The organism is Luteolibacter sp., from assembly GCF_039920825.1.
Lineage (GTDB): Bacteria > Verrucomicrobiota > Verrucomicrobiia > Verrucomicrobiales > Akkermansiaceae > Luteolibacter.
Genome location: NZ_JBDSCX010000078.1, coordinates 115,344 through 173,014 on the forward strand (window position 1 = coordinate 115,344; position 57,671 = coordinate 173,014).

Annotated in this window: 42 protein-coding genes (1 of these 42 only partly in view); 29 read left to right on the top strand and 13 right to left on the bottom strand. The window is 59.0% G+C overall.

Annotation, left to right across the window (positions count from 1 at the left end; genetic code table 11):
* Window positions 1–219 precede the first annotated feature (219 nt).
* The 10 genes from ABIQ96_RS22625 (at window position 220) to ABIQ96_RS22670 (ending at window position 15,765) form a co-directional block, all read left to right on the top strand.
* Entirely contained in the window at window positions 220–1,218 is a 999-nt protein-coding gene (locus ABIQ96_RS22625; protein ID WP_348216922.1) for an ABC transporter substrate-binding protein, read from the top strand.
* A gap of 29 nt (window positions 1,219–1,247) precedes the next feature.
* Window positions 1,248–2,621, top strand: coding sequence for an ABC transporter permease (locus ABIQ96_RS22630; protein ID WP_348216923.1), 1,374 nt, complete (start codon window positions 1,248–1,250; stop codon window positions 2,619–2,621).
* Window positions 2,618–3,517, top strand: a complete 900-nt coding sequence (locus ABIQ96_RS22635; RefSeq protein WP_348216924.1) for an ABC transporter ATP-binding protein — start codon at window positions 2,618–2,620, stop codon at window positions 3,515–3,517. Before ABIQ96_RS22630 ends, ABIQ96_RS22635 begins: the two co-directional genes overlap by 4 nt.
* An 89-nt stretch (window positions 3,518–3,606) precedes the next feature.
* Window positions 3,607–4,083 (top strand): nickel-responsive transcriptional regulator NikR, encoded by a 477-nt coding sequence (gene nikR, locus ABIQ96_RS22640; protein WP_348216925.1) that lies wholly within the window; start codon window positions 3,607–3,609, stop codon window positions 4,081–4,083.
* 19 nt (window positions 4,084–4,102) lie between these two features.
* Window positions 4,103–4,819 (top strand): urea amidolyase associated protein UAAP1, encoded by a 717-nt coding sequence (locus ABIQ96_RS22645; protein ID WP_348216926.1) that lies wholly within the window; start codon window positions 4,103–4,105, stop codon window positions 4,817–4,819.
* Window positions 4,819–5,448 (top strand): urea amidolyase associated protein UAAP2, encoded by a 630-nt coding sequence (locus ABIQ96_RS22650; RefSeq protein WP_348216927.1) that lies wholly within the window; start codon window positions 4,819–4,821, stop codon window positions 5,446–5,448. Before ABIQ96_RS22645 ends, ABIQ96_RS22650 begins: the two co-directional genes overlap by 1 nt.
* Window positions 5,449–5,523: 75 nt before the next feature.
* Window positions 5,524–9,090, top strand: coding sequence for an urea carboxylase (uca, locus tag ABIQ96_RS22655; RefSeq protein ID WP_348216928.1), 3,567 nt, complete (start codon window positions 5,524–5,526; stop codon window positions 9,088–9,090).
* A 31-nt stretch (window positions 9,091–9,121) separates the two neighbouring features.
* Complete coding sequence (gene atzF / locus ABIQ96_RS22660; protein ID WP_348216929.1) at window positions 9,122–10,846, top strand: allophanate hydrolase; 1,725 nt, start codon at window positions 9,122–9,124, stop codon at window positions 10,844–10,846.
* A gap of 66 nt (window positions 10,847–10,912) precedes the next feature.
* The gene (locus ABIQ96_RS22665; RefSeq protein WP_348216930.1) at window positions 10,913–11,947 is read left to right on the top strand and encodes an L-threonylcarbamoyladenylate synthase; all 1,035 of its coding nucleotides are present in this window, start codon (window positions 10,913–10,915) and stop codon (window positions 11,945–11,947) included.
* A 5-nt stretch (window positions 11,948–11,952) separates the two neighbouring features.
* On the top strand, window positions 11,953–15,765 hold the full coding sequence (locus ABIQ96_RS22670) for a glycoside hydrolase family 2 TIM barrel-domain containing protein (RefSeq protein WP_348216931.1): 3,813 nt from the start codon (window positions 11,953–11,955) through the stop codon (window positions 15,763–15,765).
* Window positions 15,766–15,767: 2 nt separating this feature from the next.
* Here the strand turns inward: ABIQ96_RS22670 and ABIQ96_RS22675 are convergent, their stop codons facing one another.
* From ABIQ96_RS22675 to ABIQ96_RS22685, 3 genes are read right to left on the bottom strand one after another with little or no spacing between them, the layout of a single operon-like run.
* Window positions 15,768–16,631, bottom strand: a complete 864-nt coding sequence (locus ABIQ96_RS22675) for a S1C family serine protease (protein ID WP_348216932.1) — start codon at window positions 16,629–16,631, stop codon at window positions 15,768–15,770.
* A gap of 58 nt (window positions 16,632–16,689) precedes the next feature.
* On the bottom strand, window positions 16,690–17,085 hold the full coding sequence (locus tag ABIQ96_RS22680) for a hypothetical protein (RefSeq protein WP_348216933.1): 396 nt from the start codon (window positions 17,083–17,085) through the stop codon (window positions 16,690–16,692).
* 53 nt (window positions 17,086–17,138) lie between these two features.
* Window positions 17,139–17,768 carry a sigma-70 family RNA polymerase sigma factor gene (locus ABIQ96_RS22685; RefSeq protein ID WP_348216934.1) on the bottom strand — a complete coding sequence of 210 codons (630 nt, stop codon included), beginning with the start codon at window positions 17,766–17,768 and terminating at the stop codon, window positions 17,139–17,141.
* Window positions 17,769–17,930: 162 nt separating this feature from the next.
* On the opposite strand from ABIQ96_RS22685, the gene ABIQ96_RS22690 reads away from it, so the two are divergent.
* From ABIQ96_RS22690 to ABIQ96_RS22700, 3 genes are read left to right on the top strand one after another with little or no spacing between them, the layout of a single operon-like run.
* Window positions 17,931–18,821: a hypothetical protein gene (locus tag ABIQ96_RS22690; RefSeq protein WP_348216935.1), complete on the top strand. Its 891-nt coding sequence runs from the start codon at window positions 17,931–17,933 to the stop codon at window positions 18,819–18,821.
* Window positions 18,822–18,876: 55 nt separating this feature from the next.
* Window positions 18,877–19,446: an RNA polymerase sigma factor gene (locus tag ABIQ96_RS22695; protein ID WP_348216936.1), complete on the top strand. Its 570-nt coding sequence runs from the start codon at window positions 18,877–18,879 to the stop codon at window positions 19,444–19,446.
* The gene (locus ABIQ96_RS22700; protein WP_348216937.1) at window positions 19,443–19,835 is read left to right on the top strand and encodes a hypothetical protein; all 393 of its coding nucleotides are present in this window, start codon (window positions 19,443–19,445) and stop codon (window positions 19,833–19,835) included. The genes ABIQ96_RS22695 and ABIQ96_RS22700 overlap by 4 nt, the downstream gene beginning before the upstream one ends.
* A 4-nt stretch (window positions 19,836–19,839) precedes the next feature.
* On the opposite strand, the gene ABIQ96_RS22705 is transcribed toward ABIQ96_RS22700, so the two are convergent.
* Window positions 19,840–20,409: a hypothetical protein gene (locus ABIQ96_RS22705; protein ID WP_348216938.1), complete on the bottom strand. Its 570-nt coding sequence runs from the start codon at window positions 20,407–20,409 to the stop codon at window positions 19,840–19,842.
* Between the two features lie 205 nt (window positions 20,410–20,614).
* On the opposite strand from ABIQ96_RS22705, the gene ABIQ96_RS22710 reads away from it, so the two are divergent.
* Window positions 20,615–22,708, top strand: a complete 2,094-nt coding sequence (locus ABIQ96_RS22710; RefSeq protein WP_348216939.1) for a hypothetical protein — start codon at window positions 20,615–20,617, stop codon at window positions 22,706–22,708.
* Between the two features lie 12 nt (window positions 22,709–22,720).
* On the opposite strand, the gene ABIQ96_RS22715 is transcribed toward ABIQ96_RS22710, so the two are convergent.
* The 3 genes from ABIQ96_RS22715 to ABIQ96_RS22725 form a co-directional block, all read right to left on the bottom strand.
* Complete coding sequence (locus ABIQ96_RS22715) at window positions 22,721–24,058, bottom strand: ascorbate-dependent monooxygenase (protein ID WP_348216940.1); 1,338 nt, start codon at window positions 24,056–24,058, stop codon at window positions 22,721–22,723.
* On the bottom strand, window positions 24,055–24,642 hold the full coding sequence (locus ABIQ96_RS22720; RefSeq protein WP_348216941.1) for a redoxin family protein: 588 nt from the start codon (window positions 24,640–24,642) through the stop codon (window positions 24,055–24,057). The genes ABIQ96_RS22715 and ABIQ96_RS22720 overlap by 4 nt, the downstream gene beginning before the upstream one ends.
* Before the next feature lie 106 nt (window positions 24,643–24,748).
* Window positions 24,749–28,072, bottom strand: coding sequence for a hypothetical protein (locus ABIQ96_RS22725; protein WP_348216942.1), 3,324 nt, complete (start codon window positions 28,070–28,072; stop codon window positions 24,749–24,751).
* A gap of 196 nt (window positions 28,073–28,268) precedes the next feature.
* On the opposite strand from ABIQ96_RS22725, the gene ABIQ96_RS22730 reads away from it, so the two are divergent.
* The 9 genes from ABIQ96_RS22730 (at window position 28,269) to ABIQ96_RS22770 (ending at window position 43,724) form a co-directional block, all read left to right on the top strand.
* Window positions 28,269–30,281, top strand: a complete 2,013-nt coding sequence (locus ABIQ96_RS22730) for a histidine kinase (protein WP_348216943.1) — start codon at window positions 28,269–28,271, stop codon at window positions 30,279–30,281.
* Window positions 30,278–30,898 (top strand): response regulator transcription factor, encoded by a 621-nt coding sequence (locus tag ABIQ96_RS22735; RefSeq protein ID WP_348216944.1) that lies wholly within the window; start codon window positions 30,278–30,280, stop codon window positions 30,896–30,898. The genes ABIQ96_RS22730 and ABIQ96_RS22735 overlap by 4 nt, the downstream gene beginning before the upstream one ends.
* A 5-nt stretch (window positions 30,899–30,903) precedes the next feature.
* Entirely contained in the window at window positions 30,904–31,902 is a 999-nt protein-coding gene (locus ABIQ96_RS22740; protein WP_348216945.1) for a nucleoside hydrolase, read from the top strand.
* A gap of 85 nt (window positions 31,903–31,987) precedes the next feature.
* The gene (locus ABIQ96_RS22745) at window positions 31,988–32,995 is read left to right on the top strand and encodes a MoxR family ATPase (protein WP_348216946.1); all 1,008 of its coding nucleotides are present in this window, start codon (window positions 31,988–31,990) and stop codon (window positions 32,993–32,995) included.
* A gap of 154 nt (window positions 32,996–33,149) precedes the next feature.
* On the top strand, window positions 33,150–34,049 hold the full coding sequence (locus ABIQ96_RS22750) for a DUF58 domain-containing protein (RefSeq protein WP_348216947.1): 900 nt from the start codon (window positions 33,150–33,152) through the stop codon (window positions 34,047–34,049).
* Window positions 34,050–36,872, top strand: a complete 2,823-nt coding sequence (locus ABIQ96_RS22755; protein WP_348216948.1) for a PA14 domain-containing protein — start codon at window positions 34,050–34,052, stop codon at window positions 36,870–36,872.
* The gene (locus ABIQ96_RS22760; RefSeq protein WP_348216949.1) at window positions 36,869–39,280 is read left to right on the top strand and encodes a hypothetical protein; all 2,412 of its coding nucleotides are present in this window, start codon (window positions 36,869–36,871) and stop codon (window positions 39,278–39,280) included. Before ABIQ96_RS22755 ends, ABIQ96_RS22760 begins: the two co-directional genes overlap by 4 nt.
* Before the next feature lie 13 nt (window positions 39,281–39,293).
* On the top strand, window positions 39,294–42,653 hold the full coding sequence (locus ABIQ96_RS22765) for a DUF4175 family protein (protein ID WP_348216950.1): 3,360 nt from the start codon (window positions 39,294–39,296) through the stop codon (window positions 42,651–42,653).
* A gap of 9 nt (window positions 42,654–42,662) precedes the next feature.
* Entirely contained in the window at window positions 42,663–43,724 is a 1,062-nt protein-coding gene (locus ABIQ96_RS22770; protein WP_348216951.1) for a prenyltransferase/squalene oxidase repeat-containing protein, read from the top strand.
* Here the strand turns inward: ABIQ96_RS22770 and ABIQ96_RS22775 are convergent, their stop codons facing one another.
* A complete protein-coding gene (locus ABIQ96_RS22775) occupies window positions 43,725–44,186 on the bottom strand; it encodes a hypothetical protein (protein WP_348216952.1) in 462 nt (153 codons plus the stop codon).
* A gap of 391 nt (window positions 44,187–44,577) precedes the next feature.
* Here ABIQ96_RS22775 and ABIQ96_RS22780 point away from each other — a divergent pair, with 391 nt between their 5' ends.
* From ABIQ96_RS22780 to tsf, 5 genes are all read left to right on the top strand, one after another.
* Window positions 44,578–44,970: an SH3 domain-containing protein gene (locus ABIQ96_RS22780; protein ID WP_348216953.1), complete on the top strand. Its 393-nt coding sequence runs from the start codon at window positions 44,578–44,580 to the stop codon at window positions 44,968–44,970.
* 10 nt (window positions 44,971–44,980) lie between these two features.
* Window positions 44,981–47,056: a hypothetical protein gene (locus tag ABIQ96_RS22785; RefSeq protein ID WP_348216954.1), complete on the top strand. Its 2,076-nt coding sequence runs from the start codon at window positions 44,981–44,983 to the stop codon at window positions 47,054–47,056.
* A 51-nt stretch (window positions 47,057–47,107) separates the two neighbouring features.
* Window positions 47,108–49,174, top strand: a complete 2,067-nt coding sequence (locus ABIQ96_RS22790) for a hypothetical protein (RefSeq protein ID WP_348216955.1) — start codon at window positions 47,108–47,110, stop codon at window positions 49,172–49,174.
* A gap of 209 nt (window positions 49,175–49,383) precedes the next feature.
* The gene (gene rpsB, locus ABIQ96_RS22795; RefSeq protein ID WP_348216956.1) at window positions 49,384–50,067 is read left to right on the top strand and encodes a 30S ribosomal protein S2; all 684 of its coding nucleotides are present in this window, start codon (window positions 49,384–49,386) and stop codon (window positions 50,065–50,067) included.
* Between the two features lie 76 nt (window positions 50,068–50,143).
* Window positions 50,144–51,010, top strand: a complete 867-nt coding sequence (gene tsf, locus ABIQ96_RS22800; RefSeq protein ID WP_348216957.1) for a translation elongation factor Ts — start codon at window positions 50,144–50,146, stop codon at window positions 51,008–51,010.
* 384 nt (window positions 51,011–51,394) lie between these two features.
* Here tsf and ABIQ96_RS22805 read toward each other — a convergent pair whose 3' ends face one another.
* Window positions 51,395–52,696: an oligogalacturonate lyase family protein gene (locus ABIQ96_RS22805; RefSeq protein ID WP_348216958.1), complete on the bottom strand. Its 1,302-nt coding sequence runs from the start codon at window positions 52,694–52,696 to the stop codon at window positions 51,395–51,397.
* Between the two features lie 164 nt (window positions 52,697–52,860).
* On the opposite strand from ABIQ96_RS22805, the gene ABIQ96_RS22810 reads away from it, so the two are divergent.
* Window positions 52,861–53,337: a hypothetical protein gene (locus ABIQ96_RS22810; protein ID WP_348216959.1), complete on the top strand. Its 477-nt coding sequence runs from the start codon at window positions 52,861–52,863 to the stop codon at window positions 53,335–53,337.
* An 82-nt stretch (window positions 53,338–53,419) separates the two neighbouring features.
* On the opposite strand, the gene ABIQ96_RS22815 is transcribed toward ABIQ96_RS22810, so the two are convergent.
* From ABIQ96_RS22815 to ABIQ96_RS22830, 4 genes are all read right to left on the bottom strand, one after another.
* Complete coding sequence (locus tag ABIQ96_RS22815) at window positions 53,420–56,104, bottom strand: LamG-like jellyroll fold domain-containing protein (RefSeq protein WP_348216960.1); 2,685 nt, start codon at window positions 56,102–56,104, stop codon at window positions 53,420–53,422.
* Between the two features lie 383 nt (window positions 56,105–56,487).
* A complete protein-coding gene (locus ABIQ96_RS22820) occupies window positions 56,488–56,883 on the bottom strand; it encodes a hypothetical protein (protein ID WP_348216961.1) in 396 nt (131 codons plus the stop codon).
* A 23-nt stretch (window positions 56,884–56,906) separates the two neighbouring features.
* The gene (locus ABIQ96_RS22825; protein ID WP_348216962.1) at window positions 56,907–57,542 is read right to left on the bottom strand and encodes a response regulator transcription factor; all 636 of its coding nucleotides are present in this window, start codon (window positions 57,540–57,542) and stop codon (window positions 56,907–56,909) included.
* Window positions 57,543–57,671: the 3' end of a histidine kinase gene (locus ABIQ96_RS22830; RefSeq protein ID WP_348216963.1), read on the bottom strand. It continues 2,460 nt past the right edge of the window; 129 of the gene's 2,589 nt are visible here — the last part of the coding sequence; the start codon falls outside the window, past its right edge; it ends in the stop codon at window positions 57,543–57,545.

Sequence of the window (57,671 nt, forward strand, 5' to 3'; positions counted from 1 at the left end):
AGAAAATCACGGCGATCGATTTTCCGCGGGCTGCTGCACGACGTGACGTGATCCACGTCCACGAGTTGGCAGCCGAGCCTCTGGTGCATGACCGGAAAATCCGCGGCCTGGAGCCAAGCATATGACGCCTGCACCACAATCGTATGAGCGCCAGATAACTATGAAATCCATTGGCACGGCGAGTGCTCAATTTGCAAATCGGGGAACTGATTTCCCAAAATGGCCGCATCCACCGCTATGAAAAAACACACGTCCTTCCTGCTCGCTTCATTGATGGTCTTATCATCCCTCGTCTGCAAGGCGGCGGAACCGCTCAAAATCGGCTATTCCGACTGGCCCGGGTGGGTCGCGTGGGAGATCGGCATCAAAAAAGGTTGGTTCAAAGAAGCCGGCGTGGATGTGGAATTTGTCTGGATGGACTACGTGAAATCCATGGAAGCCTACGCTGCCGGCAAGCTCGACGCGGTGTGTGTGACCAACGGCGACGCACTCGTCACCGGAGCCACGGGGAAACCGTCCGTCTGCGTGCTTCTGAACGATTACTCGAATGGCAACGACATGATCGTCGCCAAGGGGGATTATAAAACGCTTAAAGACCTCAAGGGCAAGACAATCGCGCTGGAGGAAGGTTTCGTGGAGCATCTCCTGCTGTTGAAAGGCCTCGAACTCAACGGCATGGCCGAAAGCGACATCACCATCAAAAACACGCCGACTAACAGCACTCCGCAGGTTTTCTCGTCCGGTCAGGTGGACTCCATCGCCGCTTGGCAGCCGAATTCCGGCCAGGCACTCAAGCTGGTTCCCGGTTCGAAAACCGTCTTCTCGTCCAAAGATGCTCCCGGTCTCATTTACGACGGACTTTTCTGTGATCGCGACAGCGTGAAAGCCCACCGTGCGGAATGGCTCAAGGTCGTTAAAGTCTGGTTCCGCATTTCGGAATATTTGGCCAAGGAAGACAACATGGATGACGCCCTTGCCATCCTCGCCGAACGGGTTGGCGTGAAACCCGCGGAATACGAGCCGCTGTTCGCAGGCACCAAGATTCTCACTCCCGCCGAGACGCTCAAGGTTTGGGAAAAAGGCGACGGCCTCGGTTCGATCTATGGATCTTCCAAGATCGTCGATGACTTCAACGTGAAGTTCAAAGTTTACGAAAAGCCGGCGGACATCGGTTCCTACTTCGATCCCACGCTGACCAAGGAAGCTCTCGGCAAATAAGTTTCTGCTGATTCCAATTCCCTCCCGCCATGAAATCCCCAGCCGCTGGTCGATGGCTCATGGTGCGGAAGGAACTGGATCACTCGCGCGCTTCGCTGACGATGGCGCTTTCGTTTTTGCTTCCCCTGATCATCTGGTGCATCGCCTCCTACGGCCCGTGGTGGAAAGTGGCCCGGCAGATCACGCTCTCGGCGGAAAGCCCGCGCGTGCAGAGCGTTTATTCTGTCGGTGACCGTCTGACTCCATCCACATGGAAGGAGTTCACCACCGCCGTCGAACAGGATAACAAAGAAATCGGCACCGCGCGCGAAAGCGGCCAACCGGTCGCCGGTTCCGCCAGGCAGAACAAGAAAATCCTCCGCCAGATCCATCCCGCTGCGGTGGCCAACGGCTGGCTTACCCGCGCGCAGGAAATCGATGACGAGGCGATCCGCAAAACATGGATGCAACTCGCGTCCGGCGAGCTCAAAGCCAAATCCCAGCCGCTCTCAAAGGAAAACCTGACGATCATCCGCCAGAACGCCGAGATGCTGACCAAGGCGGGCTCCGACTACCCGAAGGAAGCGCTGCTCAAGTTGCTGCCCGAGTCCATCGAGGAGGTCGCCCGGCCCGTCTATCTGATTCCTCCGGATGTCGTCGCCATCTCGTTGTGGAAAGGCATTACCGCCGGCAAAGCCGACGACGGCGATGCGGGAGCGGAACGCAAAACCCTCCTCCAGCGCTACGGCGAATCCTGGCGCACGATCGTCCTTGGATTTCTGCTAGCCATCATCGTCGCGATCCCCATCGGCGTTCTCGCGGGCACTTTCGATCTGGTTTCGAAACTCGTCGAACCCTTCGTCAACTTTTTCAGCTACATGCCGGCTCCGGCGTTCGGCGTGGTCCTCATGGCGATTTTCGGTCTCGATCTGGGACCAAAGATCATGCTTGTTTTCCTCGGCACGCTGCCTTGCGCGGTCCTCACCATCGCCAAAACCACCCGCGGTCTCGACGGATCGCTGCTAGAAGCCGCGCAGACCCTCGGCGCGAACCAGAGACAGCTCATCACCTCCGTCGTCCTTCCCGGTATTTTGCCAAATCTCTACAAGGACCTCCGCCTGCTTTTCGGCACCGCCTGGACCTGGCTGGTCATCGCCGAACTCCTCGGTTTCAAAAGCGGCCTCGCCGAAATCATCGACACCCACGGCCGCCGCTTCCAGTTCGACATCGTCTATCCGGCCATTCTCCTCATCGGCCTGTCCGGATTTTTCATGGACCAGATCCTCGCCTACCTGGCCCGCTACTTCTTCCCGTGGGTTGACCAACCGAAGCAGGGGTTCCTCGGCCGGTTTTTCTCGGCCAGAAGCAGGATCCTCGGGCCTTCGAAACCACCCGCAGCCGCCTCCGCCCCCGCTTCTCCATGATTGCGAGCCTCTCTTACACAGACCAAGCGCCTGAGGTGAAGGCACGTTTCGACAAGCTCAAGGCACGCCCGAAACTGTTGGAAATTTCCGGTCTCTACAAACGCTTCCAATCAAAAGCGGGCGAGGTCGTCGCCCTACAGGACATCAACCTCACGGTTCACCGCCGCGAGTTCATGTGCGTGCTCGGCCAGTCCGGTTGTGGGAAATCCACCCTCATCCGGATCCTAGCAGGTCTGGAAACTCCCAGCGCCGGACAAGTCCTCGTCGATGGCAAGCCGGTCGTCGGTCCCGGACGCGACCGCGGCATGGTCTTCCAAAGCTACACCTTGTTCCCATGGCTCACGGTCAAACAAAACGTCATGTATGGTCCGCGAATGGCGGGTAAGGACGATTTCACCAACGAAGCCGAAGCCCGGCAGTGGCTAGCCCTCGTCGGCCTCGACAAATTCGAGGAGTCCTATCCCCATCAACTCAGCGGCGGCATGAAACAACGCGCGGCCATCGCCCGCGCCCTTGCCAACGAGCCGCGCATCCTGCTGATGGACGAACCCTTCGGCGCACTCGATCCACAGACGCGCCAGCAGATGCAGGCCTACCTGCTCCAGATTTGGAAAAACGTCGATATCACAATCTTCTTCATCACCCACGATCTCGATGAGGCGATTTTTCTATCAGACCGCATCCTCGTGCTCGATCCCCGGCCGGGCCGCATTCGCGAAATCGTCGAGGTGCCGGTTCCGCGCCCACGCGATCACGAGCAGCTCCGGTGTCCCGAATTTCTCACCACCAAGGCCCACCTCGAAACCATCATTCACCCCGAAGATTCGCACGCGAAACCGTCATTCGACAAACTGCCGATCGGCCGGATGACCGATGTGGACGACAGCGTGGAGTAGAATTTTGAGTATGACGATCATATCAATTTTATCATACGAATCCCGAGAAAAGCTTATACTTCCGGGCGTCCGACTGCTAAACCAAGTGCATGGAAGACGCCCGCACCAAGTCAGAACCCACCGCGCATCGGGTGACCATCTCGATCCCGGATGCCCTGCACCGCCAGTTCGAGGAACTGATGACCGAGCGCGGTTTCGTGAACCGCTCGCAAGCGATCGCCGAGGTGCTCACCCAGCACATCGCCGACTACTACAGCCTCAAGGGCAACACGCTCATGGCCGGCACCATCACTCTCTTTTACGATCACAAGAGGCCGGGCATCAAACAACAGATCTCTGACATCCAACACGAGCACATCCGCGAGGTGATCAGCTCGCTGCACGTTCTTTTGCAAAACACCTGCACCATGGAAGTCATCCTCGTCCAAGGTCCGTCCAAACGGCTCCGCCAGATCGCCAACCGCCTGTTAGCCGTCAAAGGCGTCATGGCCGGACGGCTCAATCTCACCCGCACGCTTCTCCCTCAGATTCAAACCGAAGCGGAGGATGAGAAAGCAGCTTCCTGAAATTGATCTTTAGCAAATCATGACTCCCCTTTTCTCCAGAACCCTCCACGGCGCCGGCATGTGGTCCGCCGTCATTTCACGCGGCAAACGCCTGCGCCTCACCGATGTCGATGGCGGCGCGAACGTCGGCATGATGCTCTACAACGCCCTCGAACGCACCGAGCGATACAACATGCCGGACACGTTGAAGGGCCAGCACATTTTCTACCTCCGTGCCCCCTACTGTCTGCACTCGGACATGGGCCGCCTGCTCGCATCCATCACCGCCGATTCCGTCGGCTGGCATGACACCGTCTGCGGCCACTCCGACGCCGCGCGCGTTCTCGCGAAATACGGCGAGAATAACTATCAGAAATCCCGCAACGACTGGAACCGCAACGGCCGCGACTGCTTCCTCATCGAACTCGCGAAATGGGGACTCGGGAAAAAGGACCTCATTCCCAACCTCAACTGGTTCAGCAAGGTCGTCTCCGATGACGACGGTCACCTTTCCTTCGTCCCTGGAAATTCCAAACCCGGCGATTCCATCGAACTGCGGTTCGAGATCGACACGCTCGTTGTGCTCAACACCTGCGAGCACCCGCTTGATCCGGAAACCACCTATCAGCATCGCCACGTGAAACTGGAAGTCTTCGCCGGAGATCCGCCGGCCAACGATGATCCCTCGCTCACCATCCGCCCGGAAAACCTCCGCGCGTGGGAGAACAACGAAAACTATCACACCCTCCGCTTCTGATGACTGAAAGCACACTCCAACCCGAGACCGCCGTGTTCCGAGAAGTCATTCCAGCCGGCGACTGGTGGGTCCATGAAATCAAGAAGGGCCAGACCCTGCGCATCCTCGACCTCGAGGGAAACCAGGCTGCCGACACCCTCTTCTTCAGCGCCGCCGATCCCACCGAACGCTACAGCGCGGACCGCACCATCCAGGAGCAAGCCGCGCTCTACCTGACTACAGGCACCAAGCTCATGAGCACGGAAGGCAACGCGCTGCTCACCATCACCGCCGACACCTGCGGTCGCCATGACACGCTCGGCGGTGCCTGTTCCCGCGAGTCGAACACCATGCGCTACGCCCACGACAAGGAGTGCATGCACGCCTGCCGCGACAGCTTCATCCGCGGTGCGCAGGAGTGGAACATCGAGCTAACCAAGCGCGACCTCGGGCCCAATATCAACTTCTTCATGAACGTCCCCGTCACTCCCGACGGACAGCTCAGCTTCGCCGACGGGATTTCGGCGCCGGGACGATACGTCGAAATGATCGCGGAAATGGACGTGGTTTGCCTCATTTCAAACTGCCCCCAACTCAACAATCCCTGCAACGGTTGGAATCCGACTCCGGTGGAGGTGCTGATTTTCTAACCGGAGCGCGGAATTTATTCCGCGCGAATTCATTCATCCCCTATCCGCGCGAAATAAATTTCGCGCTCCAATTCCATGAAAATCCTCATCGCCAACCGGGGCGAAATCGCCGCCCGCGCCATCCGCACTTTCAAGAAGCTCGGCTACGGCAGCATCGCCGTTTACTCGGATCCCGACTCCGGCGCGCCCCACGTCGATCTCGCTGACGAAGCCCATCGTCTCGGACCCGGCCCTGTTTCCGAAAGCTATCTTCTCAAGGACAAGCTGCTGGAAATCGCCAAAAGCTCGGGCGCGAACGCCGTCTTCTCCGGCTACGGACTGCTCAGCGAAAACACGGACTTCGCCCGCATGTGCGAGGACGCCGGAGTCAAATGGATGGGGCCAACCCCCGAGCAAATCATCGCCTTCGGCCTGAAACACGAAGCCCGCCGCCTCGCCGGAGAAGCGGGAGTGCCGCTGGTTCCCGGAACCGGTCTGTTGGAAAATGTCGATGCGGCGATCATCGCCGCGAAGGAAATCGGCTATCCGGTCATGTTGAAAAGCACCGCCGGTGGTGGCGGCATCGGGATGAAAGTCTGCCGCGATGAAGCGGAATTGCAGCGCGAATACGAAAGCGTCGTCCGCTTGAGCGAACGGAGCTTCGGATCGGGCAGCGTGTTCATCGAGCGCTTCATCCAGCGTGGCCGCCACGTCGAGGTGCAGATTTTCGGCGATGGCAAAGGAAAAGTGTTAGCCCTCGGCGAACGCGATTGCTCGGTGCAGCGCCGCAACCAGAAGGTCTTCGAGGAAACGCCCGCGCCCGGTCTATCCGATGAAACCCGCACCGCCCTGCACACCGCCGCGGTGAAACTGGGAGAAAGCGTGAACTACCGCTCCGCAGGAACCGTCGAGTTCATCTACGACGCCGACCGCGACGATTTCTTCTTCCTCGAAGTGAACACCCGCCTGCAAGTCGAGCACGGCATCACGGAAATGGTCACCGGCCTCGACATCGTCGAGTGGATGGTGCGCCTCGCCCTGGACAAAGATTGGGAAATGCCCGCCACCTCCCCAACGCCGCAAGGCTGCGCGATCCAGGCGCGGGTTTACGCTGAGGATCCGAACCACAATTTCCGCCCGAGCTGCGGACTGCTCACCGAAGCGAGTTTCCCGGAGTGGACGCGCTGCGACGGTTGGATCGAACCGGGCACCGAAGTCAGTCCGTTTTACGATCCACTGTTAGCCAAAGTGATGGTGCACGCGGAGAACCGCGAAGCCGCGGTCGCGAAAATTGAAAAAGCACTGGAGGAAACGAAAATCTCCGGCATCGAGACCAACCTCCGTTACCTGCGGGACATCACCCGCTGGGCACCTTACCTCAAAGGCGGGGTCGCCATGCGCGACATGGCGGAGTTCATCTACAAGCCTAACACCATCGACGTCGTCTCCGCCGGAACGATGACTACGGTGCAGGATTGGCCGGGCCGTGTCGGCTATTGGGAAGTCGGCGTACCACCGTGCGGCCCCTTCGATTCGTTGTCACTCCGTCTCGCGAACCGCCTCGTCGGAAATGCGGAAGGAACCGCCGGATTGGAAATCACGATGACCGGACCGACGCTTCGTTTCAACTCCGCGACGACCATCGCGGTGGCGGGAGCTTCCGCGTTGATGATGAAAAACGGCGAGCCGGTCGCCATGAATGAAGCGATCGCCATTCAAGCCGGTGACGTTTTGAAAATCGGCAGGTTCGAAGGTGCCGGAGCACGTGCTTATTTCGCTGTGGCGGGCGGGATCGATTCGCCGGAGTATCTCGGGAGTTGCTCGACGTTTACGTTAGGGAAATTCGGCGGACCGTTCGGAAGGGCGCTGCTGCCCGGGGATGTGCTAGGCATAAGGGGCGGGGACGTCTCGTCCCCGCAAAAAGGGACGAGACGTCCCTTCCCCCTATCCAACGAATGGAAAATCGCAGTCCTCTACGGCCCGCACGGTTCTCCCGATTTCTTCCTTGATGAAGACATTGACACCTTCTTCGCCACCCAATGGGAAGTCCACTACAACTCTGCTAGAACCGGCGTCCGGCTCATCGGTCCCAAACCGAAATGGGCGCGCACCGACGGTGGCGAGGCGGGGCTGCATCCATCCAACCTGCACGACAACGCCTACGCCATCGGCGCGGTGGATTTCACCGGCGACATGCCGGTCATCCTCGGCCCCGACGGCCCAAGCCTCGGCGGATTCGTCTGCCCGGTTGTCGTCGTGGACGCGGAGCTGTGGAAGCTCGGCCAACTTCGGCCCGGCGACCGCATCCAGTTCGTTCCCGTGGACGAGGCGTGGGCGCGCGATCGCCAGATCGAAGTCTCACAATTTCTAGCAGGAGAACTTCCGGCACTCTCCGATCCACAGGAAACCGGACGCGGCTCCTGCTTCATCGACTCGTTCGGCGAAGGCGACGGCTCGGTGGTGGTGAGACGCGCGGGTGATCGCTATTTCCTCATCGAGTTCGGACCTCACCATCTGGATTTGAAACTCCGGTTCAAGGTCCATGTCGTTCATGAGTGGCTCAAGGAACAAGGCATCGCGGGCATCATCGACCTGACACCCGGCATCCGCTCGCTACAGGTCCACTTCGATCCGAGCGTGATCGGGCGCTGCGATCTGTGGGAAAAAATCAAGGAAGGCATCACCACCTTGCCGCCGCTGGAGCAAATCGAAGTTCCCACGCGGATCGTCCACCTGCCGCTAAGTTGGGAAGACCCGAGCACGCTCGAAGCCATCCGCCGCTACATGCAAAGCGTGCGGCCCGACGCGCCGTGGTGCCCGAGCAATTTGGAATTCATCCGCCGCATCAACGGCCTCTCATCCATCGACGAAGTCTATCAGATTTTCTTTAGCGCGTCCTATCTCGTCATGGGCCTCGGCGATGTCTATCTCGGCGCGCCCGTGGCGACGCCGCTCGATCCGCGTCACCGGATGGTCACGACGAAATACAACCCGGCTCGGACCTGGACGCCGGAGAACGCCGTCGGCATCGGCGGCGCGTATCTCTGCATTTATGGAATGGAAGGCCCGGGCGGCTATCAGTTCACCGGCCGGACAATCCCGGTCTGGAACCGCTGGCGGAAAACGGAAGATTTCGAAAAGCCGTGGTTGCTTCGGTTCTTCGACCAACTCCGTTTCTATCCGGTGAGCGCCGAGGAATTGTTGCGTCTGCGCGAGGAAGTCCCGCGCGGCCGACACAAGCTGGACATCGAGGAGAAGGTATTCCGGTTTTCCGACTACGAGGCATTTCTTGCGGAAAACTCCGGGGAAATCGACGCGTTCCAGACCAAGCAGCGAGCGGCCTTCGAGGCAGAGCGGAAACGCTGGGAAGAAGCCGGATTGTCGATGGATTCGCCGACGGAAGCCGTAGTCGAGGAAGACACGGTGGTGATCCCCGACGGCTGCACGACGATGGACAGCCCGGTCACCGGCAGCGTTTGGAAAATCGAGGTCACGGCTGGCATGAGGATCGCTTCCGGAGCCAACGCGTTGATCCTGGAAGCGATGAAAATGGAAGTCCCGCTGGAAGCCGAGGAAGACATCGAGATTATCGAAGTCCTCGTCGCCGAAGGCGCAAGCGTGAGGGCCGGGCAGGCATTGGTCATCGTGAAGCCCCAATCATGATGCTGACGAAGCCAAGAACCGGAGCGCCCCTATGAAAATCCAAGACATCAAATCCCGCTACGCCGATGGACTCACTCCGTCAAAGCTGATCGACGAACTTTACCAAAAAATCATCGACTGGAACGATCCCGCGATTTTCATCCACCTGCCGGAAAAATCGGTTCTTCTAACCATGGCGGCGGAAGTTGAAGCGATGCCGAAGGATCTTCCGCTGTGGGGAATCCCGTTCGTAGTGAAGGACAACATTGATGTCGGTGGTTGGCCAACGACTTCAGGCTGCCCGGAATATGCTTATGTTCCAACCGAAGACGCGGAGGTCGTCAGGCTGCTGCGGGCTGCGGGGGCGATTCCGATCGCGAAGGCGAACCTCGATCAGTTCGCAACCGGCCTCGTCGGCACACGATCACCCTACGGAGTTGCTAGAAATGCGATCGACGCGGAATTCCTTCCCGGCGGCTCCAGCTCCGGCAGCGCGTCTTCCGTCGCGGCGGGGCTGTGTGCCTTTTCGTTAGGAACCGACACCGCGGGCTCGGGCAGGGTTCCGGCGGCATTCCAGGAATTGATTGGCTGGAAACCGACACGCGGTCTTTTGAGCAATCGCGGTCTGGTCCCGGCGTGCAAATCGCTGGACTGCATTTCCGTTTTCGCGAACAGCGCGGCGGATGCGCTGTTAGTTTCCGGAGTCGTTTCGGTTTACGATGCGGCGGATGTTTTTTCCAGCAAGGTGAAGCCCGCGGGTTTCATCGGCGGCAGTTTCCGTTTCGGTGTTCCGAAAGCCCTCGATTTTGCCGGAGATTCTGACACGCCGGGGCTTTATGCCGGAGCGGTGGAGCGGATGAAGTCGCTCGGCGGCACGGCGGTGGAGATCGACCTAACACCCTTCACCGAAGCCGCCAAGTTGCTCTACGAAGGACCGTGGGTTGCGGAACGCTGGGCGGCGGTCGGTGATTTCGTCGAGAAACACCTCGAAGCGATTTTCCCGGTAACAAAGAAAATCCTCGAAGACTCGAAAGGCTGGGACGCGGCCGCGACCTTCCAAGCGCAATACAAACTGCGCGAGTTCGCCCGGCAAGCGGAAGGCGTTTGGGAAAAAATCGACGTGCTTTTATTACCCACGACACCGCGCCTCTACACCGTCGAGGAGAATCTAGCAGACCCATTTGTCACGAACGCGACTCTCGGGCGATACACGAATTTCATGAACCTGCTGGACCTGTCCGCCGTCGCCATGCCCGCCGGGCGCGCAAGGGACGGACGCGCTCCATGGGGCGTCACTCTCGCGGCCCCGGCCGGCTGGGATGCAGTGTTGCTGGAGTTCGCCGGAAAATTCTGTGGCGAAACCATCGCCCCACTTCCATCGCGGAAGATTCCGTTGCTCGTCTGCGGCGCGCACCTCGAAGGCCTGGCGCTGCATTGGCAACTCGCGGATCGCGGAGCTGTTCTACGGGAAAAAACGCGGACGGCACCGGTTTACCGGATGTATGCGATGCCAGCGATTGGTGCGATTCCCCCGCGTCCGGCCTTGATGCGGGACGATTCCAACGGCGCGGCAATCGAAGTGGAAGTCTGGGAATTGGAACCCGCGGCATTCGGCGATCTCGTTTCAAAAATCCCCGGACCGCTCGGAATCGGCAAGGTTTTGCTCGAAAGCGGCGGGGAAGTTCCCGGTTTCATCGCGGAGCCGAGAGCCACGGATGGTGCTGAGGAAATCACTTCATTCGGTGGATGGAAGGCCTGGCTGGCGTCCAGAGCGTAAAATCCTCCCCTTTTTTCGGTAAAATAGGGATTCGCCAGACGCAATCAGCTCTGCCAAAACCGGGCCGTGTCCGAGACCCGAATTGTCCAAGTTGCCGATGACGAAATGAAAAATGCCGTGAGCGAGGCCTGTGCCTTGTTGCGTGCTGGCGAGATCGTCGCCCTGCCTACCGAAACTGTTTACGGGCTCGGGGCGGATGCGCTGAATCCCGAGGCGGTTGCGAAGGTTTTCGCGGCGAAGGAGCGGCCGTCATTCGATCCGCTCATCGTCCACATCGCGTCGCGCGGGGATTTGAAAAACGTGGCCATCGTGCCGGATGACATCGCGGAGACGGTGAACAAGCTGACCGCCGCATTCTGGCCGGGGCCGCTAACCATCATCTTGCCGAAGCATCCCGATGTGCCGGATCTTGTGACAAGCGGACTTCCGACGGTCGCAGTTAGACAAAGCGCGCATCCGGTTTTCCGGGCGATCGGCAAGGAACTCGGTCGTCCGATCGCCGCACCGAGCGCGAACCGTTTCGGCAGGATATCGCCGACTTCCGCGTCCGCCGTGATGAAAGAACTCGGCGGCCGGATCCCGTTGATCGTCGATGCCGGCGCGTGCAGCGAGGGCGTGGAGAGCACCATCATTTCCATCGAACCGCGTAAAGGAAAGAAGCCGATTTTCCGACTTCATCGCGCCGGACCGATCACCAAGGAGCAGCTTCAGGATTTCGGCAGGGTGGAAAAGGTCAGGGAAATCAAATGCGACGCACCACAGGCTCCAGGTCAGTTAGAAAGCCACTATGCTCCGCTGACACCGTTGATTCTATTGGAAAAACCGGAGGATTTCGTTCCTGAGGAAGGCAAGAAATACGGCCTGCTCAGCTACACCGGCGACGACGACAGCCCTTACGTTACCATGCATGACTGGGAAACCATCGAGTCGCTCAGCCCGGGCAGCGGCAAGCTGGCGGAAGCGGCGATCCGGCTGTTTTTTGTCATGCGACTTCTTGACGAGGCGGGACTCGACGCGATCATGGCGGAACCCGTCAGCGAGACCGGACTTGGCGTGGCCATCATGGATCGTCTCCGCCGGGCATCGATCAATTTTAAATAACCTGTATGAAAATCCAACTGCTAGCCCTCGCGCTCGCCACCACCGCGTTCGCCCAACAACCGGATTGGGAGAACCAAGCCGTTTTCCGGATCAACAAGGAGACGCCGCGATCGACGTCGATGCCGTTTCCGAGCAAAGAGAACGCCCAAACCAAAGGGCGTTTGGAATCCCCCTGGTGCCAACTGCTCAACGGCAATTGGAAATTCAATCATGTGGGCAATCCACCCGCCAAGCCCAACGGATTTGAAGCCCCTTCGTTCGATGACTCCGCGTGGAAGGAAATCCCGGTGCCTTCGAACTGGCAGATGCAGGGCTACGGGATTCCGCTTTACACGAACATCACCTATCCGTTCGCCAAGAATCCACCGACCGTGATGGGCGAACCGCCGCAGCATTTCACCAATTTCCCGATCGAAAACCGCAACCAGGTCGGATCCTACCGGCACAAGTTCACCATTCCCGAAAATTGGAAGGGGCGGCAGACGTTTATCGTCTTCGGTGCGGTGGATTCCGCATTCTATCTTTGGATCAACGGCAAGAAAGTCGGCTACTCGCAGGATTCGCGGACGCCCGCCGAATTCGACATCACACCCTATCTCCAGGATGGCGAAAACCTGTTAGCGGCGGAGGTCTATCAATACTCGGACGGTTCCTACCTTGAGGACCAGGACATGTTCCGGATGTCCGGCATTTTCCGCGACGTCTATCTTTGGTCGGCGGACACCCTCGACCTCAAGGATTTCTGGATCAAGGCGGGCTTGGCCGATGATTACAAAACGGGAACTCTTGGTTTCTCGGCGAAGATCGCCAACCATGGCTCCACGGAATCGACGGCCACCGCAACCCTGACGATCCAATCACCTAACGGAAGCATGATCGCAGTGCCTCCGGTCACGGTGAAAATCCCAGCCAACCAATCCGCCGACGGCGAGGTGAAACTCGATGCCATTCCGGATGTCATGGCATGGTCTGCGGAAATCCCCAACCTCTACTCCTACGAGATCACCCTAACTGATTCCGCCGGCAAGGAAATCGCCCATCACGCCGGCAAGACCGGTTTCCGCCGCTCGGAAATCAAGAACGGGCAGTTGCTCCACAACGGCCAGCCGATCCTGATCAAGGGAGTCAACCGCCACGACCACAATCCGACCACCGGTCACTATCTCACCCGCGACAACATCCGCGCCGATCTGCTGCAGATGAAACGGGCCAACATCAACACGGTGCGGACCTCGCACTATCCGAATGATCCCGCTCTGGTGGAACTCTGCGACGAACTTGGATTTTATGTCATCGCTGAGGCGAACATCGAATCCCACGGCATGGGCTACAAGGAACAATCCCTTGCGAAAGACCCCACATGGTTTGAGGCGCACCTCGACCGCATCCGCAATCTAATCGAGCGCGACAAGAACCATCCCTGCATCCTGATGTGGTCGATGGGCAACGAGGCCGGTGACGGAGAGAATTTCGTCAAGGCCTCCATGTGGATCCGCCAACGCGATCCGTCCCGCCCGATTCACTATGAACAGGCCGCCCATGGCGACCATGCGGATGTCTATTCGCCGATGTATGAGACGATTCAGGATTGCGAGAAATACTGCCGATCAGAAGAGAAGAAGCCGTTGGACAAACAACGCCCCCTCATCCAGTGCGAATACAGCCATGCCATGGGAAACTCCACCGGAAACCTGAGCGACTACTGGGAACTCATCCGCAAGGAACGCCTGCTCCAGGGAGGTTCGATCTGGGATTGGAAGGATCAGGGAATCATGAGCAAAAAGCACAAGAGCGCCGACCTTGAGGACCGTTCAGGAAACGGCAACAAGCTTCGTCTGCTAGGCTCGCTATCGACCGACGAGGGACTCTACGGCGGAAGCGTGGCGGTGGAAAAATCCGACAAGCTCGACCTCACCGGAAACCTGACGCTGGTCGCCGAGGCCCGCCTCAACAACCCCGGATTCAGCCAAGGCGGGCAGCCGCTGATTTCGAAGGGCGACACTTCCTACAGTTTGAAACTCACGGAAAATGGCGATCTCGAATTCTTCATCTACGCGTCCGGACAGTGGAACAACGTCGCGGCGAAACTTCCGGCCGATGCCGCGTCCAAATTCCATACCTACGCCGGAGTCTATGATGGGGCGGCACTCACGCTTTACATCGACGGCAAATCCGCCGCCAGCAAGCCATGCTCCGCGCAGGTTTCCAAAAACGACTTCGAGCTGGCATTCGGCATCGACACGGAGGAAACGGCGCGCCGTTTCAATGGTTCGATCCGCCGTGCCGCGGTCTATCCGAAAGCTCTGACCGCCGAGCAACTGGCCGGCAACGCGCTCGACGCGAAGGACTCGGTGGTGATGCTGGACTTTGCCAAGGATGCGGAAAAGCCCAAGACCCAGCGTTTTCTGGCCTATGGCGGTGATTTCAACGACCGCCCGACCGACGTGTCGTTCTGCTGCAACGGAATTGTTTCGGCCACGCTTTCCCCATCTCCACAGTTCGACGAGGTGAAGAAGGTCTATCAGGATATTCATACGATGCCGGTGGATGTCACCACGCCAACGGTTAAAATCAAAATCCAGAACGAATACTTTTTCCGCAGCATCAATCCGGTCAACGCGTCTTGGAAACTGATGGAAGATGGCATCGCCGTCGGCGAAGGAAAACTGACACTACCCGAGATCGCCCCCCAACAGTCCGCCGTTCTCGATGTCGCGACCAACTGCACTCCCAAGCCGGGCAGCGAATATTTCTTCCGGGTCCGCTACGACCTAACTGAAGAGAACGCCTGGAATCCTGCGGGAATGCCCGTCGCCTGGGATGAAATTCCGCTGCCGTGGGGCAAACGCACCCCGGTGAATCCAACCGCCAGCGACAAGCCCGCCAGTTTCACGGAAAACGACTCCGCCATCACACTCAATGCCCCGGATGTCGTCGTGACCATCGACAAGAAGCGCGGCTACATCAGCTCTATCAAGTCCAAGGATCAGGAATGGCTTCAGTCACCACTGGGTCTCAATTTCTGGCGGCCGACGACTAACAACGATGAGGGAGCCAAGCTCAATCACCTGCTCAAGGTCTGGCAGTACGCCGGTGCGAGGGCGACAGCCACCAAAGCCAGCGTGACCCAGGAAGGCAACGACGTCGTCGTCACCGCCGAACTCGCCATTCCGGCCAATCAAAGCACGGCCACTATCCGCTACCGCTTCACCGGCAACGGCCAGCTCTCCATCGACACGGAGTTCCGTCCCGGCAAGGGATTGCCGACCATTCCACGGATCGGCTATCAGTTCGAGACTTCCAGCCGGACTCCGGTTTGGAAATGGTATGGCAACGGTCCGCACGAGAATTACACCGATCGCAAGACCGGCTCATGGACGACGATTCACGAAGGCAGCATCCCCGCGTTGTTTTACCGTTATATCGATCCGCAGGAATCCGGAAACCGCACCGGCATCCGCTGGGCCATGCTTTCCAGCCCCGCGGGCGGCAGCAACCTCCGCGTCGATGCCACCGGCGAAAGCCTGTTGGAAATGAGCTGCTATCCGTGTACGGCGACCGACATCACGTTGGCCATGCACTCCGGGGAAATCCCGCCCCGCGATTTTTACACCATCAATCTGGACCACGTGCAATCCGGCCTTGGCGGAACCAATTCATGGGGCGCGCTTGCCTTGCCGAAGTATCAAATCCCAGCAGATAAGAACTACCATTGGTCGTTCCTCATGTCGCTTGGGGAAACACCCGCACTGCCGACCACCAAATCACCGGCCCTGCCACCCGGGATGCCACCGATTGAGCCACCAACAGGGCGCTGAAGTCAGGGATCCCGCGGTTTCGTCGGGGTGAGTGTGAGTTCAAGTTGCTCGGCATTCCTGAGCAGCTTGACCCGCACCGGTTGTCCGGGGACGAGGTAAAAGAACGCGTTGGCGGCATCGGCATATTCCGTCACTTCCCGATTCCCGATACTCAGAATCACGTCGTTGACCCGGGCTCCGGCCGCAGCGGCGGGAGAGTCCGGCAAAATCCGGCTGATCTGAGGCAGTTGGGAGTCCGCACGCAGGGCGAGCCCCAGCCAGCCGCGGACGACTTTGCCACTGCCGCACAAGTCCGTCCGCACGCGATGCACAGCCTCGGCAGGAATCGCGTAACCGGAGTTCGCCGCTCCCGCACTTTGGAAAAAGATACCAACCACCCGCCCGGAATCATCCACCAGCGGTGTTCCCGGCGGCGGAATGGCCCGACTGAAACTGACGCGCAACAAGGCCAGCGGCAAAATTTTTCCACCCACCTGCTTCACCCAACCGGTCGTGCGGCATTTGAAGGCTCCGCCGGGTTCCACCGTCCTGAGCGCCGCACTTGCGTTCGCTCCGACCTCATCGCTCCATTCGATCTGCTTTGGCCGCTCGCTTCCCTCCACTTTAAGAAACTCAAGGCGCGATACCGGGTCATGGCCGATCACCTTGACCGGGATCATTCGGTTCCCCACCTGAAGTTTGGGGTTCATCGGATCCGCTCCCACAGCGACAACGACCACCAGGATTGAGCCATCATCCACGGGAACAGCGGTCGAATCCACGGCGATGCCATTGGCGGTAGCGGGAAAATTGACCTGCCAGCGCGGCGTGATGGCAACGGGCTGGGCAAAGCCCGCAAACGTGCAAGCGCCATAAAAACAAAGCATTCGAACCGACCACCGTCGGCGCGGGCATTCCAGATCCACCATTTGAGGCTCGCTGGAATTAGAATACCTGTTCGCCCGCGCTACCTTGAGTCGAAGGACTCAGGTCCAGTTGGTTGAGTTGCTCAACCTGGGGCGGTGCCGGAGCCGGCACGACTTGGTAATTCACCGGGGTCACCGGGGTTCCCTCCTTCACGACATCCCGTGGGGTGAGGAAAAACGCAACGGTCAGAGTGGCGTAGGCCAATCCAGCGCCATAAGCCCATTTGGAAGGTCCAAGATCGGAGAACCACTCGGAAGCGCGTCCAACGAAACTCATGAGTCCCGACTTTTTCACGGCTTGCTCACGCTGGCTCTGATGGAATTCGCACAGAAAACCCTGCCAGTAGCCCTCCTCAGGACGCTCGTCGCGCTTGAGGGCTAGCAGGTTTCCGATTTGTTCGACCGTTGGTTTCACTGCGATTGATAATTAGGATTTATAAAATAAATTCCCGATGCGCAAGAAGAATTTTAAAATCTTTCTTCCCAACTGTCTTGTAAAGCCGACTGAAGTTGGAGATGCGCATAGTGGAGGCGAGAACGAATGGTGCCTTCGGATGTTTTGAGAACCTTGGCGATGTCCGCGTGGGACATGCCTTGGATGTCGAACATCGTCACAACCATTCTGTGGGGTTCAGACAACTTCATCATCGCTTCGTTCAATTTTATCTGAAGCTCGTTGAGATTGGTCTGCTTCTCGGGATTCGCCTCGTGGGTGGTATCAATCAATGCTGGATCCTGCTGTACCGAGGACTCCATATCGTTGAGGCTCAATCCAGTCCGGCGTTTCCGTTTCTTCAGAAAATTGAGCGTCAGGTTGGTCGATATCTGATAGATCCAGGTATAAAAGGTGGAACTGCCGCGGAATTTGCCCAACGACTGATAGGACCGGGCGAAGATTTCCTGAAGCAGGTCGTGCGTGTCCTCCTTGTGGGAGGTCATGTTGTAGACAAGGCCGTAAAGCTTGTCGCCATACTTGAGGATCAGGGCGTCGAAAGCGCGCGTATCACCCTGTTGGGCACGCGTGACAAGGTCCTGGTCAGGGTCGGGGGGACGTGGCTGACGAAACATTAAAATGGGGGTGGTGAGCAGCGCGATCACCCTACACGGACGAGGACCCATGTAAAGACGTGTGACGGGGGACCCGGGCCGACTCTACCGCCGGGAAACCTGGCCCTTGGGCGGAACCACCCGCTCATTTCAACCGAATGTAACCTTATCCGGAAAAAGCGCGTACCTCACGGCAGATACTCGACCCACGCCATGAAAAATCAAATCCTCTGCCTCATCGCCCTGACCGCTCCCCTTTCCGCGGCCGAACTCGTTGCCTCTCAAGTCCCTGCTTCCGCGAAATGGACCCTGCATCTCGATATGGACGCCATGCGCGAGAGCGAGACGGGCAAGGCGATTTTCGCGAGAATCGAAGCCGATCACGGAGCGAAACTGCAGGGGCTCAAGCGGATCTCCTCCGTCCACCTTATCAATGATCTCAACGACATCACACTCCTCGGCGACGGAAAACCCGAACACGCGGTCGCCCTAATCCACGGGACTTTCGATCAAGGCCACATGGTGGACGTTGTCAAAGCCTCGGACGATTATTCCGAGGAAAACTACAACGGATTCACCATCCGCTCGTGGAAGGATAAGGAACAAACCCAGCACGCCGCCTTTGCCAGTGACGGCCTTCTCGTTTTCAGCCGTCAGGACGATTCCCTGAAACAGGAACTCGATGTTTTGAAAACGAACGCACCAGCCACCGCCGATCCGATTTTCTCCAGCAGCGGAGGAAAACCATTGATCGCCGCGACGGCCAATCTCGGTGAAACCGAACTCCCCCCCGATGCTTCGAAAATCCTCCGCTTGGCCAGCGTTCTGCGAATCGCCGCCACTGAAAACAACGGACGCTTCTCGATCCACATGGGTGCCGAGAGCAAGGACAACAGACACGCCAACCGCCTGCGCCGCGTCCTCGACGGCATTCTCGCCCTCGCCGAAGCCGGAAACGCCACGCTCGGCAACGTCGATTTCCAAAGCGAAGTCACCGCCACCCAGAATCAGCCCGGCGTGAACGTCGCCCTCAGCGTGCCGATCCCCGCCTGGCTCCAAATCATGAAGGAAGCCGCCGACAGGAAAAAGGATGCGGCGCACTGACCGACGGTCATTTCCGGATTTTCTTTTTCGTTCCAACTCATCAAGGTTTCTTGTTTTGAATCCATCCGATGCTTCCGACGACGCAACCCTCGCTCGACTCGCGAGAGAGGGATCGATGGATGCCTTTAGCCTGTTAGTCGGGCGTCACCACACCCGGGTTTTCGCCTTTCTGCTGGCATTGACCCGCCACCGCCAGGATGCGGAGGACCTCACGCAGGAAACGTTTCTCAGGGCTTGGAACAAATTCCACCGCTACAATCCGGATCTTCCGCTGTTGCCCTGGCTTTTCACGATTGCGAGACGCCAGTCCATTTCCGCGTTGCGCCGCAAGCGTCCCATCCCGGCAGAAGACCTAACAACCAACGAGCCGGAACCCGCGAACCGGGCGCTCTGGCTCTGGGAGATTGCGAAAGCCCACCTAACACCCGATGCCTACGGCGCGCTCTGGCTGCATTACCGCGAGGAACTTTCCCTCAAGGAAATCGCAGCTGTCCTGGGAAAACGCGAGGGAGCCATCAAGGTCATTCTCCACCGTGCGCGCAAATCACTGGCCGAAAAAATCCACGGCACTCGTTCTATCGATATTCCCGATTCCCTTCCCGAACCCCAACGCATGTTCCCATGAAACGCGACGAGACATTCCGTGAAATCTCCGACCTCCTGCGTTCGCAAACGCCTGATCCTCAGCCCTCACCCGGCTTGGAATCCCGCATTCTTCGCGCACTCGATCAACACCAGCGCCCGGCTCCGAAACGTTGGTGGCCTTGGCTTCTGCTTCCGTCGGCACTCGCAGCAACCGTCATCATGATGGCAATCCGCCCAGCACCTCCGAGAACCGCCGCATCGATCGCCGAAGCTCCCATCACCGAGCCACCATCCGACGAACCAATGCTGTCCCAGATGATAGCCGGAAATCCGCTGAACGCAGAAACATCCACCTTGAGCCGCGATGCGGAACGAGCGGGCAATTTTTTCATCAACTGCCTGCCCTCGCTCGACTCCGATCCGGAGTGATTGCTTATTTCAACTTCCCCAACTTGGCCAAATCGATCTTTGTCGCAAAGGATACCAACTCGGTCTCGCCGGTGCCCTCGTCCCCCTCGAATTCAACGTAAATCCGCTCGTCCAAGACGACTTGCAACTTGTGCTCGCCTTCCATGATGGCGGTTTCACCCGCGATTCGATGAGTCTTGCGATTGGTCATTTTGATCAATTCCTCGTTGGCTAACAGTGGCAGCAACTGGGCCACCAACGGCGAATCCTTGATGACTTTCACGGTGATCCGGTGAGCGCCGGAAACGTAAACCCGCGACATCGAAACCCCGCCGCCGGGGACATCCTCGCGCTTCACGGTTTCGCCTTTCCAAGCATCCATCGCGTCGGGAAGAAGACCACCGACTTTCGCGGCACCCTTCTCGTCCATGATCTTGAGAAGGTCGCGGAGCTTTGCACTGACCGCTTCGTTATCGCCCTTTTTATAGTCGGTGAATGCCTGGCGCATCCCGTCCTCAAACGGATCGGCCATCACGTTTTGCGGTAGAAGCACGGAAAGACCGAAGCCTGTCAGGAAATAAATGATCGTTTTCATAGGTTTTTAAACTTGATGGACAACACTCCGAAGTACGCCAGCGCAGGGGCAGAAGTTACAAGTTTCGTAAACCATTTCTCAAGGGAATGCAACATCTCCCAAACGAGATTCCGCTACGGTGGCCTTTCCCACTTGCGGCAACAGGGCTCGAATTTTGAAATATGATCATCTCCACATTCGTTGATGTGTCTCTTTTACCCAACCTATGAATTTCTTCACAATACCTGCGATCGCGCTCATCCTCCCGGCAACGGCGTCCACGCTTGAATGGACCGCTGTCAGGGAACCCGGTGTCGGCGGTGCGGTCACCGCCATTGTCGTCAACCCTGCGAATCCCAGCCAGATCATCGCCTCGGGAGACATGCTCGGCCCGTCTGTAAGCAACGATGGCGGCGAATCATGGCTCGATACATTCGGCCTGAAAAACTGGGAATGCGCCGAAGCCATCTGGAAGCCCGGCAGCAAGACCGAGGTCTGGTTAGGGACCATGGGCGGCATCTACAAAAGCACCGACGGCGGAAAGAACTGGACTGAAAAACGCAACGGACTGCCCGCGCCGGAATCCTATTGGGGATACAATGTGCCGATCCAGAAAATCCTCTTCGATCCGAATCAACCCTCCAGAATGCTCGCCTTCGGAGGAAGCCGCCGGAAGTGGGTGAACATGAAATATGCAGACGCCCGTTATGGCGCGGTCTGGGAAAGCACGGATTCCGGCGAAACTTGGAAACTCAAAAGTGTCATCCACTCCAACAACAAAGGTGTGGGTGGCGACGTGCAATCCGCGACGTTCGCCGCCGGGAGCAATCAGATCATCTTTGTCTCAGTGCGCGACCAAGGCATCTTTCGCAGCGACGACAGCGGAGCGACCTGGATTTTGAAAAACCAGGGCATCGCTAACGGATTGGTGGATACCGTTGCCACCCATCCCGCCGATCCGAAAATCCTATGGTGCTCGATGGCGGCCGGACGTTGCGGTGTATTCAAAAGCACCGATGGCGGAGAGACGTGGACGGCTTCCGGCGACGGCCTGTCCGCTGACCCGGCCAACGATCATTTCTGCTCGAAAATATCGGTTTCAAGATCCAATCCGGATGTCCTTTACGTCGCGGATTCCAACTGGCAGCAACTTTTCCGAAGCGGGGATGCCGGAGTCCATTGGTCGAATATAACCGACAAGCGCATGCCCGCCGTCCCCACCGGTCTTGGATTCCAGGGCAACTGGATCGAGATCGACCCGCTGGATGCGAACACGGTTTACACCTGCAATTCGGTTCACATTTTCAAAACCACCAACGGCGGTGAAACCTGGATGGAAACCACCTCAAAGCCCGGCAAGACCCCGGACACCTGGCAAGGCCGCGGCTTCTCCGGCTATGTGCCGATGAAGGCAAAATGGAATCCCTATCAGCCATCACAACTCGTGTTGATGGCCATGGACGACGGCAAGTTTATGACCAGTACCGACATGACCGACTGGCACATGCACGGCCCCACTCTATCCGGATGGGGTGGTGGAATCGATGTGACGTTCGCCGCGGACGGAAAGACTCTTTACGCCGCATTCGGCCAGGACGGGTGGGAACAGCAAATCGCCGGAAGCAAGGATGGCGGCCTCCACTGGACGATTCTATCATGTCCTGGAAAAGGCATGTCCAGCTCCCTCTGCACGCTGCCGCAGGACTCCTCGAAACTCTGGTTCGTGCGTGGCGGAAAACTCCACTACTCGGCAGATGCCGGTGATTCGTGGAAGAAGATCGACGTCGGAGATGGCGATCTGATGGAAATCGAAGCCTCCTCCGGTAGCGCTCCGGTCCTCTACATCACCGCCAGGACCGGCATCTACAGGGGGTCGCCCGCCAATGATTTCAAAAAGCTCGTCAATATCGAGTCCGCCGAGTCGAACCACATCGCCATCGACCCTTCCGATCCCGAACGCTTCTGGGTCGCCTCCTGGAAGTATAACCAGTATCACTCCGGAATCTGGCGCTACAACCACGGCGACTGGAAACGCGTCCGGCAGGATGAATATGCCTATGACGTCGCCGTCGATCCTGCCGACTCCAACCGCGTGATCTACGTGACGAACCACAATCCCGGCGTCGAGCACTCCCAAGCCACCGGCGTCTGGATGACGGAAAGCGCCCTCGCGGAAAATCCGGAATGGATCCAACAGAATTCCGGCCTGCCCATGCTGCGCGGCACCTGCATTACGTTTAATCCCAATAAGAGCGGCGAAATCATCGTCGGCCTCAACGGCCGCGGATTTTACAAAAGCAGCGTGATCGAATCTCCCTGACCGTGCCTCGTTTCATCGCATATCGGCGGCCTTCCGCCGCTCGCTTGCGGCTTTCGATTTCCCCTCCGCGTCCATGTAGTGACCGAGAACGTTGAGCCACATGATTCCCTCGTCGAGTCCCTGGTTCACCGTGATACCGCCGATGATCAGGCCGGACATTTCGTCCGTGCTGCCCTCGCCGAGGACGATGCGTGTCGGCGGATTGTTGGGATTGCGCGGATTCGCCGCAGAATTGTCCCAGGTCCACTCGGCATGGATCACGGTGTCCTTCGGAAGGACGAACGGATTCTGATAGATATAAGTATCCTGCCAGTTGAAATCCCAATCGTCTATTTCCAACAGATCCCGCGTCCCTCCTTGTGGCAGCTTGGCGACGACTTTCAGAGTCTTGCCGATCATGTGCATGTGGCCCCAGATGTCCCTGACTTCGAAATCCACCGGCAGCTTGAATTCATCCACATTGGCGTGCCGTGCCTCGCCCGGTGCGATATCGACATCGTTGTTAGCCATCAGCACCACGGCAGGGCCGCGCTTGGGCGGAGTGGTGGTGAAATAAAGGCCGATCTGCGGCTGGTCCGTCGTGGCCCGGCCCGTGGGGTGATAGTGCATTTGCAGGACCACATCGAGTCCTTTGCCCAGTGTGAGGGAGACTTCGTTTTCAGCGCCTGCGGCCGGGATGCGCGTTGTCATTCCCGGCGCGTAACCGGGAAGGAATCCCCGCGGAATGAAACCGGGCCCGCCGAAATTCGGGTAATGGTCGCCGTCATGCCTGGCTGCCATTTCGCGCGCCTTGCCGCTGCCGTCCAGCAGGATCACACCGTGGTGCGCCACCCGGCGGTCGCTCGGCCTGATCTGCACGCCGCGCACATACTTGTCCTCGGAAAACGCAAGCGGCAGCACGAAGTGAACATAGATGTCGGGACCCTCTGCGGGAATTTCGAAGGGCTTGGCGACCTTCAGAATCAAATCCGGCTCGCCGCAATGCCAACCTGTCGGAAACTCGGGCGGCGCTTGGTAATCCGCCGCCGCGCCCTCGATTTTTCCACCGTCAACCCACGCCTTCAGTGTGGCGATCTGGGAATCCTCCAGCTTTCTCGCGCCTTTGAACTCTCCATGTCCCGCAACCGGTTTCCATGGCGGCATGATTCTATCATCCGTCACATCGACGATCTGCCGCGCGTGTTTCACGGCATCCTTGAAGCTTGCCAACGGAAAAGGTCCTACCTCTCCCGCCCGGTGACAAGACATGCATTTTTGATAGAGGATGGGAGCAACGTCCTTGTTATAGGTCGGGACTTCGGCAGCGCAAACGCCCGATATGATCGTTAGATAAAGGACGGTGGTTTTCATTCGATGACGCAGCCAATAGCCGGGGTTGTGGGTTCCGAAACGGGTTTGCCAGCGAGAATTTCATCGAGAGCCTGCCGGAGAAACGAATGTTTTGGATTGATGGAATCTTTGCCCAGTTGGAAAAACCGATCGTCAATGCAGCCGCGATAGACCACGATCCGGTCACTTGAAACGACCGCGACCTGGGGAGTTGACGTGCAGCCGGTGATGTTGGCCAGGCGGTGCCCGGGATCGAGAATTACCGGGGAAGGAAGATTGAAGTCGTTCGCGTGTTTCCTGGCACCTTCCGGGCTCAAATCCTTCTCGATCTGCACCAGCAGAAAGGAAATTCCATGGGCGGTATAAGTCTTGGCCAGCCGGGTGATTTCCGGCGCATATTTGTTGCAGATCGGGCACGTGGTTGAGAGGAAAATCAAGACGGTGGCCTTTGACTTCGGATCCGGAATCAGCGTCGCCTTTCCCGCGAGATCCGGAAGTTGCAGCGGAGCAATCGGGCGCGATTCCACCTCGGCGGCATGGCAGACGCAAACAAAGGCAGTCGTGCTCGCAAGGAATTGCGCAACCCGATGTGGGAGGATATTCATTTAACGATAGTACGCGGATTTTGGGGCAAAGGTTACCGCGACGGGACTCTTTGGTAGAAAACCTATCGCCGCCGGGGCGCCGCCCTACTATGACGGTCATTCCGCATCATTTTACCTTTTCCACAGCCAGCCCGGTGATTTTCGTATTCGTCGCATTGTGCCAGTCCGGCATGAGCGGCAGGATGACTAACTCGTGACCGGCGGTGAGATCGACTTTTAAATCCAGCTTCACGATTTCACCGGAGCGGGGAAGTTCGATGATTGCCTGCTCGGCCGAGCGTTGGGTGTCCTTCTTGAAAATGCCGAGCTTGAACTTCTCCGCGCCGCCTTCCCATGGCTTCGACGAGGCACTGCCGGTGATGTGCCAGGTGCCGCTTTCGGGAGCAATGAAAGCAAGTCCGGCGATGCGCTGGCCCTGGCTGTCCGCCCATGAGCCGCGCACGGAAAACTCGATTTCGCCGCTTTCCACGGTGACCCCCGGTTGGCCTCCCGCGCCGTTCTCGGTTGGCTCCCAGCGGGTGCCGGCCCAACGCAGCGGGATGTAGTTCGCGACTTTGTTAGGATCGTCCGGCCAGACTTGATCGAGCCGCCAGACGGGCTTGTTGGAAGCACCCGCGGGATTGCCGGCGGCGCTGCCTTTTTCCGTCCCTTCCCACGACAACGGCAAACGATAGCCTACCGTTGCCTTCGCGTCGCCGAGGGAAATGGCAAACTCCATCAAGCTGGCATCGCCGCCCGCGAACATGCCGTCGATCTGGGGCAGCAGCACGAGCTCCTCGCCTGTCGCAAGTTCCGCGGATTGGCCTTCAAGAGTCGCCTCGCCACCGTTGGGAATGGTCAGCGCGCCGACTTTTTCCATGCCCGCCGCGCTCTTTTTCAGAATGAAAAGCGTCGTGGCGTTCTGGCTGTCCCACATGTGGGCGGTTACGCGGCCGTGGAGCTGATAGACACCGGTTTTCGGCGCAACAAAGGTGAGGCCTGCCGTGCGGAAGTGGCGATCATTGTCCGGGCCGTGTGGCGCGCGGGTTCCGAATGTCAACGTGCCATCCTTGAGGCCCGCGCCCGGTTGGCCGCCGAAGCCGCCTTCCTTGACGTTCCAATCCGTGCCGGTCCAAACCATCGGCTTGAAATTTTCTCGCTTCGTCCAGTCGGCCGGCCAGAGTTGTTCGAGCTTCCACACCGGCTTGCCGTCTGCCAGCGCGATGCTGCCCTCGCTCCCGCCCTTGACTGTTCCCTCCCAGGTCGTCGGCAAATTGAAGGACGCGCCGCCGCTGCTGACAAAGCCCGCGTGCTTGCGGTCAAGCGGCTCAATTTTTGTTAGAAAATCGCGGCCCGGTGTTTTTTTCGAAGTGTAAAGGATCACGGGGCGTCCGGTTTTCGAGAGCACCAGCGTCTTCGGTGCGGCGGCCCAGTTGCCCATGATGTCCTCCGCGATCAACGATGCGCCGAAGTCCGGCAGCTCCACCGTGACATCCGCCTTCGACTCGCGATCCGCGTAGGCGATCATCACGCCTTTGCCGTTCCGCTGGTCCTGGAAGATCGTGAAGTTCGCACCCGGTGGCCGGACGAATCCGACCTCATCACTGATGCCGATATGCTGGTTGTAAACATTCCACATCGCGACGAGCGGCAACGGATAAGCATACCAATCCCACAATAAGGTCCCCGGTCCGCTGTAGTCCCAGAAGCTCTGGCCGTGGTCCTCGTAACCGGTGTGGAAAAGGATCGTTTTCTCCTGTCCGGCGATGGTCATCTCGGCGACCGAGCAGGCTTGCGCGTTGGTGCTTTCCGCTGCGGTTAGATCAGTGCAGGCGATGGGCTCATCGACGGCAGTGTTGGTATAGGCCCAGCCTTCGTTGAACCAGATCTCGACATTTTTCCCACCTGCCTCGTCCATGTTCTGCCTCATCTTCCGGATGCCCTGCGCGTCGCTCAACCAACCGGCGTGATAGTCATGCCATGAGACCACGTCGATATACTTCAGCCCGCCCGCCTTGAAGAACGCGGCGTTCACCCCACTCGGGATGCCGTAAACATTGTTCACCATGATCTTCGCCGCCGGATCGGTGGCGCGGATCAGCTTCGCGGTGCGGATGTTGAACTTCGCATACTCGGCGTAGAAATTGTCCCACTTGTCGAATTCCGGCTCGTTCTCAATTTCGAAAATCACCGACCTGCCTTTAAAATGCAGTGCGGCGGATTTCACGAACTTGTCCCAGGCTGTCTCGATGGCTAGATCATCCCACTTCGGGTCATCTGCCTTCCATTTCATGTCGAGCGGCAGTGGCTGGCCGCTGTGTTCCTTGTCCATCAGCCCTTCCGGCCAGCCATAGAGCACGACGTGCTGCGAGACGCCGTGCTTCGCGGCAAGATCGAACTCGGCATCATGCCAGTTGAAGGCATCGCCCTTCTTCGGTTGAAAAAACTGCCACTTCGTTTCTGGAAACCACCGCGTCCAACCAAAACCCAGGCGTTGGTATTTCTCCAACATCATCTTGCTTCCGGCGAACGAACCGCCGAAGCGCTCGCGGTAGTCCGGCTTAGTCGCGTTCTTCGGATAGGGAATCGAGGTGACGGGGAAATCGGACTTGTCTAGCAATTCGCCCTTTTCATCCAACACCGAAAGTCGGGCATAGATGAAACCGTTGGTGGTCAGCTTCATGTCCTGCGGGCCGGACCATGTCTTGCCGGGCGGGATGGTGAGGTTCTTTTCAACCGGCGAGGCCATCGCCTTCACACCCTCGTAGTCGATGAATTGCCATCTTACTGTCACCTCGCGTGGTGTCGGACCGGGATTGGAAACATGTGCGACCATTTTAACAGTCGCACCCTTGTCGAAGGCGTTTCCCGCCGCCCCATCCCAGCCGGGAAGATTCACGCATTCCGCGACCACCTCGAGTTCACGCCGCGGAATGTAATCAGCCGTCCCTTCCTTACCGGCGGTCACCGTCACGCCATCTATCAGGATTGGCTGATCGTAACCGCCGATTTGGAGAACGTAGTGCGGGTTTGGCCAGAATCCTTCTGCGGGCACATCGGCAGGCCAGGTGAAGGACACGCGTTTCCATTCGGTGCCTATCTCCGCGCTTTGTTCGGCCTCTGCCATCCACAGCCGTTTTGCCTTGGTTCCCGGTTCGCGTGCGCTGGGAGGCATCTGCACGCCGACCTTGCCAGATTTTTCACCTTTGACGAAAAATGAAACCGTCATCGGCTGACCACGGTCCGCGACGAAGGGTGCGCTCATCACGTTGCCCTTTCCGATCCGCAAAGCGAATTCGCCGACCTTGGCGTCCTTGACCAGCGTGTGAATCTTCGGATCGATCTGGTGCCAGTAGAGGGTTCCGCCTTCGAAGTTGCCGTTACGGAGGCGATTCTCCGGGGTGGCGGCGAGCGATGAAACCAATGCGAGCAGAAGTGCTGGAATTCTCATGATATGGGAAGCTAACGGATTTTTCAATACGGCCACGGCTGCGCCGGAATTGCATCCGCCGCAGATGTGAGGGATTTCAGAAAACCGGAGTTTCGTCCGCACGGCAATCCCGCCGACACTACCAAATCCGACTATTGCCACAGAACCCGTTTTGCTGTGGCATGTCGGGTCGCACGTGATGATTTCCCGCTGGTTGATGATCCTCTTTTTTTCCGCACAACTCGTGCGGGCGGAAGGGCCGCGACCGCTGACCACAGTTGCGGAAGTGCGCGCCCTGACTCCGGAGCAAGCGGAAGGACATCACCCCGTCCGGCTCACCGGGGTGGTCACCTATTACGATGGACTCGCCGGTCATGCATTTCTTCAGGATGAAACGGGAGGAATCTTCATCCGCCCCGGCAAGCAAGGCGCACCCGACTCTTCCACGCTGGAACCTGGCGACAGAATCGAAGTCAGCGGCATCACCTGGGCTGGAAATTTCTCGCCCAGCGTTGCGGGCTCCGGCAGTGCCCCGGCTTCATCGCCGGATGTCTCCCCATCCGTGGCGGTCCGCCACCTCGGCAAGGCACCGCTGCCGGAACCGGCGCAAGTTTCATTCGATCAACTCACCACCGGCCGATGGCATGACCAGTTCGTGAGCGTCCGCGCCACCATCCGGGATTTCAAACTCGGTGACGGCGACGGCCCTCGGAGCCTCGCGCTTCTGGTCAGCGGACCTGATGGAAAAGCCGTCAACGTCTGGGCACCCCACGTCGATCCGGGAGACCGGCACGATTGGATCGATCAGGAAATAGAGCTTCACGCCATCGTCGCGGGCGGCGGGGATTCGAGTGGCCAGCTCAGCCAGGCCCGCTTGTTGATTTCCAATCTCTCCTGGATCATCGCGGACGACGAATCCACGCGCCGGGCCTTCTCCCAGAGTCCCACCCTTTTCGACGGCATCCATCGCTATCAGCCACCGGCCGTGCGCGACCTCAGGCTCCGGGTCGATGGCACGGTCTCATTGGTAAAACCCGGCGAGGGCTTTTTCCTAACTGACGGCTCGCGCGGCCTGTGGGTCGGCACTCCGCAAAAAACGGACTTCAGGGTCGGCGACGTGGTGACCACCGCGGGATATGCTGTAAAGACCGGACTGGCCGACGGGTTGGTTAGAACGCTGGCCCGCGGTCCGTCACCCGCCGCGAGGCTGGCCCGCATGCAGCAACTCATCAACAGCTCGGACTCCGAAAACTCGTTGGTTTCGGTGGAGGGACTTCTCAAGGATGTCACGGACGACGGGACGGATGCCCGGCTGAGGATCGAGGATCTCATCGGAAATTCCCTTGTCGCAACCACCGCCGATCTATCAGATATCCCGACTCCCGGCTCCCGCCTGCTGCTTACCGGGATCCTGCATGCCCCCGGACTGCTGCTCCGCGACGCACAAGACATCGTGGTTCTCGATCAGGCACCCTGGCTATCTCCTGGCCGGCGCAAGGCGTTGGTTGCAGGCAGTATCGTGGCACTCGCCCTCGCCACGGTGTGGTTGGTTTCCCTCAAACTACAGGTCGCCAGCCAGACCCGGCTGATCGAAGCCCAGATCATCCACCAGACCCTCGTCGGGGAGCGCCAGCGTTTGGGACGTGAACTGCACGACAGCCTCGAACAACACCTGGTAGGTCTCCACCTCCAGCTCGACACGCTGCGGGACCGGATCGCCGATGCTCCGGAGTCGGTGCGCCAGCTCGCCGACAACGCGGCCAAAATGCTTGATCACTGTCGCGACGAGGCGAGGCGATCCGTCCATGAGCTCCGAAGCCAGATCCTGCAACGTGAGGGTCTCGCCGCGGCGCTCGTCCAGATGGCCGCCGACGCATCCCACCCGGACGGGCCGAAGATTGTAACAGAAACGAATGCCGACTCCGTCCATCTCGAATCCACCGTCGAGTTCCACCTGCTCCGCTGCGCCCAGGAAGCGGTGACCAATGCGTTGAAACACGCCGGAGCCACCAACATCCGCATCACGCTGGAGCACCTCCCGGAACAATCCATCCTAACAATCCAAGACGATGGCGGCGGCTTTGATCCCGAAACTCCTCCGCGCGACAAGCAACCTCATTTCGGCCTGCTCCATCTCAGGGAACGTGCCGCCCGCATCAACGCCCGTCTCACCATCATGTCACAACCAGGCGGAGGAACCCGCGTTACCCTAACCATTCCACAACCGTGACTCCCCTCCGACTGCTCATTGTGGACGACCACTTCTTTGTCCGTACCGGATTGCGCTCCAGCCTCGAAAACGAGCCCGACATCGAACTATGCGGCGAGGCGTCCACTGCGGAAGAGGCGCTGGAACGCATAGGAACATTGGCCCCCGATCTTGTTTTGCTGGATCTCCGCCTGCCGGATCGTGACGGCCTGGAGGTTTTGGAGAAACTCGCCACCATGATCCGCCCGCCGGCTGTCATCGTATTCTCGGTGGACGACAGCGAGACCGACATCGCCCGTGCGGTGGCAAACAACGCTTCCGGTTATCTACCAAAGTCAGCGCCGCGTGCCGAACTGCTCGCAGCCATCCGCAAGGTCGCCGGAGGAGGCAGGTATTTCCCACCGGAAATCGCGATGAAACTCCGCGAGCACCGGACTCGTATACCGCTTAGTCCGCGTGAATCGGAAATTCTCCATCTGATCGTCGACGGCCAGCCTAACAAACTGATCGCCGCCGCGCTTGGCATCTCCGAAAACACGGTGAAACTCCACGTCACCCACCTGCTCGCCAAAACCGGAGCACCTGACCGCACCAGCGTTGTGAAGATCGCCATCCAACGCGGGTGGGTGCGCCCTTGATTCCCATGAAACATCTTCTATCAGCATTTCTGCTCGGCATCACCCCGGCTTCTGCCGCTCCGGTTCCCGTCATTTTCGACACCGACATGGGAAATGACGTCGATGATGTGATGGCGCTCGCGATGCTGCACTCCCTTCAGCATCGCGGTCATTGTGAGGTGCTTGCAGTCACGATCAGCAAGGACCATGAGCTCGCCGCTCCGTTCGTCGATGCGATCAACACATTTTACGGAAATCCCGATATCCCGATAGGTGTCGTCCGAAATGGAGCGACTCCCGATGAAGGAAAATTCAACCAACTCGCCAACGCCACCGCCCCGGATGGCAAATTGATTTTCCCCCACGATCTCCGCAGCGGCAATGACGCGCCTGAGGCCGTTGCGCTGATTCGCAAGACCCTCGCCTCGCGGGCCGACGGATCCGTGGTGATGATCCAGGTCGGATTTTTCACCAACCTCTCGCGTTTGTTGGACTCGAAGCCGGATGACGCCTCTCCACTAACAGGCGAAGAGCTGGTCAGGAAAAAAGTGCGGGTTCTCTCACTCATGGCCGGCGCATTCACACCCATCGACGGCAATCCACGCTATGCCGAATACAACGTGGTTCAGGATGTCGCCGCGGCGCAATCGCTCGCCAGCCGCTGGCCGACGCCGCGAATTTGGAGCGGATTTGAAATTGGCATCGCCGTGCCTTTCCCGCATCAGAGCATTGAACAGGATTTTCAATACGTCCCGCATCATCCGCTCAAGGAAGCCTACTATTTACACGAACCACCGCCGCACGACCGGCCGACGTGGGATCCGACGGCAGTGCTTCAAGCCGTGTTGCCGGACCGGGGTTATTTTCAGCTCTCCGAAACCGGTCGCATCACCGTGGAACCGGACGGAGTGACGAATTTTCAACCTGCGGGCGACGGCTCCGATCGGTTTGTCCGGTTGGAGGCGAACGCCGCGGGCCGCCCCAGGGAAGCGATTGTTCTTCTTTCCAGCGAGCCCATCCGGTGACAGCAGAAACCCCTTTCCATAAAATTGCATCCATTTTCGACATTGCTTGTAAGTCATAATCACCAACCCAAGTATCAGCCAAACCATGAGCAACAGCGACCAGGCAGCGGTGGAACACCTCCACGAAGTTTACAAGCAAATGAAGACGGAACTCGGTCGCGTGATCGTCGGTCAGGATCAGGTCGTCGAGCAAACCTTGATGGCCATTTTCTGCCGTGGGCATGCGCTTCTCGTTGGTGTTCCCGGACTCGCTAAAACACTTCTCGTGTCAACATTGGCCCGCGCCCTTGAGCTCAGTTTCAAGCGTATCCAGTTCACCCCGGACCTGATGCCCGCCGACATCACCGGCACCGATGTGCTTGAAGTGAATCCGGAAACCGGACATCGCGGATTCCGTTTCGTCCACGGCCCGATCTTCGCCAACCTCGTCCTCGCGGACGAAATCAACCGCACTCCACCGAAGACCCAGGCCGCCTTGTTAGAGGCCATGCAGGAACACCATGTCACCGTCGGCGAACACACGCTGAACCTGCCCAAGCCGTTCTTCGTGCTCGCGACCCAAAACCCGATCGAGCAGGAAGGAACCTATCCGCTGCCTGAGGCCCAGCTTGATCGTTTCCTCTTCAACATCATCGTCGATTACCCGAACGAAGCCGACGAACGCGAGATCATCCGCCGCGTCACCAGCCCGTCAGACACACAGGTCACGCCGCTGCTCAATGCCGAGGAGATCTTGAAAATCCAAGCCATCGTCAAGCGGGTGCCGGTCGGTGATCATGTCATCGACTTCGCCGCTAAGCTCGCCCGCTCGACCCGCCCGAAAGACATTTCCGCACCAGATTTCGTCAAGGAAATGGTCGGCTGGGGAGCTGGTCCGCGCGCCGGCATCTGCCTGATTTCGGCCGCGAAGGCCCATGCCGTTCTGCGCGGCCGCTATCACGCCACCACCGCCGATGTCGCAGCGGTCGCAGCGCCGGTTCTGCGCCACCGCGTGATCACCACCTTCAACGCCGAAGCCGCAGGAATCACCAGCGACGACGTAATCCAACGCCTCATCAAACTGCTCGCGCCGAAGGAAGAAATCGTGCTCTGACAACTGGAGCGCGGAATTTATTCCGCGCGAATTCCGCCCCAAGTTGATGGTTGATAGCGATAGAAAATCCCCGCATTCCTCTTTCTCTTTCCATCAACTATCAACTCCCAACCATCAACAATCTCTGAGCGATTCCCTCAAACTTCCCGACTGCATGCGCCTCCTCCCGCCGGAGACGATGGGCATCCTGCGGCGGCTCGACTGGTATGCGCGCCGGCGGATGGTCGGCACCCTATCAGGTCGGCACACATCGCCGGAAAAGGGCTTCTCCGTCGAGTTCGCCGAGCACCGCGAATACTCTCCTGGCGACGATCCTAAGAACCTCGATTGGCGGGTCATGGCCAAGAGCGACCGCCAGGTGATCCGCCAATACATCGAGGAAACCAACCTCCGCGCGACCATCGTCGTCGATGTTTCCGGCTCCATGCAATACACCGGCGATCACGCCGCATCAGCTAACGGAAAAGCCCTTTCAAAACTCGAATACGCCAAGCACCTCGCCGCCGCACTGGCCTACATGTTCATCAAACAAGGCGACGGCGCGGGCCTCGTCACCTTCGACAAATCCACCCGCGCGTTCGTCCGCTCCGGCAGCCGCCCGAGCCAGGTCCGGCGCATCCTTGAGGAACTCCACACCACCAAGGCAGGTGACGACACCGATGTCGGCAGCGTACTCCACCACGTCGCCGAGCGCATCCCGAAACGCGGTCTCGTCGTCCTCATCAGCGACCTTTTCGACGATCCGGAAAAAATCGTCGAAGCCCTCCACCACTTCGATTTCCGCCAGCACGAACTCATCGTCTTTCACTTGTTAGCCGAGGAGGAGCTGACATTTCCCTTCAAGAGCTTCCAACGCTTCAAGGACCTCGAAGGCATCGAAGCCATGCTGCGGATCGACCCGCAGGCCGTGCGCGCGGCCTACCTGGAAAAACTCCGCGCCTTCGTCAAACGCATCGATTCCGCCTGCGGAAAAATGCGCGCCGACTACGTGCCGGTGAACACGAAAACCCCGCTGCGGGACACACTCCTGCGCTACCTGGGAGGGCGGAAATAGATGTTGTTTCTCAATCCATGGCTGCTCGCCGGACTGATCGGGGCAACCATCCCGGTCATCATCCACCTCGTCCGCCAGCAAGCCGCAAAACCCGTCGAATGGGGCGCGATGCGATTCCTGTTCGACACCATTTCCGTCCGCCGCCGCCGGATGGAATGGGAAGACCTGCTGTTGATGGCGGCGCGGTGTCTCCTGTTAGGATTACTCGCGCTCGCACTGGCGCGGCCGTTCATTCCGCCTGATTCGAATGTCCCGTGGCTGTTCGTGCTGCCCGCCGGGCTCCTCGGCATCGCTCTGCTCGGCGGCTCCTTCGTCTTGGGAAATGCCAAGGCAAGATGGATCGTCCGCGGCACCGCCATCGCTCTTCTGATAGGCGCCGCGGGATTGGTTCTGCTGGAAAAGTATCTCAACTTGAAACGCTTCGAAGCGAGCGGCCGGCGGGACGTCGCACTCGTTATCGACGCCTCGGCCTCGATGGAACTCACCCGCGAAGGTAAAACCGTTTTCCAGCACGCCATCGAGGAAGCCCGCCAACTCGTCAAGGAAGCTCCTAACGGCACCGCGTTCTCCGTAATCCTCGGCGGACCCGCCCCCGAAGCGAGGACTGCCGCTCCCCTCACCCACCGGGCCGATGTCCTCGGCGTGTTGGATAAATTGGAGCCCGTCGGCGGCACGTTCCGCGCCCACGACGCGCTCGGCATGGCGACGCTCGGTCTCGCCCAAGGAACGAACGCCTCGAAGGAAATCGTCGTTTTCACCGACTCCCAACGCTCCGGCTGGCGGTTTGAAAATCCTTCCGCATGGGACGGTCTCGAAAACGCGTGGAAAGCCATGCCATCGAAGCCGAAACTCCTGCTCCGCAACTTCGGCGCGCCGGATCCGTTCCGCAACGTCGCACTGTCCTCCATGGAACTTTCCCGCGCGCTTGTCGGTACCGACCGAGAACTGGTCATGCGCGTCACCGTGGAGAACTCCGGTTCGGTGGCGATCACGCCCGGCCCCGTCACGATGGAAATCGAGGGCAAAAAAGCGGGCGAATCCCCCGTCGGCCTGCTGGTGCCCGGGCAAACCGAGACCGTCGAGTTTCGCCATCGTTTCACCGGCACCGGACCGCAGGTCATCGAAGCGCGGATCGATGCCAAGGACGACCTCGCGAGCGACAACCGCATTGAGCACGTCGTCACCGTTAGAGAAAAACTTTCCGTGCTGTTGGTCGATGGCAACCCCGCCGGATCGTTCTTCGACCGCGCCGCCGGCTACTCGGCGCTGGCCCTCGCCCCCTCGACCGGATTGATCGGCGGCGAACGCGCGGGCGATAAATTCCTGATGGATCCGCGCGTCGTATCCGCCAGCAATCTGAGCGAGTCCGACCTCGACGACGCGGCGGTGATCATCCTCGCCGATGTCCCACGCCTGCCCGCCGCCATTGCCACACGCCTCGCGGCAAAAATCGCGGAGGGCAACGGCCTGATCGTCATCGCCGGCCCGCGCGCCGAATCCGCATTTTATAACAGCTGGGAAAGCATGGGCGGTCCGCTGCTGCCGCTTCCCCTCGGCGATGAAGCGGTGGACGCCACCGGCATTTCTCCGGCAGCCTCCACCTTCGTGCACGAGTCGCTGAAATTGTTCGGCAAGAAAAGCGACATTGAGGCGGCGGGAGTCAAACGCTGGCGCAAAACCGGCAAGCCCGCCGAAGGAGCCGTGCAGGCCGCCGCCTTCTCTAACGGAGACGCCTTCCTCGCCACCCGCAGCAATGGCAACGGACGCTGTGTTCTCGCCACCTGTGCCTTCGATGCGCGCGCCGGAAACCTTCCTGCGAAACGCGCCTTCGTCCCGCTCCTCCACGAACTCGTCACTTGGGCCGCGGGCGGTGGCGTGGACCTCAACGTCGCCTCGGCATGGAGTCCGGAGTTCATTCTCAACTCAGGCAGCGGCGGCCTATCAGCCACTTATTACCGGTCAATGGAAAAGCGGGACAAGGTGGGCTTCCAGCGGATCGATCCCGCCATTGATTTCGATTGGAAAAACGACAGTCCCGGCAAGGGCATGCCCGACAACCGCTTCTCCGTCGAGTGGAAGGGCAGCCTCATCCCGCCGATCAGCGGCGGCTATTTCATCGAAGCCGAAGCCGACGATCAGGTGGATGTGAAAATCGGCGACCGATTCTCGCTCCAAGGCAAGCGGGGCGACAACAAGCCGGAACGCATCGCGCTGGAGGCCGGCAAGCCAGTTCCCATCACCGTCAATTTCCAGGAAGACGGCGGCGAGGCAAGCGTCCACCTTTACTGGACTCCGCCCGGAGACGTTCGCCAGGTGATTCCATCGTCGGCTTTCCAACCCGCCAAATCGGCGGACTCGACTTTGAAAACCATCGATCCCCGCGGGCTTCCCCGTCAGGCGACAATCCAAGCCGGCCGCCGCGGACGCGAGTTGACCATCGACGGCCCCGCGCTGCCGGGCATCTATCGGGTTTCCACCGGCACTACGCTGGACGGAGTCATTCCCGGCATTCGGAACGGCAGCCTGCCCGTGGCCGTCAGCCGCGACGCCGGGGAGAGCCGCTTCGAAACGATGACCGGAGACGACATCGCACTCGTTAGAAAACGCATCGATCTACTGCTGCCCAAGTCGGTCGCTGATTTGTTGGGCGTGCTCCAAGGCAAAGGCTTCGGCCGGGAAATCTGGAAGATGCTCGCCGTTTCCGCCTTCATCCTTTTCCTCATCGAAAGCGTTCTCGCACGTTGGGTTTCAAAATCACGCAGGACTGCGGAGGACGTGCGTGTCGAGTTCGGGGAATCAACCATCTGGAGGGGAGGACGATGAAATCGGCAATACGATTTTTAGCGGTGGCGTTGGGTGCCTGGGGATTGCTCCACGGCGTTTCACAGATAGTTAGAATTTCACCAGGTTGGCCGCTCTGGATCTCGGGAGCTGCGATCGCAGCGACGGTTGAGCTGCTCCTGTGGCTCTATCGCTACGAAGCGGGAGCGGTGACTCGGGGACGCGCGCGGTGCATCATCGGCCTGCGCCTGCTCGCGCTGGCGGTGCTCGTTTGGATCCTCATCGAACCGGTCTGGGTCCGCAAGGTCGAGCGCGAAACGAAACGCGAGGTCGTGGTGGTGATGGATGATTCAGGATCCATGCAACTCAAGGACGACGGCACGGAAGCCACCCGCATCGCAATTGGCGAAGCGGCTTTGGCGAAATCAAAGATCGTCGAGAAGTTGCGTGAAACGATGCGCGTCCGGGTCGTCAAGGCGGCCCGCAGCGTCCAGGCGGAGGGCGAAAAAGTCGCCGAAGGATGGGGCGACTCGACCGATCTGGCATCCGCGCTTGGAACCGTGTTAGAGCAAGTGCCGCCGGACGAACTGGCAGGCGTGGTGATGGTCAGCGACGGCCGCCACAACCGCCCGGAGCGAGTGGAGGATGTGGCGCGGCGTTTCGGAATTCTCGACGCGCCGGTGGGCGTGGTCGCCGTGGGCAGCGAGGAACCGCCGAAGGATGCCTCGATTCTATCAGTCCGCGCACCCGAGGCAATCCACCTCGGCGACCGGATGCGGGTGTCGGTGGACTTGAAATTCGACGGCTACAAGGGCCAGACCGCAAAGGTGTATTTGAGACGTGGCGACAAGATTCTGGAGTCCCGCGAGGTTTCCATTCCACAAGACCATCACCGCGAGGAAATCCGTTTCGCGCAGGTTCCCGAGCAGGGCGGCGTGAACGACTACCGAGTGCAGATCGGAGACCTAGAGGGCGAGCGTTTCAAGGAGAACAACCACTGGGATTTCGAAACCTCCATCACCGACGCGCGGACCAACGTGCTGATCGTGGAAAACTATCCGCGCTGGGAATTCCGCTACCTGCGGAATCTCTTCTACGGCCGCGACAAGTCGGTGCACCTGCAATACGTGCTGATGAATCCGGACCAGATTTCCTATCAGAGCAACGCGGCGGTGCCGGCCTCGGCATCGCGGCCATTCGGCGACGCGCTCGCCACCCGGCTACCTGTTAGCGAGGAGGAGTGGCGGAAATTCGACGTGATCATCCTCGGCGACGTCGACGCGAAAGCGATCGACGGGCCGACCTGGCAGATCATTTCGCGCTGCGTGAATGAACGCGCCGCGCTGTTGGTAATGATCGCCGGACCAAGGGCCATGCCTCACGCCATCGATTCCGAAGCGGGCCGCGCGCTGGTTCCGGCAGAGATGGAGTTCAACCACCGCAACTATTTCAACGAGGGCGGCGACGAGTTTCGGTTCAGCCTGACACCGGAAGGCCAGCGCCATCCGGTGACTCAGCAAAGCGACGGGGAAACCGCGAACGAACGTGTATGGTCTGAATTTCCCGCGTTGAACTGGCGACATCCCGTCACCGGACTCAAGGAAGGCGCCGAAGTCCTGCTGACCGCGGCGAGCGGCGACGAACACGCTGCGGTGGTGAGCGGGGCGGGCCTCACGAGCGCCTTGGACGACTTGGCGAAACGCCGTGAACGCGAGGCGAAGACCGCGCTGCTGGTCACCCGGCAGACGGGAAAAGGCAAAGTCGCCCTCTTGCTAACAGACCGAACCTGGCGGCTGCGCGAGGGTGCCGGCGATCTCTATCACCATCGGTTCTGGGGCAACCTCGTCCGCTGGGGTGCGGGACCAGTTCTGCGGTCCGGAGGTGCCCGGGCCCGCTTGGGAACGGATCAACTGACCTACACGCCGGATGACCGTGTCAAGGTGACGGCTCGTCTGCGCGACCAGAGCTTGAAGCCGGTCGATGACAATTCGCTCCAGGCCGAAATCCTCAGCGAGGGCAAGGTGCTCTCATCCGTTCCTCTCACCGCGGTGGAAAATTCCAACGGGCTTTATGAAGCGAATCTGGAACGTTTCACGAAAGGCGGAAAATACGAGATCCGGCTCCGCGGCGACAAGGCGGACACGCTAATCAAGGAGGACGGCGCGAAGGAATTGAAGACCGGATTTCAGGTCGTCGGATCGCGGGGACCTATCGAGCTCGCGGAGACGACTTTGAACCGTCCCCTGCTGGAAACGATTGCCGGCCTATCAGGTGGCAAGGTGGTTTCTCCGGACAAGACGGCCGATCTTGCGGCGCTGTTTCTCACCGAGAAAAACCAGCGCGATGAAATCCGCGAAAGCTCTTTGTGGGACAGCGGCTGGCTGCTCGGCCTGCTGGCGATTTTACTGGGAAGCGAATGGGTGATCCGGCGGGCGGGCGGCCTGCCATAACAGAACCAACACGATGAAACCAAATCTACATTCGGAACAAATCGAAGCACATTTGAAAACCGTGCGCGAACGCATCCGGCGGGTGCAGAAAACCCGCGGCACCATGGTGGTCGCCACCGTCGCGCTCGGCGGACTGTTCGTGATGATGGGAGCGGACTTTTTCCTATCACCTCTGCCGATGACCCTGCGCTGGGTGATGTTCGGCGTCTGGCTGCTCGCCGTTCTGGCTGCGGCGAAATTCGGATTCGGTCCGCTGCTCAAACCGATCGGCCTTCTGCAAGTGGCGCGGTGGCTGGAAGGACGGCATCCGGAAATGGAGGAGCGGATCAGCACCGTGCTCGAGCTGGCGGATCAGTCCGGCGGCGTTTCACCGGAACTGTTGGAAACGCTCGGCCGCGCGGCGGAGGCGGATGCGGGAAATGTGAACGCGACCGTCGAAATCCAGACAGCCCGCACGAGCCGTCGCTGGACCCGCCCGGCGATCGCTCTGCTCGGGTTGCTGGCTATGACATTTGCAGTCTGGCCTCACGAAGCGTCACGCCTGTTAGTTCGGGCGATGGCTCCATTTTCCGCTGTTGGAAATGCGGCGGCCGGAAAATTCAAAGTCACGCCGGGAGATCTTGAGGTCTTGTCCGGAGACCCGGTCCGTATCGACGTTTCCTATGACGGCGGAGAGAAGGATCTCGAAATCTGGATGGAGATGGAGAAGGGCAAGAAAATCTCCCAAGCCATGACCATACTGGACGGCGGTTACCGCTACGTGATGAATCCGGCCCGCGCGGGATTCCGCTATCAAGTGCGGGCCGGTCGTGAGGAAAGCGATGGTTATACAGTCACCGTCTGGCCGATGCCGGAATTTCTCGATCCCCGCGCAACGCTGGATTTCCCGAAATACACCGGAGTGCTGCCAAAGGAACTGGCGGCCGCTAACGGAATCGAAGCTGTGGTTGGAACGCAGGTCACGCTTGCCGGACGGACCAACACCGCGATCGAAGCCGCGTGGCTGGAGATTGGCGGAAAGCGGGTGGCTGAAGGGAAAATCGAAAGCTCGGCCAACGGCGGGCGCGCGGATTTCACCTGGACTCTAACTACCGGTGGCGGTGGCGAGGCGGTGATAAAATTCAAACATCGTCTCGGACGCGAGATCGAGGCGCTGAGGTTTCCAGTCGAAGTGCTGGCGGACATGGTTCCGGAAGTGGCCCTGCTCAGCCCGGTCCAGCGGGATTTCAAGGTGCGGGCGGACGAGGTGCTTCCGCTGAAGTATGAAGTCACGGAGGATTTTTCGGTGGCGAAGCTGTCGGTAGAGGTGGACGCGGGCGGAAACGCGAAGACCATGTTAGACGAGCCGTTGCCGCTGCCGGCTCCGCGCGCCAAACCACCCATCTTCCGTGGCGAGGCCGTAGTTTCCATCGGTGGGCTGCGATCGCAATTCCCCGGTTCGAATGAAATCCGGCTGCGCGTGAGAGCAGAGGACGCACGACCGACCGACCTCGGAGGACCCGGCGTCGGCTATTCCGAGTGGGTCACGCTGCACATCGACCAAAACGCGGAATCGCTCGCCAGGCAGGAGCTGCGGCAGGAAGACGAAGGCGCGAGAAAGACCATCGAGGAAGCCATCCGCGCGACCCGCGAGGGCCGTGAGAAAATGGACTGGCACCGCGGCGAAATCCGCAATCCGGAGTTGAACGACAACGCAAAGAAAGATTTCAAGAAATCCGCCGATCAACTCGCCCAGGCCGAAGCGACGCTCAAGGAACTCGCCAAACAAATGAAGGAAGGCGTTCACGCGAAGAAATCCGACGAAGTCGAGAAGGCCGCCGAAACCGTGGCCAAAGCGCGTGAGGAAATGGAAAACTCACTGCTTCAGGACGCCCCCGACCAACGCGAGTCGAAACTCGATCAGGCTCGGAACGACGCGCAGCAAGCCGAGAAACAGTTGGAGGAAATCCGCAACGCGATGGACCGCGATCGCGAGAGAATCGAAGACCTCGCCCGCATCATGGACCTCGCCCAGAAGCAGCAGGAAATCGCCCGTCAGGCGGAGGCGAACGTCGCCAAGCAAGACCCGCCGGAGACGATGCCGGATGATTGGAAAAACCAGCAGCGGCAGGTCGAGGAAGCGATCAAGCAACAACTCCGCGACCGTCCCGAAGGCAGAGCCGAAGCGCTCAAGGCTCAGGCGGACGAAGCGAAAGCACTCGCCGAAGAAGCACGTGAAACCGCGAAAGCGCAGGAGAATCTGGAACAGCAAACCAAGGGAGCCACCGTGGAAGCGCTGGAAAAAGCGCTCGCCGAGGAGCAGGCGGAAATCGCGAAGGAAGCGAACGCCGAACTCGACCACGCCCGCGAGGCGCGGAACGACCTGGCGGACACGCTGCCCGAAGCCACCACTGCGGCGGATGCGGCGAAGGATCAAATCGCAAAAGGCGAAACCCAACCTGCCGCCGACTCCGCGAAAGCCGCGGCGGAGGCGATGAAGGATGCCGCGAAGAAGGCGGGAGAAGCACAGGCGAACAATGAGAAAACCCCTGCCGAAAAACTCGATCAAGCCGGGCAGGCCGAGAAGTTAGATGAACTTGCGGAACGCCAGGAACGAGCCGCCGAAGCCATGAGCGACCTCGCGAAAGGAAACACGGCGGAGGCCATGAAGAAGATGCAGGCGGCACAGGCGGAAACCGCGAACGAGCTCGCCCATCAGATTGAAACCATGCCGCAGCTTGATGCCAACGGCGCCATGCAGGACGCGAAGAACACCGGCAATCAGGGAAGCCAGCAGGCCGAAGATGCCGCGAAGAAAGGTCAGCAGGGACAACTCGCCGAAGCCTCGAAGCAGCACGGCGAGGCTGGTCAGAATTTCGAAAAAACCGCACAGTCGTTAGACCGTGCGTCCGAGGAATTCAACCAAGCCGCCCAACAGGCCGCGGCCCAACCGTCGAATCCGCAGCAGGCAAAGGTTTCCCCGCAAGCGATGGCGGAGGCGCTCCAGCAAGCGTCGCAAGCCGCATCGAACCCGCAGGCGATGGAAGCCGCGGCCCAAGCGGCAGCCGCGGCGAAAGCCCTTGCGCAAGCCGCCGAAGCCGGTCGTCAGAGCATGCAGGGCAAGAGCCCGGGCCAAGGTCCGAATCCCCCACCCGGCGGCCCGCCTGGGAAGATGGCGGGCAACAAGCCGGACGAGGGACCACGCGAGGCGGAAGCCGATCCGGGAGTTCCACCGGAACTCGCCAAGCTCGGAATCAGCTCGGACGACTGGGCTAAAATCCAGGCCTCGCTGAAGTCCGACGTCGGTGCCGGTGAAAGCGGCGCGGTGCCGGAGGAATATCGCGGGTTGGTCAAAGGCTACTTCGAGAGCATGTCGAACAAGCCTAACAAATAATCACCTTCCATGAATTTCACCCTGAAACATCTGGTACTTTGTTTCGCCCTGACGGGTGCGGCGCTTTCGCAGGAAATCACCGATCCGGTTTTCAAAGAGTGGCGCGACAAGGTGGATCCCGCGGTGGAAAACGCCCTGCAATATCTTGCCCGTGTGCAGAAACCCGACGGCTCGTTTCCCGAAGGTTACGGCGACTCGACCGGCATCCCCGCCTTGGCAGGCATGGCATTTCTATCCAAAGGCCACCTGCCGACGGAGGGGCCATATGCAGAGGCGTTGAACCGCTGCATCGACTTCGTGCTGGCGAGCCAGAAGGACGATGGATTGTTTGAAAAAGGCAACGCCGGAACCGGCCCGATGTATGCGCACAACATTTCAACGCTTTTTCTATCTGAAGTCAGCGGCATGGTCGATCCCGGCAGACAGGAGAAAATCGAACGGGCGCTGCCGAAAGCGTTGTCACTGATCCTGCGCGCACAGGCCGTCCCAAAGGACGAGCGCAACCGCGGCGGCTGGCGATATCACTCTGGTTCCAAGGACAGCGACACGTCGTGCAGCGGATGGGCGCTGATGGCGTTGCGGTCGTCCAAACTCAACGGTGCCGCGGTGCCGGACGGAGCGATCAACGACGCCGTCGATTACCTGAAGCGCCACCAGGACGTGGACAAAGGTTGTTTCGGCTACTCGAACAAGGACGATCACAACCGGTCGCTAACAGGCATGGGTCTGCTGTGTCTTGAACTCTGCGGGAAACACGGCACGCCGGAAACGATCAAGGCCGCCGACTACGTGATGCAGAGTTTCCGAGAACTGCCCGGCGATCAGTTCGAGTTTTACGGAAATTACTACAACGCGCAGGGAGCGTTCCAGATCGGCGGCCGGTATTGGACGGAATACGCGCCCTGGATGTATGCCACCTATCTGCAAAAGCAGGACTCCGACGGCTCCTGGCCGAGCCGCGAGGCCGGACGCATCTACGGCACCGCGATGATGGTGCTCGCCTTCACCGTGCCCTACCGCCAGCTCCCGATCTATCAGCGTGACGAAACGGTGGACGAAGAGGAGCGCTGATCACTGCGGCCGATAGACCGTCACGCTGCCGGAGACGAGTTTCGTCAGATCCATTTCGCGGATGCGGACGTTTTTCTTCCCCCAGTTCTGCTCGGCGATGGAAAATTTCTCGCGACTCCCGCCCGTCACGACGACGGCGGTATGAGCGGAACCGGTGATGGTTCCGTCCGAGAACCATGCGTTGCGGAACTCGATGACATCGCCCGGCTTGAGCGCTTCCTTGGCGGGATTCACCTCTCGCCCCCAGACGCGCATGTCGCTGCCGGGACGCGTGGCACCGGCGGACTTGAAAGCCTCGTCGGCCAGCGTCCAGCAGTCGCCATTGCCGACTTTTTTGCCGGATTGTTTTTGGCAATATGCCGCGACTCGGGGAGCAGGATTGCCGGATCTCGGAGCCGTCACGGTCGTGGGTGTCGAGACTGGTTTCGAGGCAAAGGAAACCGCGAGTAGTGTGATCGCCACGCAAAATGCTCTCACGAGCGCGACCATTGCCGGATTTCTCCCCTGCGGCAAGCCTCCAGGGAGCGTACCAAAAGCGATAGGGAAGATTTCAGCCGCAAAAAGGCGCAAGAAAACGCAAAAATGACATGGCACCGGCTTCGTTCCCGGGTTGCTGACACGCTGTCTGACAAATCGGCAAAGGAAGCGCGTGCATTCTGAACGCTGCTGGTGGCGGAAATCTGGTCCGCTGTTTCAATTCCGCCCGACAGAATGTCGGGCCCAAGCAGTCGGCAGGATGCCGACGCTCCTTATTTTTCAGAAGCCCTCTGAATCCGTCATCTCCATTTTTGCGTTTTCTTGCTCCTCTGTGCGGCAGCGAATCCCTCGATTCATTGGATGCTTCAGCCCCGCCGTGAAATCGATCTTCGCATTTCCTCCGGCATCTGGTTTTCTAGCCGCCATCATGGCCAGTTTCACCGCAAATGCAGATTACGAGGACAAGGACAGCACTCCCATCCACCTGACCGCCGGCGACGAAGTCACCGTCGGCGTCGCCGACCGCGCGTGGCCCGGCTGGGTCTGGGCCGAGGACAATAACGGCAACGACGGCTACGTCCCCGAAGACATCCTCGAACCGCTCGGCGAAGGCCGTTACGCCGCGATGGAGGACTACGACCCCACCGTTCTAACGATCAAGCGTGGTGACAGGATCGAGTCGCTCAAACAGAACCACGGCTGGCACTGGTGCCGGAACGAGCGCGGCGAAGAAGGCTGGGTCGGCGGGTATTTGTTGAAGCCGGTTTGAGCGCCAGCCTATGAATGATCCGAAAGCAGATTTCATCAAAGAGGCCACGCGTGGTCTGCCGGAGAATGCGGAGCTGATCGCTGCGGCCAATGGCCTGTTGGAAAGTGTCGTCACCGGAAGCGAAAAGGAACTCACGAATGCAGTCACCCGATGGCAGGCGATGGACCGGGGCTGGTTAGCGAAACTCTGGAGATGGATTCTTTACGGATTACTTTTAATTGTTTCAGGAATCATCGTCGGGGATGCGGTGAGGATGCTATGGGATTATGACGAAGCGATTTCAGCCATGGACGGATCGACCTTCGTGGATGTTTTCCACAGTGCCCCCAAGGTTACCGAAGAGCAGGTTGCAGCCATCCTGACAGACGCTCAGAAGCTGCTGGTTTTCGGAGATCGATCCAAGAGTTCTCCTGCCGAGCAAATGAAGGCGCTATGGGACAGCGATCCTGAAAATCCCTCCTATTTCGCCGAATACTCGGCGGTCTATCTCGATAAGTATCACAAGCTGCCGGAAGGCTTCCTCGAAACGGCAAGGCGCATCGATCCGGACAACGCGTGGTTCACGCATGTGGCAGCAGGCGTCCGCGCGTTGAACGCGGTGAAGTCGCGGGAACAATCCAAAGCTGCCAGAGTGGCCAACGCCCCTTTGGAATGGGACGTGATCGATGGGGTCGCGCTTGATGAATCGCTGGCCATCCTGAGGCAGGCCAGCAGCCAAGGACATTGTAAAAACCCACGCACGGCGCTTCACCGCGAGCAAATGAAACTCATTCCGATGGAAACACCACCGGAAGTCCTTTTCGCCATTGGCTACAGCTACAAAATTGATTCAACCGACTACAGCCTGCGCGTTCTGGGAAACGCTCTCGCCGCGAAGGCCTGGCTAACAGGCGAAACCGGAGACGTGGCGGGGTTTCACGAAATCCTGGAAGACATCGACGTGTTTCTCCGCAAATGCACCTCCACTCCCCCTGATAGCATGACGGGAGAACTGGTCAACCGGGGCAATGCCTTTGGGTTGACCATCAGCCGTGCGGCAGCCGCAGACAAGCTGGGCCTCATGGAGGAATCGAAACGGTTGGCTGGTCCCTTGCTTGAAGTAAGAAGGCTCAAAGCCCGCGTCTATGGACCCAAGCCGCCTAACCCCAATGCGGATCTGGCCGTCGATCACGGAGGTCGAATCTCCGCGTTCCTCAATTTTGGGAGCCTAACCCGACAAATCGAGGAGCCGCCGATGCTCTCAGCCGCTGATATGGAGCCTGGCAGATTGATGGACCATGAGACGCTTTCGTGGACCGGCTCCATTGTCGCATGGGCGATCCTTGTCTGCGGCATGGGATGCTGCGCGCTCTTCCGTTTTGCCGGACGGGACCTGACAAAACGGCTCGCCCGGCGTCTGGAACTTCTGATCAGGCCTGGCGACTGGCTTGCCGTTTGTGGTCTTGGAGTGCTTCTGCCTGCGGGATGGTTTGTGGCGATCAACCGATTCACCCCGCTGGGAGGCAGGGATCTGAGCATGGGGCGAAATGAAATGGTCATTCCCTATTTCGAAGAAAGCATCCTTCTGGGACTGGCCCAATTCATCACGCTGGCGCTATTGATCCTTTTTGCTTCGGGATTGACCGCCCGTTGGCGGGCCGGGAGAAGGCTGCGGATGCTCGGGGCGGAAACCCGCGCTCCCTGGCCGATGGCAGTGGCGGTGATTTGCGCCGCTGCAATCCTACCCGCTAGCGGATGGGCGGTGACCCATCCATCCCCTTTTGCGTCCATCATTGCATTCGCCACGTTGGGAACCTCGCTGCTGGGTTTGCTTATGGCCGGACTCCGTTGCTTTTCCGGGCAGGCGGCGGACGTCATCCGCAATCAGGTGGCCATACGGATGATGGTGCCCGCCTGTGCCGCTGGGGCTCTTTTCGTGATCTCACTCGCGCCATTCTTCAAGGCCGAGGCCTACCGCTGGTCCGCCAAGGATGAACTGATCAAACCCAACTGCGAGCACATGGCGTCGTCCGATTTTGATTACCAAATGGCCCTTCAAATGAGGAAGAAACTCCGCAAGGTGCTGGGATACGACGTCGGCCCCTGAATGTCCTAAATCGCTCTTCCCGGCCACCGGGTAAACCGATAGATCCTGAGCGTGTCCGATTTGAAAACACGCCTCATCGAAACCGCCGTCCGCCCGTTTCACGACAACGCGGAGATGGAAATGGCGGCGAAAAATCTGCTAGGAGACCTGGCGTCGCCTGACGGTGAAGGCGCGGAGGAAGCCATCGCCCGCTGGGAGGCGGTGGATGGAAGAAAGCGGCGGGCGGTATGGCGGTGGGTGCTTTTTTCTGTGTTGGTGATCGTCTCCGCAGTGATCTGGATGGATGGGGTGAAAGCCGTGATGAACAGCCAAAAGTTTTTTGGATCTCCTGTTATTGACATTTTTTACGGCGATCTGGGAGCTTCATCCGGGAGGATCCCCCGCAATCTCACGGACGGGCAGCGGCTGCTGCTTTATGTGGATTCAACGGAGGGTTCGAAATCAGAAAAGACGAAAGCTTTGTGGGATAGCGATCCCACGAATCCCGCCTATTTCGCGGAATATGCTGCATGCTATTTACTAGAACACGGCGAAACTCTTCCGCCGGATTTTCTCGAAACCGCCCGTCGGATTGATCCGCAGAACGCGTGGTTCACTTATCTCGCCGCCGGGGTGAAAGCGAAGGATGCCGTCAAAATGCGGAAGCAGACCGCGGCTGAGAAGGCTGCGAACAAAACTCCGGAATGGGATGTTCTGGATGAACCGAAATTCGCGGACGCGTTGGCGATTCTTCGCCAAGCCCGCGATCAGCCGAAGTGTGGGAGCTACGAGATGGAATTACTGCGCCAACAGCTCCAACTGCTGCCGGGACGCACCCCTCCGGAATTGATGCGTCAGATCATTTATATTTTTGATAGAAGCAATAGCTTGGAAATCAGCATACTGGCACTGGCTGAGGTGATTGCCGCTCAAGCGCGGTTGAATGAGGAAACCAACGATCTTCCCGGACTCCGCGAGCTGCTGGTGGACGCGGACGGTTTTCTTCAAAAGCGCACAAGCTCTGAAGTCGGTTCATTGCTCAGAGAGTTTATGAATCAGGGCTCAACCAGCAGGATTGTTTCCAATCTCAGCCCGGCGGCTGAGAAGCTGGGATTCACGGAGGAATCCGCGCGATTGAGGGAAATTTTCGGTAGGGTTCTGGAATTGAAGGCGCGGAAGGCATCGAAGAAGAGATCTCCGAGCAGGGACCTGCTCTATGAGAAGGGCAGCGAACTTGCAGGGTGGTTTGGCACAAGCGCATCACCCTCTCTGAAAAACCCTCCGGTTTTGACCGATGATGAATTGAGACCCGGACGCTTGGTCGATCATGAGGTTCTGTCGCGGTTCTGCTGCTACATTTCTTGGTCTGTCCTGATGGTGGCGATGGGGCTGGTGGCGGCGTTTCGATACCGCATTCCGGTTTTAATCCGACGGCTCGCGGGGCGCATGGAATCGCTGATGCGTCCATCCGATTGGGCATGGATTCTGGCGGGTGGAGTTTTGCTGCCGTTTTTCTACGTAATGGCAGTCATTCGACTCACACCTTGGGGAGGCCGGGAACTGAGTTTGGGATATAGCATCCCGTCGTTTTACTCTTACAGTGAGCAATTGGAGTTCAGCCAATTTGCGGGACTCGCCGCTCTGATAATCCTGTTGTCGGTGAGCATTACCCGCTGGCGGCTGGCGAAGCGGGCGGCGGTGTTCGGATTCCGACAGAAGCGGGAATGGCTCGGCTGGACGATGATCGTCTGCGCTTTGGCATTTGTTCCAATTCTAGGTTGGGCAGTCACACGGCCTTCGGAACCCGGAGTTTATGTGGCCTTTTTTGTGGCTGCCGTTCCCATTTTCTGGCTACTCGCGACGAGTGTTAGGAGTCTATACTCGAAACCGGAGGATTTGCTGCACTATTGCTTGATCGCCCGAACGCTCGTGCCGACTTACGCGGTGGCGGCGATTTTGATGATGGCAACGGTTCCCTATTTCAAAGCCGCCGCTTATCATTGGTTCGAGCAGGATCAGTTAATGAAACCCGATCTGGCCCATTCAAGTTTGACGAAATTCGAATACCAAGTGGCCCTGCAAATGCGGAAGGAACTCCGGGAAATCCTCGGCTACGAAACCAGCCCTCACGAAAAGTAGTTCAGGACTTCAGTCCGCTCTTCGAAGCCGCAGACCGGACTGAAGTCCTCCGCTACTTTGATTTCCCTTGCCAACCCCGCCCCGATTTCCCAGTTTCCCCGCCCCTCTTCAAGCCGCCTTATTCACCAACGAAGATCCGGAGGGGTTCCATGCGGCAAATCTTCATCAATCGCCCGTCCTGATTCAAGGCGGGAAAACAGAACTCACTAATGATCAACGAACTCATCAACGAAATGGTGGACGCCGGCGTCCACTACGGCCACCAAACCAAAAAATGGAATCCGCGTATGAAGCCCTTCCTCATGAAGGACAAAGGCGGAATCTACATCATCGACCTGGAAAAAACCGTCCAGCAGCTCGATAAAGCCTCCGATTTCCTCGCCGACCTCGTCGGAAAGGGCAAAAAAGTCCTCTTCGTCGGCTGCAAGCGCCAGGCGCAGGACGCCATCCGCGAAGCTGCGGAAGCGACCGGCCAACACTACGTCAACCACCGCTGGTTGGGTGGCATGCTCACCAACAGCCTCACCGTCCGCAAGTCGGTCGAGCGCCTCAAGTATCTCGAAAACATCGAGAAGCAGCCTGAATTCAAGGCCATGTCCAAGAAGGAACTCGCCGCCCTCGGCCGCGAGCGCGAAAAGCTCCTCCGCAACCTCCGCGGTGTGCGCGACATGGACAAGAAGCCTGACGCCGTCGTCATCGTGGACTCCGCCCGCGAAACAATCGCCGTCGCCGAAGCCCGCCGCTTGAACATCCCGATCATCGCGATCGTCGATACCAACGCCGACCCGGCGCTCGTCCAATTCCCGATCCCGGGCAACGACGACGCCATCCGCTCGATCCGCATCATCCTCCAGAATCTGGTGGACGCGATGGTCGCCGCCCGCAAAAACTGATTTTTGAAATCACCGGGCGGTCTGTCATCCGACGGGCCGCCCTTTTTCTCTCTCTAAATCCAACCTCTTTTAAAAAATGATCACCGCATCAATCGTCAAAGAACTCCGCGACAAGACCAGCGCCCCCATGATGGACTGTAAGAAAGTCCTCACCGAAACCAACGGCGACCTCGAAGCCTCCATCAAGCTCCTCCGCGAGCGGGGCATCATGAAGTCCGCGAAAATGGTTGATCGTGCCGCCAACGAAGGCGTCATCACCGCCCGCATCAATGCCGGCGCTACCTCCGGCCTCCTGCTCGAACTGAACTGCGAGACCGACTTCGTTTCGAAAAACGAAAGCTTCCAAGCCTTCGTCGGTGACATCGCCGACGCGCTCGCCGCTTCCGAAGCCGCCGATCACGCCGCCGCCCTCGCCCATCAACACGGCGAGCAAACCGTCGAAGACACGATCAAAGCGAAGGTCGGCGAAGTGGGAGAAAACCTGCAGTTCCGCAAGTATGTCCGCTACGACGCGGCTTCCGGTGGTGTCGTCGCTTCCTACATCCACCTCGGTGGCAAGGTCGGCGTGCTCATCGAAGTCGGCACCACCAAGGCGGAAACCGCCGGCACGGACAGCTTCAAGGCACTCATCAAGGATCTCACCCTCCACATCGCCGCCTGCGCGCCGAAAGGTCTTTCCCGCGAGGACATCCCGCAATCCGTCGTGGACAACGAGCTCGACATCTTCCGCACCCGCCTCGAAGCCGAAGGCAAGCCGGCGAACATCATCGAAAACATCCTTAAGGGACAAATCGGCAAGTTCTTTGCTGAAAGCTGCTTCCTTGAGCAAGGTTTCGTGAAGGACCCGGACATCAAGATCTCCGCGCTTCTCGAAGCCAAGGGCAAGGAACTCGGCGACACCCTCACGGTGACCCGCTTCGTCCGCTTCGGCCTCGGCGAATAAGCGAACGACGTTTCCATTTCAAAGCGCCCGGTTCCGCAAGGAGCCGGGCGTTCTTGTTGGGAGGCGACTGATAGACTCCCGTAGGCCGTGGTTTTAACCTAAAAAAGAAAATCAAACCACAGATAACTCAGATTATCACAGATGATGAATGAGTTATGATGTTTGAGTTATTCACCCCCAAGGTGAGGGCCGCGTCTTTCGGAACCCGATTCTTATCTGTGTCCTCTGTGCAATCCGTGGTTCCCATCTTCCTTTGTAGGTTTAACAGGAGGAAACGGAGAATTCACAGGAAGCCTGTCCGGAGTTCACGTCTTCAGCGTGCTCTTCATGAAGACAAGCTGAAGCTTGAACTCCGGACAGTTAATAGAATGGCGCTTCGCCAAATCATTTCGCATCCCCTTTTTCCAACTCCACGGCGTAGGCCTGGGTCGCGCCGCTCATGTTGCTGCGGAAGATCAGCCATTTCATGTCGGGCGAGAACATCGCGTTCGGTTCCAGCGCGTAGTTGTGTTTGCCCATGTTGACCAGTTTCTCCGCATGGAAAACACCGGTCCGGATCAGACCTTTCGTGTCCAGGTTCCCGTCGGATCTATCGGCTAACAATTCCGGCCGGAACAGATAGAGCCATTTTCCGTTTTCCGCGCGGGCGACCATTTTCGCATCGCCGCCATCACCGGAGAAAAACGTCAAACCCGGCGAGACGTTGAAATGCACCGACCATTCATCGCGCTGCAAATGATACTGCGTCCGCACGCCGCTGGAGACCTCGTAGCCGGCGACCCAAAAATCCTCACCACGCGGTGTCTGGAGATCATACCAGATGCTCTTGCCATCGGCGCTCCAGAATTCGTGACCGGCGATTTCCATGATCATCGTGCGCTTGTGGATCAGTTTCAAATCCGAGCCGTCGCTACGGATCGTCCAGATGCGGTCCACCTTGTGCCACGGTCCTTCATGACAAAACATTAGCAGGTCCGGGTCGGTGGGAGAAAATTGCAAATGTCCCAGCCAGTCGGTACCTCGGTTGACCGATTTCGTCTCACCGGTGGCGATGTTGTGGAAGAAGAGTCCCATCGGATAGTGCTTGTCCAGCCGCTCGACCATGAGCTGGCCTTTACTGTCGCGCTGCTGGTCCGCGGTCCGGGCTTCCGTCCGTCGGTTAGGGCCGCCTTCGAAATACGAATTCGTATCCCAGTCGGTGCGTTCGGTGAACGTTCCGCCGAGCAGGGTTTCGTCCGCGTTCACCGTAGAGACGCTCTGGCCGCGCTCCAGCTTGAGGATTTCACGGACCGCCTTGGTGGCGGGATCGATCGAGCAAACCAAACGACTTGTCGCACCGTTTTCCGTTTTACTATCGACGTAGTAGATTTGTCCGGTCTTGCGGCCGACCATGATGATGTGCGGGCGGCCGCTAACGATTTTCTCCACGGAGCGCGTCGCGAGATCCACGAGCGAGATTCCGTCAGGCGATGTGATCACCATTTTCCGGCCGTCGGGCGTGAAGGGATTCAGGTTGAAATAAAGGCTCTCGCTGCCGGGTTCGGTAGAAAGCTGGACGACGCGGTGGCCGGTGTCGGGATCGACCCATTCCGTGGGCGGAGAGGATTGGGCGTGGAGTTGCGGCAGGATTCCGCAAACAGCCAGGCCGATCAGCACGCTGGAGCTTCTGAGAAAACGGGTGGTCATAGGATGTCCGGTTTGCGCCGGGATCCGGCGTTTTCCTTTTGTCGCAGATTCGTGCCGCTTTGAAAATCCTCACAATCGGGGGATACACCGGGTGAAATACGCGCGATCCAATGTCCGTCGAATCGTGGATTGATTTACATTCCGCCGCCAACCGTCGTCTTCCCATGAACCGACGCAAAATCATCCTGTCTCTCGCGCTGGCCGCATTGGGTGCAAGTGCCTGCTTTTCCGGAACCACCCGTGCCATCGCCGAAAGCGCGCCGGTGGCCATTCGAGTCCTTGACCCGCTTCATGTCAGCGCGACCCTGACCTACGACTCCCAACTCAAGGTCACCTTTATTTCCGTCATCGACGACAGCCGCTGCCCGATCAACGCCAAAACCAAGTGCACCAGTCCCGGCGATGCCGAAGTCGTGCTGCGGATCAAGGTCGGCACCAAGAAGGCCAAGACCTACTACCTTCATACCAAGACCTTTCCCAAGCAGCTGGAAATTCCCGCCGACCCCACCAAGACCGGCACCACCGGGATTCCGAAATCCTACGTGATCGACATCGCCACGCTGAACCCGCAGCCCTATGCGGGGAAAACGACCAAACAGTCCGACTATCAGCTGCGTCTGCACCTTGCCGAGGTGCTTTGAGCGGACGGTCCCGGAAATTTCCGACATGAAAAAGCCGGTGACCTCGCGGCCACCGGCTTTGCCATGACTACCCATAAAAAACTCAGGGACGGAGCGCGACCCGATAGAACGCATTCCCCGCCGGCGGTGCCGGATCGGTGAAGCTGGAGTTGCCAGCCGCTCCGTCGATTCCCGCCACCGGACTGATGATGGTCCAGCTGCCAGCCGCCAGCGAAGTGCTGCGCAGGACATCGAATTTCACGCCCGTCACGCTCGGCCAAGTGAGAAGGCCGTTCGCACCGCGGGTGATTTTGAAAAGCGAGCTGCCGCTGTTAGCTGTCAGACCGAGGCGATACTCGGTGAGGTTGCTGGTGCCGTCGCCGTCGAAGTCGCCAGTGTCGGTTTGGCCAAGCCCACCGAATGCGGTGGTTTCCCAAGTGTCGTCCATCCCGTCGTTATCCGTGTCGTTGGTGGTGACAGGAATGAGGAACTCGGCAGGCGCGAGCACCTTCGGACTGATCCGTATTTCGTCAATGTATCCACCGAACGGATCGGCATCCGCACCGTTCCATTTGCCAAGGCCGACGACCCATGGAGCGTTGACGCCGGCGTAGGTGTAGAATGCTCCACTGATGGTCGTGGTAGCTTCCAGGATGTAGTTCGTATCCGTGGCGCCCTTGATCCAGAGTTTCATCTCGGTGGCGCTCGCGGTCACCACGGCGGAAAACCAGGTCCCGGTGGTGATGGCACGCGTGCTAACAGCCTCCTTCGCGGTGCCCGCTCCATCGACAATGCCGGCGATCAGCTTGTTATCGGTGGCGCGGATTTTCAGCGAGAACGGCGCTTGCCCGCCAATCGGATTTCCCGTTTTTCCGACCACGACCTGCCAGACATTGGTGGCGTTGGTATTGAAGCTGGCCTCGATGGTGAAGGCGCTGAAGACATGGCTGTTCAACTCGACTCCGGTGGTGGTGTAAACGTTATCCGTGACGAAAAGATTCGCTCCATCCCTCACGAAATTCAGCGACGCGGTGTTCGCCGCCGCGGTGAGCGGGACCGTGGCGAACGGGACTACCGTGGAGTAAAGCGGCGAGGTGTAGCTCCGCCATGTCATCATGTGGTTGCCGAGACCGGAGGAGTCCAGCACGGTGTTCGTCTGGTTGCCGCCGGTGTCGTTGCCGACGGGAACCACGCCGGTCGTCCTTTCCTCGAAACGCCAGTAGGCGAGCGACGATGGCGCGGAACTTGCCAGCGTGGGATTGGTGTTGGCCTTGAATTCCGCCAGGTTGTTATAGAGATCGCCATCCGGGTCGCCCGTGCCATCTTGAAGAGCGATGGTGCTATCGAGATCACCCGCACCGACGCGGAAATATTTCACTTCCCATCCGTCCGGCAGGCCGTCGCCGTCATTGTCGGGCGATGAGATCTGCACGGTCGGATCGGTTTTCGCGAGAAACTCCTGATAGTTGGTGAATAGGTCTCCGTCCGGGTCAGCATCGGGAAGGGTCGCGATGCTGCCGAAGAAATGAATTTCCCAACCATCGTTCATGCCGTCACCGGAGCCGAAATCTTCGGTATCGGGATAGCTGTCGGCGGAACTGGGACTCGTTCCCGCGGCGAATTCGACCGCATTGCTGTTATAGTCGCCGTCGGGATCTCCCGCAGCGGTCTCGGCCAGGCTGCCATTGAAGAAGAACATTTCCCAGCCGTCGTTGAGACCGTCGGTATCGGTGTCTGGATACGATGCCGCGTTGGTGGGATCGGTGCCGCGTTGGTATTCCAGCAGGTTGGAGCAAAAATCGTTGTCGTAGTCGCCACCGGGTTCCTCAAACAAGTTTCCAACGCCGAAATACTGTTCTTCCCAAGCGTCTGGCAGTCCGTCGCCATCGGTATCGGCGGTGATGCGGGACAATACACCGGTAGTCTCGCTGAACTGGTATTTGCCCGAGGTCGAGGTCCAGACGTTGTTGTTCTCGGTGAAGCCGGGGATATTGAAAGTCGCGCCAAAGGTTTCGACAAGGGTGGAGACATTCACCAGATTCCAACTGTTGCCAACGGTGTTGCCGGCGGTGGAGAGGTCAATGTCGAACGTGCCGTCGAAGGTGATATTGCCCGCGCCGGTGATGGTGTTGTTGACTCCGCTGGCACCGATCAGGAATTTCCAATGGCTGGTGCCCGAGAGAATGGTCCTGGCTGCCGCCTGGGTCGTGGAGGCGGTCAGGTTACCGGTGTAGGTGCTGGCTCCGTTGAAGGTGATGTTGAAGCCGCCGCCCGCCGATTGGGTGGCAAGGGCCCCGGTGCCGGTCAGCACGGAATCGAAAACGAAGGCACTCTGGTCGGCGAGAATGGAGGAACCGGTGCCGTTGACCGTCAGTCCGCCGGCGATGTGCATCACGTCCGCGAAGCTGCTGCCGCTGCGGATAAAGCCGCCGTTGAGAATGAAATTATTGATCGTCAGGATGGCGGCCGTGCCGGTGCCCTTGTAGATCATTCCTCCACCGGCGTTGAGACTCAGCGAGTCTCCGACGAAGGTGTAGCTCACCGCGTCCGGAGGAGTCCGGAGGAACTGGACCGCCACCGTGTAATCGCTGCCGACCGTCGGAGCGGCACCGGAGGACCAGCCCGTCGGGCCGTTGAAACCGCTGGTGCCGACCCCATTGCCGGTGGTCAGAGTCACCTGCGCGGAGTGGCCGGTGGCCGCCAGCGCGAGCGTGAGGAGCGCCGCGACGGCCCCCGGAACGGCGGCGGTTCGCCGACCTTTAAAAGTAAGTATATTGATCGATTTCATGAATGATGATGTTTTGTAGTTATGGCTCATATAACATATGGGCTTTCTGCTAGATGACACCCATGAGCAAGAGCAGTATTGCGGCCAAGACGGCACATGGAAACACGACTCCCCCGAAATGGGGAGAGTCCGACCATCGCCACAAAAGCCCGCAGATACGGCATTCAAGACCCATCGAAGACAAAACCGTCAGACCCGCGACATATAACAACACCACCCAAATTCGCCTTGCTATATATACTCGATTATATATCCATAAAAATACAACAATCCACCATCCGGACAATTATACATATATCAAAGCAATCGCTGGACAATATGACAAAAAAAGACCGGAGCCCTTCCGGGCCCAGGTCCGAACATCCAGTCCGCGCGTGCGGACCTCAGGGTCTGAGCAGCACCTTGTAGAACGCCTTGCCGGCCGGAGCGGCGGAATCGGTGAAGCCGGTGCTCACCGCCGCGCCGTCGATGCCACCTGCCGGGCTGATCGTGGTCCACGATCCGGCGAACAGCGAAGTACCGCGCTGGACGTCGAACTTCAGCCCCACCGCACTCGGCCAGCGGATCAAGCCGTTGGCGGCGCGGGTCGCAAGGAAGAGCGAGCTGCCGCCGTTCGGAACGAGGCCCAGACGATACTCGGTGAGGTTGCTGGTGCCGTCCTTGTCGAAGTCATCGGTGGCGCTTTGTCCGAAACCGTCACGGAGATCACGGACAATCGACCCATCAAATGCATTGAATAAGGATGCACCAAACCCGGCGGCGGATGCCCCGGAAATCACGAAATCCCATAAAGTGGGACGACCTATTGCGGGCCGAGAAATTTCACCACCGCCTCGGTCCGGGTGCGGACGTGGAGTTTGTTGTAAATATTATCAATGTGAGACCGCACCGTTTCAAAGCCGATCCCGAGATCCCAGGCGATTTCCTTGTAGAGGCTGCCCTTGGCGAGCAGTTCGAGGATCTGGGTTTCGCGCGGTGTTAGATTTAGGTCCTTGTTCCGGCTGACCGGCTCGCGGTGGAAATGCTGGACGACCTTGCGGGCGATCGCACTGGACATGGGAGAGCCGCCGGCGAGGAGATCCTGCAGCGCTTCGAGCAACTTGTCCGGAGCATCGCGCTTGAGCAGATAGCCGGAAGCACCGGCGGCGAGGGCGTCGAAAATGCGCTCGCTGTTGTCATAAACGGTGACCATCAGCACGAGCACGGAGGGATGGAGTTCCTTGAGTTTCGCGACGCACTGGATTCCCGACATGCCGGGAAGCTGGATGTCCATGAGCACGACTTCCGGGCAGCTTTTGGCAAACCCTTCCAAGGCGGATTCCGCGTTGGAATAAACGGTGACCAGCTTCCATGACGAGCCGTTTACGATTTCCGTGAGAATATCACGGAGCGAGGCATCGTCCTCAACGATCGCTAGGGTGTGAGGTTTCTTGGGCATCTATGATTTGGAGCCCCGGGCATCGATGACCCGGCAACGAAGGACTATGCAAGTACCGCAGCCCGGTGACGAGTCAATCTTGCAGGTTCCGCCGATTTCCTTGAAACGACTGGTTAAATTGTCAAGTCC

Coding starts and splice junctions, on each gene's coding strand:
- ABIQ96_RS22635 (WP_348216924.1), top strand. CDS start 2,618: ATGATTGCGAGCCTCTCTTACACAGACCAAGCGCCTGAGGTGAAGGCA.
- ABIQ96_RS22725 (WP_348216942.1), bottom strand. CDS start 28,072: ATGAGAATTCCAGCACTTCTGCTCGCATTGGTTTCATCGCTCGCCGCC.
- ABIQ96_RS22720 (WP_348216941.1), bottom strand. CDS start 24,642: ATGAATATCCTCCCACATCGGGTTGCGCAATTCCTTGCGAGCACGACT.
- ABIQ96_RS22745 (WP_348216946.1), top strand. CDS start 31,988: ATGAGCAACAGCGACCAGGCAGCGGTGGAACACCTCCACGAAGTTTAC.
- ABIQ96_RS22700 (WP_348216937.1), top strand. CDS start 19,443: ATGAAACGCGACGAGACATTCCGTGAAATCTCCGACCTCCTGCGTTCG.
- ABIQ96_RS22815 (WP_348216960.1), bottom strand. CDS start 56,104: ATGAAATCGATCAATATACTTACTTTTAAAGGTCGGCGAACCGCCGCC.
- ABIQ96_RS22690 (WP_348216935.1), top strand. CDS start 17,931: ATGAAAAATCAAATCCTCTGCCTCATCGCCCTGACCGCTCCCCTTTCC.
- ABIQ96_RS22675 (WP_348216932.1), bottom strand. CDS start 16,631: ATGCTTTGTTTTTATGGCGCTTGCACGTTTGCGGGCTTTGCCCAGCCC.
- ABIQ96_RS22705 (WP_348216938.1), bottom strand. CDS start 20,409: ATGAAAACGATCATTTATTTCCTGACAGGCTTCGGTCTTTCCGTGCTT.
- ABIQ96_RS22740 (WP_348216945.1), top strand. CDS start 30,904: ATGAAACATCTTCTATCAGCATTTCTGCTCGGCATCACCCCGGCTTCT.
- ABIQ96_RS22770 (WP_348216951.1), top strand. CDS start 42,663: ATGAATTTCACCCTGAAACATCTGGTACTTTGTTTCGCCCTGACGGGT.
- ABIQ96_RS22670 (WP_348216931.1), top strand. CDS start 11,953: ATGAAAATCCAACTGCTAGCCCTCGCGCTCGCCACCACCGCGTTCGCC.
- ABIQ96_RS22825 (WP_348216962.1), bottom strand. CDS start 57,542: ATGCCCAAGAAACCTCACACCCTAGCGATCGTTGAGGACGATGCCTCG.
- ABIQ96_RS22810 (WP_348216959.1), top strand. CDS start 52,861: ATGAACCGACGCAAAATCATCCTGTCTCTCGCGCTGGCCGCATTGGGT.
- tsf (WP_348216957.1), top strand. CDS start 50,144: ATGATCACCGCATCAATCGTCAAAGAACTCCGCGACAAGACCAGCGCC.
- ABIQ96_RS22715 (WP_348216940.1), bottom strand. CDS start 24,058: ATGAAAACCACCGTCCTTTATCTAACGATCATATCGGGCGTTTGCGCT.
- ABIQ96_RS22625 (WP_348216922.1), top strand. CDS start 220: ATGGCCGCATCCACCGCTATGAAAAAACACACGTCCTTCCTGCTCGCT.
- ABIQ96_RS22765 (WP_348216950.1), top strand. CDS start 39,294: ATGAAACCAAATCTACATTCGGAACAAATCGAAGCACATTTGAAAACC.
- ABIQ96_RS22730 (WP_348216943.1), top strand. CDS start 28,269: ATGATCCTCTTTTTTTCCGCACAACTCGTGCGGGCGGAAGGGCCGCGA.
- atzF (WP_348216929.1), top strand. CDS start 9,122: ATGAAAATCCAAGACATCAAATCCCGCTACGCCGATGGACTCACTCCG.
- ABIQ96_RS22710 (WP_348216939.1), top strand. CDS start 20,615: ATGAATTTCTTCACAATACCTGCGATCGCGCTCATCCTCCCGGCAACG.
- ABIQ96_RS22630 (WP_348216923.1), top strand. CDS start 1,248: ATGAAATCCCCAGCCGCTGGTCGATGGCTCATGGTGCGGAAGGAACTG.
- rpsB (WP_348216956.1), top strand. CDS start 49,384: ATGATCAACGAACTCATCAACGAAATGGTGGACGCCGGCGTCCACTAC.
- ABIQ96_RS22760 (WP_348216949.1), top strand. CDS start 36,869: ATGAAATCGGCAATACGATTTTTAGCGGTGGCGTTGGGTGCCTGGGGA.
- ABIQ96_RS22755 (WP_348216948.1), top strand. CDS start 34,050: ATGTTGTTTCTCAATCCATGGCTGCTCGCCGGACTGATCGGGGCAACC.
- uca (WP_348216928.1), top strand. CDS start 5,524: ATGAAAATCCTCATCGCCAACCGGGGCGAAATCGCCGCCCGCGCCATC.
- ABIQ96_RS22645 (WP_348216926.1), top strand. CDS start 4,103: ATGACTCCCCTTTTCTCCAGAACCCTCCACGGCGCCGGCATGTGGTCC.
- ABIQ96_RS22750 (WP_348216947.1), top strand. CDS start 33,150: ATGCGCCTCCTCCCGCCGGAGACGATGGGCATCCTGCGGCGGCTCGAC.
- ABIQ96_RS22805 (WP_348216958.1), bottom strand. CDS start 52,696: ATGACCACCCGTTTTCTCAGAAGCTCCAGCGTGCTGATCGGCCTGGCT.
- nikR (WP_348216925.1), top strand. CDS start 3,607: ATGGAAGACGCCCGCACCAAGTCAGAACCCACCGCGCATCGGGTGACC.
- ABIQ96_RS22785 (WP_348216954.1), top strand. CDS start 44,981: ATGAATGATCCGAAAGCAGATTTCATCAAAGAGGCCACGCGTGGTCTG.
- ABIQ96_RS22650 (WP_348216927.1), top strand. CDS start 4,819: ATGACTGAAAGCACACTCCAACCCGAGACCGCCGTGTTCCGAGAAGTC.